Source organism: Microcoleus sp. AS-A8 (assembly GCA_039962225.1).
Lineage (GTDB): Bacteria > Cyanobacteriota > Cyanobacteriia > Cyanobacteriales > Coleofasciculaceae > Allocoleopsis.
The window spans coordinates 1-57,671 of the sequence record JAMPKV010000006.1 but is presented as its reverse complement, the minus strand read 5'-3'; the positions used below and the strand labels follow the sequence as shown (position 1 = coordinate 57,671).

The window sequence follows — 57,671 nt, the reverse complement described above, 5'->3', positions numbered from 1 at the left end:
CTCTTCCAAGCCCCCCAAGACCCCATCCAATTAGAGCGCATTGGGTTAAATTATTTAGCGAATCTTTTGGAATGTCCTCTGGCTGCTTTAATCACTTGGATACCGGGCAGCGAATGGGCAACGATTGCCGCAACGGTTGTGGCTGACCCCTCCTTCGCCCTCCCTCCAGATCTGACGATCCCCATCGCGAGCGATCGCTTAATCCAAGACACCTTGGCGGCTCGTCATTGCCTCTGTCGTAGCGTTACTGAACTGACGGCGTTTACCCGCAACTGGCTCAAGAGTCCCGCCATTGGTCAGCTTTTGGCGCTCCCCCTGAACGCTGAGGCCACACCGACTACAGGGATTGTCCTGTTCGCCGATCAGGAGGAACGACAGTGGCCCACGCATCTGCTGAGTACCCTAGAAATTCTCACCCAACAGTTTACCTGGCTTCGCCATTACCAATACAGCCTCACCCAGTACACCCAAGGGGTAGAAGATTTACAAACGCTGAACTGGTACAAGCATCGGTGCTTGGATATGCTTCAGCAGTTTGTGGGTGAGAGTGTGAGTGCCTTGCTGGAACTGGACGCTCCGAGGCTGCCACCGCCCAGTGTAGAAGAACTGAAGGATTCCCAACCCCTGGAGGCGGGTCAAGCTCATGCTCCAGGGGAACTCACGGGGAGTCTATCGTTACAGCCGATGCGGCGAAAACAAGTCCTGCATCAGATGGAACAAGCTCTGGCGTTGCTCAGGCCAGTCCTCAAGGACGAGCAATGGCAACTAACCGTCAAACCGCGTGCCATACCCCTCGCCAATCTCCTGAAGCGAGCGCTCCGTCGTGTGGAACCGTTATATAAGCAGTACAAGCTTGGTCTACAAGTTTATAACTCAGCCAACAAGAGCATTTATGGGGATCGGCTCAAACTGGAGTGTATCTTGTTTGAATTGTTAGTCACCTTCTGCTTTCACGCTCAACCCGGTAGTCGGATTAACCTTTGGTGCAGCCCTTTTAGTCCGGAGTTCAAAACAACATTTAGCCCTCCTGCTTCCCGTCCGTTTCAAGAATTGTTGATTGCTGAAAGTGGGGTATTAGATGAGTGCCTCCAAGCCGTCATATCCTCTGCACCCCTGCCACCCCCTAGCTTGAATCTGAAGATTTGCCAACAGGTTTTACAGGTGTGGGGGGGTGACCTGCAATTTTACCAACTTGCTTTTCCAGTGGCTTCCGAGAAGTACCGCTACTCCAGTCGGTTGCTGATTCCTTTGGCTAAGTGATATCCGTTGAAACGAATGGAACACCAGGGCGTAACCTCAAACCCAAACCCTCTCGACGCAAGCGTAAGTTATAATACACCACGGCTTTGATTAATTGAAAAAAAGGTAGGAGCATCACAGCATTTAATAAAGTGATTGCCCAGGAAAACATCTGCATTAAGATAGAATCAATTAGGGGATACGCCGATACCAATCCCGCCATTAATCGGGAAGTGATAAAATTAATTAATTCTACCCCTAAATAAAGCAATATCTCTAAAGGTAAAAATAAAAAAAAGCATACAACTAATATAAGTTGAATTTTCCAAAAATATCCTTTCGTAAGTTTCCAGCTCCGGCATAGAGTTGTGATTAAATTAATATTGCTTTCTGAAGCCAAGGGTAATTCTGCAATAAGAAATCGTGAATAAAGCCACAACGTTGGAGCAAACAGACAAGCTAGAAAAAACAATAATATCAGCAATAATAACAATAATAAAAATATAGCTATTAAAATATTATTCCTGACATTTTTGTCAGTAGTGATTGATTCTAAGGGAGCCATCACCTGTTCCATGCGAGTCATGGCTAAGAATAGTCCGGTTAGAATGAAAGATAAGATTAGTGTGATAAACAGTAAGAAAAAAAGTAAAATAGCTGTGAGTAAAAAACTCCAGGTTCGAGGCTTAATATAACGTCTGGCATCTTTAATGCTCTCCGTTTGACCCATTAACTCACAGAAGGCTAAACGCGAAATCAGTGCCGAATTCATCCAAAATTTAGCCCAGCCATAAACAGGAACCAACAACCACAAATAGGCGAGTAAAGAGAGTTTTAAATACAGTTGGAAATTGGCGCGATACAGATTAATCGCCACATTCACAACGTTGCCAATACTGAGCGGCTGTATCAAATGAGGACGGTTAAGGTTTTTAGACATGAGAAAAGATATCCTGAGCAACCGATTTTAGAAAAAATCAACGTGTGAAAAATCTGCTAACGAATGAAAGTCAAAGCAAATTGCGAGCCTTAAGTTGCAGATAGCGGTCAACCAGTTGTTCACTAATCTGATTAGCGGGTGCATCCAAAACCAGAACCCCTTTTTGCTTGAGTTGGGCAAACGCAACTTGACGTTGGGTGATTAAATCGAGAGCCACAGCACGACTATAAGCGGCTGCAATCGTCCGGTTGGCGTCTGTATCCCTCCTCTTGATTTTCTCCCCCTCTGCCCTCTCCTGATTCAGGGGAGTATGAGCGATGCAATCCACTTGGGGATCGCGGAGTGCCACACAAAACGGTAAGTAGCGGGGAGTAAGGCGTCCGAGGGCGGAAAGCAGTTCCACAGAAGCGGTGGCATCCACGATATCTGTAATCAGAACAACCAAGGCGCGACGGGTTTGTTGATTCACTAATTTAGTGACAGCACCCACATAGTCGGGTTCGAGTAAGACAGGCTGAATCGGGGTGAGGCGTTCAATCAGCTTCGATAGCTGATGTTGACCCCGTTCCGGAGGAATCCAGGAGGTGACTTCGCGATCAAAAACGCCAATTCCGACCCGATCGCCTCGATTTAATCCCGCCAACGCCAGGGATAGTGTGGCATTTAAACCCCAGTCGAAGCGCTTCAGCCCTTGCACTTGTGCCGTCATCAGGCGTCCCCGGTCGAGTAAAATAATCAGGGTTTGCTCCCGTTCCGGTTCCAAGACTCGTATGAGTGGGCGCGAACGACGGGCGGTGGCTTTCCAATCAATCAGGCGGGTATCGTCCCCAATCCCATATTCTCGCAGTTCAGAAAATTCTGTACCTGCACCCAGTCGTCGCGCTTGGCGCATGGTGCCGGTATTTTCCAAGGTGAGACGAATCGAGAGCGATCGCAACCCGACTAAATCAGGATAAACCGCCACTTTCTGACTGGCTGGAATCTTCCAATCATGCCATGCCAAACCCCACCGCCCCAGTTGCCGCAGCTGAATCTCTCCCCACTGAAACTCCCCGCGACTATCGGGGTGAACGGTATAGGTGAGTTCCTGAGAACTGTGCGGTTCTAGAGTGGCTTCTAATATGGATCGAGAAACCTCAAATTCCAAGGGATAGTCATCTCGCAGACGAATCTTCGCCCCCCGATTTGCCGATTGCACGGAAAGAACAACGGGATTATCCCGCCCAATGGAAAGCCGATGCAAGGGATGACGTGTGACTTGCACTCGGTGAGGTTTTACCCCTAGTCCATCCCAAACGGCGACACCTAACACTAAGGTATCGAATAGAAGGGTAATGAAAATACTGGTCTGTGGATCAAAAATGATGGCGACAACGATGGCGATCGCAATACCGAGCAATAAGAGTAAATAGAGGCGTTGAGAGGGAATCATAATTTTTTATCAGTGCCCCTTCAGGAGCCACTTGGCTAACCTCTATTTATAGTCTGATTTTTGAAGGATTGCTGAGACTCCCATTATGATCTGTGAACCCATGCCTTCGGCTCAGGCGGATTTCTCGCAGGTTTCTGTTAATGCAAGCTAGATGGGCGATCGCTTAAGACTACGATTCCGACAAAATCAACCATTCGGTTGATACAACTGGATGAAGTGCGATCGCCTTTTCACTTCGTAATTTATTGGTAGGGGTAAAGATGCCAAAGCTGCCCTTACTGGAACAAGCATGATTAGAGCTGATCAAGACACCGATTTAGTTGTCCACAAAGACCTTCTAATCAATACCTACATACCAATAGCAAAAACGTGGGTTGCTGAGGAAGATGGAACTCTTGCCAGTTTTATTTCTCTGCTAGAGAACAACGAAAACGATAGATATGCATAACACTCAAGCCGCTAACAAGTACAGCCGTCTAGCTGCCTTTTGGGCAGTCCTTGGTGCCCTGGGGACACTTGCTGGTTTTCCTTACTCGGTAGCACTCAATTCCTCGTTAACCGTATCCCCGCCTCTGCCGTTACCCCTATTAGCGATCGCCAGCGCAATTCAGAGTGGTGTTCTCCTGTTTATCCTGAGCTGGATTGGCGTCCGGCTGGGGCAATCTCTGAGACTCGACACCCCTTTTGCCCGTGCCTTTGTTTATGGGTTAAAGCCACCCGCCCTCTCAAAACGTGCCATGAATTGGGCAATCATCAGCGGTATTTTAGGAGGATTTATCATCTTGGCGCTGGCTTTTTTGTTTCAACCCTTTATGCCGCAAACAGTACAGTCTACAACTCTCAACATTGCCCTGTGGAAGCGTGTACTGGCTTGTTTTTATGGTGGGATTGTGGAGGAGCTATTACTGCGCCTATTTTTGATGACGCTGATGGCTTGGGTTTTCTGGAAGATGGGGCTAAGAGAAGGGAAACACCCCGCACGGCTTGCGTTCTGGCTAGCGATCGCACTTTCTGCCCTACTGTTTGGGGTTGCCCATCTGCCAGCCGCTGCAACCTTGTGGTCATTGACCCCCATTGTCATTACCCGAACGATGGTGCTGAACTCTCTAATGGGAATAGTATTTGGCTTTCTCTATTGGCAGTGGGGGTTGGAATACGCCATGCTGTCTCATTTCTGTGCCGATATCGCGCTGCATGTCATTGGTGGGAGTTAAAGCACCTATCGCACCAAACCCGATTTCTATATCGATCGCTCTCACCAATGGCTCATATTAAGTCCGGGTAATCGCTTACGATAAGAGTAGAGGGTAATTTCCATCAGCGATGCCAAAACGAATTAGGAAGTATGTAAAAATAAGTTGAACAATTAAGCAGGAATTCTGGGCTTAATTACATAGTTCCATTCACCGCGAAAAGAGTTGCGCTCAATGGCAATAGCCTTAAATTCTTGGTCTGTAACTTTGATACCTGGAACGTAGCAATTTTCATCTAACCTAGCTTCCACTTGTAATCCTTGTTGAGTGGTAGTGTTGCGAATTAGATTAATCACGATTTGCAAACTAGTTAAAGGTCTACTACGCCAATTTTGAGTAATGTGGCAAAACAAGCGATGCTCAATTTTATTCCATTTACTTGTTCCGGGAGGAAAATGGCAGACCTGAATCGTTTTCTGAATCTCGTCGGCAAATTCTTGGAGTTTTAACTTCCAGAGTCGAGAACGATAACTATTGCTACCACCACAATCTGCCGTAATCATCAGATGCTGACTATTGGGATAAGATTGTTTTCCCATGGCGTACCACCAATGGCGAATAGACTCGACGGCAAAGCCAGCCGTATCGTGGTCAATACCAACATTGCTCCATCTTTTATTGGTTGTGAGGTCATAAATTCCATAAGGAATTGCTTTACCTAATTCGGGGTCAACAAAGTCATGCATTCGTACCTCGATAGGCTGTTCGTTAGGACACCACTCAGTTCCAGGATTCTTAAAGTTTCCAATTAACTCTTTTTTCTTGGTGTCCACTGAAATTACAGGTCGCGCCTGCGATTGGAAGTATTTGACTTGGTTTGAAATATGTAAAAACTGGTCGTCTCGGTCTGCACTCTGCCCACCATCACGGGTTTTCCGATTGGATTGTAAGCTGTAGCCTAACGATTCGAGTAAATTGTAAACGCTCTTAGAACTGATTCTGTGTCCCCCTTGATTCAAGGCTTGAGCCAGTTTAACTACACTTTTAGATGTCCATTTGAGTGGAGATTCTGGGTCGCCTAATGTCATTGGCTCCACCAGCGCTTCCAAATCTGTCAGCAGCATTGGGTCTCGTTCTTCAAGTAGAAGACGTCCACCACCTGCTTCTCGGATTCTTAGAATTTCATCCTGCGTTTTTGACTCATCTGGTTGTGACAACAAACCTATTCCGGCATGAATTGTCGTCCGCGACATTCCCGTTGCTCTAGAAACCTGACTTATACCTCCCCAACCTAGACTTTGGGCTTCGATTGCGGCCCAAATACGTCTTGTTTTCTCATTCAAGTAAGGCGATAACCGCTCATACTTGTCTTGAATGCTTTTTATCCCCTCATTCCCAGACATATCACCCTGCAATGCCAGTTATCTTCTCATTATTCAATCTCTGGATAAATTGTCCAATTTATTTTTACATGGCTCCTAAGAGTGCGGGAATTTACGGAAGTCTGCGGTAATATATGAAGTCCCTCAGCGAGCTTGATCTTCAGCGATCGCTTACCTGGGTACCGATACTTGACTCAACAAGGAAGAAATAACAGCATCCATTTGTACTCCATCGAGTTGTGCTTCGGCTTTCAGAATCAGACGGTGGCGTAACAAAGGGGGTGCCACTGTCTTTATATCATCCGGGGTGGCATAGTTGCGACCTTCTAGCCAAGCGTGAGCTTTACTTGTTTGTAACCAAGCTACAGCCGCTCTCGGAGAAGCACCCAAAGCCAAGTCAGGATGTTGTCGTGTGCGCTGTACCAACGCCAGTAGGTAATCTAGCAACTTGTCCTCAATCTCAATCGCTTGCACGGCTTTTCTCGCGCTCAGAATCTGTGCTACGGTTGCGATCGGTTTGAGCCGAGCTAAATCCAGGCGCTTGGCGCGAAACCCCGCCTGAGCATTCAGCAACATTTGCTTTTCGGCGGCTGAATCGGGGTAATCGACCACCAATTTAAATAAAAAGCGGTCTAACTGAGCTTCTGGCAAGGGGTAAGTGCCTTCAAATTCCAGGGGATTTTGAGTTGCAATCACCCAAAACAATTCAGACAGGGGTAACGTCTCCCCATCCAGCGTCACCTGCTGTTCTTCCATGGCTTCTAGCAGTGCGGCTTGGGTTTTCGGGGGGGTGCGGTTAATTTCATCCGCGAGCAAAACTTCTGTAAAGACAGGCCCTTTTTTCAGGGTGAAACTGCGGCTATTCAGGTCAAAAATGTTCGTCCCCAAAATGTCGGAGGGCAAAATATCTGGCGTGAGCTGAATCCTGCGAAAATCGGCCTGGATCAGCCTTGCCAGCACCTTCACCATTAGGGTTTTTCCTGTTCCGGGGACTCCTTCGACAATCACATGCCCTCCACTCAGGAGTGCCACGAGCATCTGCTGCACCAAAGTCGATTGACCCACCACTACTTTGGAAAGGGTCTGCGCTAGGCGCTCAAATATAGCGTTCGATTCGCTCATGTAGGGGTCAGCGTGGGAGTGGATAGGACTTGAATTCTCATTGTGAACGATTACGGGTTCAAGAAGGGGAGATGGCGACGAATTTGCTGCCATTTTCCCAACCACTTTAGCAATTCTGTTTCCCTAATTCGAGCTTTTTGAGATTGCATTTGCAGCACTTGTTCCAGTTCGGCGGCTGGACGCCCTGTCTGCTGCATCCATGCGTTCACGAGAGATTGAGGGTCGAGTTGTTCCTGTCCTAAAAAGAGGGCTTTTTGCAGTTGCACTTGTTCTTCTTTGCCCACAACTTCTAACACAAACTCACTGCTTTCAGCTTTTTGCAAGACGGCGGCTAAAGCCTGAATGTAAGCTTCGCTGTTGTTCACAACGGGTGTGGGTAAGGTTTCGGGTTTTCCAAAGCGACGATTTCCAGCCCAGATGGCAACGAGGAGGAGAATTGCAACCTGAACCAAAGCTGGAAATACGGGAGTTTTACCGAAGTAACTAAATATATCTTGTTCTTGTTTACTCTTTGTTGCGTCTGTATCTCTGTAACCGTGAAGGTATTCGTCTACCCATACGGAATTGGCGATGGAAGAGTTTTCCGCCTCTCCTGATTGGGTCACCAGTTGGGCGAGAAATTCATAATTACCCCGAAAATCTTGATAGGCATTGGCTGCCAAATCGGGTGTTGTAGCGAAGATGGTGCGTCCTTTGCCGATATTTTCTTGCCAAACAATCGAACCAAAGCGATCGCCTAACTGTTTTTCCTGCGCTGACCAATTCCTACGCGCCGTATTAATCTTAACCTTCCCCATTGCCGTTTCGTGCAGGGTATTAAAAGCGGCTTTGGTCACTGGCTGACGGATGCCCAAAGTTACCAAAATGTTGCCCTTTTCTACCCAGTCTCGCTCATCTTGCTCCAGGTCTGGAGCAGACAATTGACTGTTGACGCGTAACAAGGTAACCGGAGCTTTGATTGTCTTGTTGTTGGCTAAATTCTCAAACGGTTTTTGCCAACGCTTGGCTGGGGTTCCCCGTTCCTCCATGAAAGCATACCAAGCACCATACCCATTGGGGGCGCGGGTGTAGGTAGAACCACTACTGAGTTGATTATTGGCAGGAGCTGCAAACAAGGTAAGGAGAATTAAGGCTCCAATTGCGATCGCGCCAAATAACCATAACCGCCGATTTGACCCTTTCATAAAGCTTCAATTTCTTGGTAAGCTTGCTGGCACTGCTCAAAGTCTGCACTTGAAGCTTCAGTATTACTAAAGCATAGTTGCTGATGCGTCATGAGCAAGGTTCGGTAGGGTTTGGGTTGGGGTAGCTGCTGGACTAATTTTAAGTATTCCCCATCGGTGCGGCTAGATTCGTGGGGAGCCATCCCACTGTCATGTAATCGTTGCAACATTGCCATATACAGCGATCGACAAGCTTCGCGATAATTACCCTGCTGCTGGAATTTTTGCGATCGCTGCAACCAACCTGCAACGGATAATGATTGGGCGGGTGTTTGGGTGACTTTTTGAGCAGGCTGATTCAACGAATGGGTGAGGGAATAAAGATAAGGACGCAACCATCGCCAAATCTGCAAACCGATCCAGGTTAAGAGTAAACCCAGTATCAGCCAAAAGGCAGCTTTAGCTAGCATTTGTATCATTGGCGAATTCCACCAAGATGGCAGTGATGCATTGGATGGGTTAGATGCAAATCGGGAAAGTTGCAGTTCCCACCACTCCCCAAACCGTTGTTGCAGTTGGGATAGCTGCCAACCCAAACTATCCTTCTCAAAGGAACCGTTAGACATGAATGAATCTCGCACAGCGCAGGACTATTTCTATTTAGCCATGTCTGCATCATGAATCTGTACGAATCCAGCAACTAAAGGCTAAACATGAAGGGGAGACAACGGGTAGAATACCGCTAATATGCGTGGCGGATATGCTAAATTCGGCTCACCCAATCACTCAATGTTCCTGTGCCTCCCAAACTCCACTTTGCCTCAAAGCTCAACTGAAGAAGCATGGAATTTCCCAATAAGGCTGAATTAGCTATAGAGAACTATCGTGATTCTGAAATCAAAAAGGTTCCAGGACTTGCCTATATTTCTAACTACCTGAATCCGGATGAACAAGATGATTTACTGAATATTATAGACCAACAAACATGGTCAATTAAAGACCAAAGAAGAATTCAAGAATATGGATATAAATATGACTATCAAGATGGCTTTTTTGTGGCATCAACCCACTTAGGTACTTTGCCCGATTGGGCACAGAGTATTGCTGTCAGACTGGCTCAAGATAACTTAATAGTCAACATTCCCGATCAAGTCATCGTCAATGAATATCAACCCGGTCAAGGTATTGTGAGCCATACTGACTGTATTCCTTGTTTTGGCAATACGATTGTTACTCTCAGTTTAGGCAGTGATTGTGTCATAAATTTTACTCATTCTCAAACCCAAGAGGAAGCAAAAATTCTCTCGCAACCTGGAAGCTTATTAATTTTTAAAGGGGAAGCCAGATATAGTTGGCAACATGGAATTATTGCCTGTCATCGAGATAACTATAAGGCTAGAGATTTTATAAGAACTAGACGGGTTTCTATAACCTTTAGGGAAGTTTTATTTCCTTATAAGTAGTAATCCCTCTGCCTTAAAACTGTCAGCCTTGTACCTCATCTAAATGCAAACCGCTATATCGCTTGAAACAAGAGCAACCCACTTTAGCGAATCCGAGTGGTACAGCACCGATTTTGGGGAGTTTTGATGGATGTCACAATTTTGTTTGAATCAGTATTTTTCAATCTCTAAAAGCTGTGAGAGAATAACGGTCTTTACACTCAGGTTCATTTGGGGTGATTCGCTTGTGACTGGCGCGCGTTTTACAGATTACAGGAATCTCTGCAATCAACTGTGTCCCTTTCCCTGGAACCGAAATGCATTTGAGTTTACCCTGGTGTTTTTCCACGATAATTTGATGGCTAATCGATAATCCCAATCCCGTCCCTTTTCCGACTGGCTTCGTTGTAAAAAATGGGTCAAATATTTTTTTGCACACTTCCTTTGGCACCCCACAACCGTTGTCAGTAATCCGAATCACAACTCTTTGATGATTGGGAATTAAAGTTTGGGGATTGACAGACGTATTGAGCAAAATATGGGTTAAATTGCGCCCTTCTCTTGTTCCCGCATCCCCAGTCATCAAGGAAGTGTGGATGGTAATCACTCGTGGCGAAGGTTGGGATTCTAGAGCGTCAATCGCATTATCTAGCAGATTCATGAACACCTGATTCAACTGACTGGCATAACAGGTAACTTTGGGCAGTTGGCTATAGTCTTTAATCACCTTAATTTCGGGGCGATTGCCATCTGCCCTCAGTCGAGGTTGCAAAATTAGTAGAGTATTGTCAATGCCTTCATGGATATCTACCGGCTTTAATTCTGATTCATCCAATCTAGAGAAAGTCTTGAGCGATCGCACAATGGCTTCAATCCGTTCAGCTCCCACCTCCATAGAATCCATCAGTTTTGACCAATCTTCCCTGAGAAATGGCAAGTCGATCTCAGAAGCGAATTGTTGAATAGCGGGTGTAGGATTGGGATACGTTTGCTGGTAAAGTTGAAGCAGTTTTAATAAATCTTGGAAGTACTCCCTGGCCGGATTTAGATTGCCTAAGATAAAGCAGACGGGATTATTAATTTCGTGGGCAACTCCTGCCACCATTTGCCCCAAACTCGACATTTTTTCAGTGTGAATCAATTGGGATTGGGTGCGTCTCAATTCACTGAAAGCCAACTCTAGCTCTTGTGTTTTTTCTCGTTCTCTTGCTTCCGATCGCCGCAGTGCTTCTGACTGCTTTTGAACCCTCGCTAATAATTCGGCTTGCTGCAAGGCGACTCCTAACTGATTGCCAATCTCAACTACCACATGGGTTTCTGCTGTTTTCCATTGGCGAGAGCCGGAATTTTGATAAGTTGCCACCAATCCCCAAAGTTTAGAGCCGCAGAAAATGGGGACAATGATGTAAGCTCTAGCTTGAAATCCTTCGAGGAGGTTGATGTAACAAGAGTTAAACCCGGCTTTGTAAATATCTTGGACGACTGCATAACTTGCACCTCGACTGTACGCACCGCCTTGGGTTTCTTGCAGATAAGTATCCTGCACTGGCAAAGTAGTACTAAGAACGCTATCGCAACCTGCGGCACTATCGAAGCTTTTCACGGCACAGCGATCATTTTCTAGAGTATTCTGTGTCAGATTGGGGTTATTCGCTTGCTCCTGCAACAGCGAAATCCACTCAGTCCCCACAGACTCGGAAACAATCTCTCCAGTCCAGTCGGGATTGAAACGATAGATCAGAACGCGATCGCAGTTCATCAATTGCCGCAATTCCTCTGTTGTGGCACTAAAAATCGCTTCAATATCCAATGTTTGGCGTATTCTTTGAATCGCAAAGGCGATCGCGCGTTCTCGCTGTACGCTCTCCTGCAAGGCTTCTTCTACCCGTTTGCGATCGGTGATATCCAATGCTGTTCCAAACAGCCGAATCACCTGCCCTTGCTCATTAACAACCGCTTCTCCTCTTCCCTCAATGTACCGGACTTGACCATCAGGGCGCACAATTCGATAGTCAAGTTCGTAGCATGTCCCTAATGCCAGCGCTTGTGAGGTCGCTTGTTGAAATGGCTCTCGGTCATCGGGGTGAATCTTCTCGATCAGTTCGGCGTACTTGGGTTCGGGTTGGTTCGGGTCAAGACCTAGAATCTGGAATTTCTCTTCTGACCAGGTAATTTCCCCACTGAGTACATCAAATTCCCAGTTGCCGATATGGGCAATTTTCTGGGCTGTTGCCAGGTTCGCTTCACTATGCTTGAGTCGTTCCTCTGCAAGTTGGCGTTGCATAGCTTGCCGATAGGCATCGCTAATATCTTTTTGTGTACCCAGCATTCGCAGGGGCGCACCCGATTCATCGCGCTCAAAAACCTTACCGCGAATCAGAATCCACTTCCACTCCCCAGACTTTGATCGCATCCGAAATTCCACTTCGTAAAGGGGAAGCGTATCTTGAAGATAGGCATTCAAAACCTCCATTACCCTGGGCTTATCCTGTGGATGCATCAGCTTCTCCCAGGATTGGTAATTATTTTCAATCTCCTCTACCTCGTACCCCAGTATTCTCTTCCAAGAGGAGTCAAAATAGGTTTGCCCTGTGGTGATATTCCAATCCCACCACCCCAAAGCACTACCTTCTAACGCTAGCTGCAAGCGCTCTTCACTCTCCCGCAGCGCCGCCTCTGCCTGCTGACGTTCAGCCATTTCCTGCTTCAGTTGGACAATTGCCTGCTGGAGTTCAGCTTCTGTTCGCAGACGCTCTTGGATTTCGCCTTTCACCGCTTCAAATTGCGCCGCACTGGGAATTGTCAGGGCTTGGGGCAGTAAAGAAACTAGCTCAAACGCTGTATATAATGAGACGACAGCCGCAAAGGCTTTGATCACACCCGATAACCAATAGTCAGGATGCCACAAAGTCCAAATTTCCATAATGTGGGTTGTGCCACAGGAAACGATGAAGGCACCAAACAGCAGGAAAATCCAGTTAAAGGGTATATCTTGTCTCTTGGCTACGAAATACGTGAGTGTCAACGGAATTGAGTAATAAGCCAGCGCCGTTAAGGCATCTGAAACAATGTGTAAGCTCACCAACTCAGATTTCCAGAGATAGCAATGTCCGTGAGGAATAAAAAATTCCGCTAATACCATGTTGATTATGTTAAAAATTTTAAACTTATGTCAGAAGGCAGATACCCATAAAGAAACTATTTATAGTTTGCATTCATAACAAGAGGTTTTCAACGAAAGATTGCAACTTAACAAAGCAACTTAGGCTTGTCCATAAATAACAACCCACTTTTGGCTGAAAAACACAGCAAAAACTGCGGAGGTCTTTTTTCAGGCTTTCTTAATCAAGATTACTCTACCCTCTAATCGGTGGGAAAATAAATCAACTGAGTAAGATTTTGTTTGATTTTAAGCAGGCTGAGCAATTTACGATGAAAAGTCAACCACCAAAGCGTAAGCGAGGTGTCATCCTCACGTATCGAGGTTGGCAGCGCTTGCAGAGGGCACAGCATCAGTCGGAAATTGAAGACAACAATGGCGTTCCCTACACTTTGGAACAAATCGGTGAACGGACAAAGATGAGTCCCAATACCATTGCGAAGGTACAACGTCGCCAAGTTGCTGTAGATCGACTAACCTTGGAGTCCTACTTCAGCACGTTTAATCTTGTGCTGAACGTTGATGACTATACTCAACCTGACTCCAACGAGATCGAGAGTCGTTCCAGTATCATGCTTAAAGGTTACGTTCCGCTCAATTCTCCTTTTTATGTAGAGCGTCCTCCCGTTGAGCAGCTTTGCGATGAAACCATCTTACAACCGGGAGCTTTGATTCGGATTAAAGCGCCCAAGCAAATGGGCAAAACCTCTTTGATGGTCAGGATTCTCGATGAGGCGCTCGCACAAAAGTTTAAAACGGTGACGTTAAGCTTGCAACTGGCTGATGCCGAGGTGTTCACGAGTTTAAATCAATTTCTGCGCTGGTTCTGTGCCGTTGTCACTCGCCGTTTGGGGCTACAGAATCGATTAAACGAGTATTGGGATGAGGTATTTGGTAGCAATTACAACTGCACGGATTACTTTGAAAATTATCTATTAGCAGAAATTGACAGTCCGGTCGTTTTGGCATTAGATGAAGTGGATGTAGTGTTCAATTACCCCAAAATTGCTACCGATTTTTTTGGGTTGCTCCGAACTTGGTATCAGAAAGCCAAGTATCCAGAGCGAAGTAGCCAAATTTGGCAAAAACTACGGTTGATCATCGTTCATTCCACAGAAGTTTATCTCCCTCTTAATGTCAATCAATCCCCCTTTAATGTGGGGTTGTCTATTGAGTTACCAGATTTTACTCCTGGGCAAGTCCAAGATTTAGCAAGTCGGTATCAACTCGATTGGGAAACTAGGGAAGTAGAACGCTTAATGGGGTTGGTTGGAGGAAATCCTTATCTCGTACAAATAGCGTTGCATCACATTAGCGGCAAAGACATCACGCTAGAACAGCTATTAGAAACCGCAACTTCCGACGACGGCATTTACAGAGGCTATTTGCGACACCAATTGTGGAATATTCAAAAATATCCCGAACTCGTAACAGCCTTGACGCAGGTTGTGATGTCACCCACTCCTGTGAAATTAAATCCCATAGAAGCGTTTAAATTGCACAGTATGGGACTCGTGCGGTTTGTCCAGGGGCAGGTTGTACCCAGTGGGGATTTGTGCCGTCGATATTTTAGCGATCGCCTCAGCCAATGGCAGTTAAATTTACTCCAAGAACATCGCCTCGCCACGATTGTTTCCATCAATGTAGTAAACTTTACGGGAATGATGGCGACTGACTCAGAACAAACGCAGCATTTACTCTACCAAAACTTTCAGTTCATAACCCAGTTAGGGAAGCAATATGAAGGGCAATTTCTCAAATCTACTGGAGATGGGTTATTAATGTATTTCCCCAATACCGTCAATGCTGTTAACTGCGCCCAAGAAATTCAAGTAGCCTTCAGGCAAATAGCTGAAGCCACCTCCCAACCCATCCTCACTTATCGAATTGGCATTCATTTAGGAGATGTTATTTTCAATTGCAAGGATGTTACCGGGCCTGGGGTGACAATTGCCACTCGCCTACAAACTGAAATTCCTGCCGGTGACATCTGTATTTCCCAGACCGTTTATGAGGCGGTAAGAAGTCATCTTCCCCTACAACCTATTGAAATAGGACAAGAGCAATTCGAGGGAATTGAAGAACCGATGTCTGTGTATCAACTTACTCTCTAGATACCAGGCTTTTTGAACAAGTCGGATATCTCACCGTCACGAATCATTTAGGGCTGCTATAGCTTACTAGATGTTAAAAGATGTATAGCAGTCGCCAAAGCAATTAGGACTCTCGCCAAATACTGAAACCTTGAGGAGTCAATCTTTTGCTTTGTGCCTCCTCGTATGATCTCCGGTACTCTCTGCTTTCTGCTATACATCATGCTCACCGCCCAAAGTCCATCCTATGAATATCAAGTTGGTGGGAGTTTACCGCTTGATGCGCCTAGCTATGTCAGGCGTCAAGCTGATAAGGAGTTATACGAGGCACTGTTAAGGAGTGAGTTTTGCTACGTCCTCAACTCCCGGCAGATGGGTAAATCCTCGCTTTGGGTGCAAACAATGTACCGCTTGCAAGCTGAAGGCATTTGCTGTGGAGTCATCGATCTAACAGCCATTGGCACTCAAGAGGTAACACCAGAACAGTGGTATGCCTCTGTTGTCGGTTCTCTCACCAGCAGCTTCCAGCTTGACTTTAATTTACGAGCTTGGTGGCGCGATCGCACCCACTTATCCTTAGTCAACCGCTTAAGTGAATTTCTAGAAACAGTCCTGCTGGTTGGGCTTGAGCAAAATGTCGTAATTTTTATCGATGAAATCGATAGCGTCCTCGGTTTAAACTTCCCCGTTGACGATTTTTTTGCCCTGATTAGAGCTTTATACAACAAACGGGCAGAAATGTCATCGTACAAGCGTCTGACTTTTGCGCTGTTGGGAGTGGCTACGCCGACCGATTTAATTACTGACAAAAACCGCACTCCGTTTAATATTGGACAGCCCATTGAGCTGAGAGGGTTTGAGCTAGATGAAGCGATGCCCCTGCTGCCTGGGTTAACGGGAATTGTTAGCAATCCCAAAGCGGTGCTCAAACAAATTTTGAACTGGACTGGCGGACAGCCATTCCTCACGCAAAAGCTTTGCAAGCTGCTTCTGGGCGCAACTCAAGAGTGGGGTGAAGGGTTTGTGAGAATTCCCTCTGCTAGCGAAGCCTTTTGGGTGGAGCAGTTGGTGCAACAGCACATTATCGATAACTGGGAAGCACAGGATGAGCCGGAGCATTTAAAGACAATACGCGATCGCCTCCTTTACAACGAACAACGCGCCGGAAGATTGCTCGGCATCTATCAGCAAATCTTACAGGGTGTGGAAGTGCCAACCGATGACAGTCGAGAACAGGTAGAACTGTTGCTAAGCGGGTTGGTGGTGAAACACCAGGGTGTATTGAAGGTAAGAAACCCGATTTATCAAGAAGTTTTTAACCTGGAATGGGTAGAGAAACAGTTAGGACAACTGCGCCCCTACTCTCAAGCTTTCGATGCTTGGCTCGCTTCAAAACGGCAGGATGCTTCGCGCCTTCTGAGGGGAAAAACCCTAACAGATGCCCAAACCTGGGCGCAGGGAAAAAGTTGGAGCGATTTGGATTATCAGTTTTTAGCGGCTTCTGAAGAATTAGACAGAACAGAAGTGCAGTTAGCATTGGAAGCAGAACGGGCTAAAGAAGTTGAAGCCAGACTAACAGAGGAACAAAAAAGATTAGCACTAGAGAAAAAAAGTTCTAGGCGGCAAAGGTTTTTGCTGGTTGTAGAAAGTATGACGTTAGTTTTAGCCTGTGTATTGGGGCTAGGGATTTATGTTCAGTATCGGCAAACGGCTGCGAGCGAGATAAAAGCGATCGCCAAATCTTCCGAAGCCCTATTTGCCTCAAATCAAAAGTTAGATGCATTAGTACAAGCTATTACAGCACAGCGACGATTGCAGAAGTTGGGTGTTGCAGACGCAGATATCCAGAACTCAGTTAAGCAGACTCTCCATCAGGCTGTTTATGGAGCAGTTGAGTATAACCACTTATTGGGGCATGACAATGTGGTTAATGATGTAACGTTCAGCCCTGATGGCGAACTCATTGCCTCAGCGTCTGCCGACAAAACCATCGCTCTTTGGCAAAAAGACGGTACAAAACTGGGAACACTTCAAGGGCACAACAAGACAGTTTGGGGAGTCGTATTTAGCCCCAAAGGGGATCTAATTGCTTCTGGTTCTGGGGATAACACCGTTAAACTTTGGCGCAAAAACAGTACAAAATCACCAAACCCAAAGCCGAGCTATACCTTGTGGCACACATTAGAAGGACATAGCAAAGACGTTGCAGACGTAGCGATCGCTCCTGACGGTCAGACCATTGCTTCCGCTTCTAAAGATAAAACAATTAAACTCTGGAGTACAGACGGCAAACTACTGAAAACTCTCACCGGACATACGGATGAAGTTGCCAGTGTTGCCTTTAGCTTTGACGGTCAAACTATTGCATCTGCATCTCACGATAAAACCATCAAACTTTGGAGTGTAGACGGTAAACTGCTCAGAACCCTCACCGGACATACAGATAGAGTTAGAGACGTTGCCTTTAGCCCTCAAGGAAATCTGATTGCCTCGGCGAGTTGGGATAAAACAGTCAAACTTTGGCACCTTGATGGAACTTTAGTCCAAACTCTAACTGAACACAGCGATGGAGTAATCAAAATCGCTTTTAACCCTCAAGGTCGTTTAATCGCCTCGGCAAGTGTTGACAGAACAGTCAAACTTTGGAAGCTTGACGGGACTCTCGTAAAAACCCTGCCAGCCGCCAAGGATGTCGTCTCTGGAGTGGCTTGGAGTCCTGACGGGCAACTCCTCGCGTCATCCAGTTGGGATGGCCCGATCGCGCTCTGGAAGCTTGATGACAGTTTGCTCCAGACTCTTAACGGACATCAAGCACCAATTTACACCATAAAATTTAGTCCTGATGGTAAGACAATTGCTACCGCCAGCCGCGATCAGACTATTAAACTTTGGCGGCTTGATGGTAGCTTAATTCGCACGTTTCCCAAACAATCCGATAAAGTTTTCGGAGTCGATTTCAGCCCAAGCGGAGACACCCTTGCTACAGGCGGTTATGACAGCACTGTTCGGTTGTGGCGACTGGATGGAACCTTACTCCACACTTTTACTGGACATCAAGGCAGAGTCTTCGCCGTTGATTTCCATCCAGATGGGCAGTCACTCGCTTCGGCGGGTGAGGACAGAACTGTCAAAATTTGGAGGATTGACGGCACCCAATTGGCAACTCTTAAAGGGCATACCGATCACATTAACGGAGTTGCCTTTAGCCCCGACGGACAGCTTATTGCCTCAGCTAGCGTGGACGGCACAGTCAAACTTTGGCAGTGGGATAATGCCATCGCATCTGGAAAGCCCAGCTACAGGCTTCTACACACATTAAAAAGCCATGGCCGTCAGGTGGCTGGAGTGGCATTTAGCCCTGATGGAAACACCCTCGCTTCAGCAGGGATGGATAGTATGGTGAGACTTTGGCGGCGCGACGGTACAGAAATCAGAGCCTTTAAGGGACACAAAAATGGAGTGTTCGGAGTGGCATTTAGCCCTGATGGGAAGTTCATCGCCTCAGCCAGTTTCGACGGCACAGTCAAAGTTTGGGGGTACGACGGTAAAGAAATTGAAACCTTAAAGGGACATAGCGATGGGGTATTTGGAGTTGCCTTTAGCTCTGATGGGAAGTTAATCGCCTCAGCAAGTCAGGATAGAACCGCAATTTTATGGAATTTAGAGCGAATTTTCCAGCTCGATTTCCTCCAGTATGGTTGCAATTGGGTGCGGGATTATCTGCGGACGAATGCAGAAGTAGAGGAAAGCGATCGCTCTTTGTGCGATGGAGTCAAAACTCAAAACGCTGCACACTAATTAATAAGGTTCCCTTTTTCCTTTCCCCCATCATGCTCACCGCCCAAAGTCCATCCTATGAATATCAAGTTGGCGGGAGTTTACCGCTTGATGCCCCTAGTTATGTCAAGCGTCAAGCTGATGATGAGCTGTACGAGGCACTGTTAAGGACTGAGTTTTGCTACGTCCTCAACTCCCGACAGATGGGCAAGTCTTCGCTTTGGGTGCAAACCATGCACCGCTTGCAAGCTGAGGGTATTTGCTGCGGAGTCATCGATCTCACAGCCATTGGCACTCAAGAGGTAACGCCAGAACAGTGGTATGCCTCTGTTGTCGGTTCTCTCACTAGCAGCTTTCAGCTTTCCTTTAATTTACGAGCTTGGTGGCGCGATCGCACCCATTTATCCTTAGTCAGTCGCCTGAGTGAATTTATTGAAACCGTTTTACTCTTAGAAATTCAGCAAAATGTCGTAATTTTTATTGATGAAATCGACAGCCTACTCAGCTTAGACTTCCCTATCGACGATTTTTTCACCCTAATCAGAGCCTTATACAACAAACGCGCTCAAAAGTCAAGCTATAAACGCGTCACCTTTGCCCTGTTGGGGGTAGCGACACCGCCTGATTTAATTGCAGACAAAAACCGCACACCGTTTAATATCGGACGGGCAATTGAGCTAAGAGGATTTGACTTACACGAAGCCATCCCTCTGATACCGGGATTACAGAAAATTGCCAGTCAACCAAAAGCCTTGTTAGCTGAAATTTTGTACTGGAGTGGGGGACAGCCGTTTTTAACCCAAAAGTTATGCCAGCTTGCTCTGATGGCAACAAATCGCGTGGGGGCAATTCCTGCTGGGGAGGAGGCGCGTTGGGTGGAACAGTTGGTGCAAGAGCGCATCATCGACAACTGGGAAACTCAGGATGAACCAGAGCATTTGAGGACAATACGCGATCGCATCTTGAGTCAGGAGCAACGCGCTGGGAGGTTACTGGGAATTTATCAGCAAATCTTACAGCAGGGGGAAGTCAAGAGCGATGACTCAACAGAGCAAATGGAACTACTGCTGTCTGGTTTGGTGGAGAAACAGCAGGGTTTCCTGAAGGTGAAAAACCCCATCTATCAGAACGTATTCGATTTGGCATGGGTAAAAGAACAATTAGCTTCTCTGCGCCCTTACACTCAAGCCTTCGATGCTTGGATAGCTTCAAAACAACAGGATGCTTCGCGCCTTCTGAGGGGGCAGGCGTTGAAAGACGCTTCATACTGGGCGCAGGGAAAAAGTTTGAGCGATTTAGACTATCAATTTTTAGCCGCTTCTCAAGAATTAGACAGGCTGGAAGTGCAGCAAACGCTGGAAGCAGCGAGGCTAAGAGAAGTAGAAGCCCGACTGGCAGAAGAACGCAAGCGGTTAGTTTTAGAGCGAGAGACAGCAAAGCGACAGCGAAGGTTTATTGGGGCGTTGAGTGGGGCACTAATAGTTGCGATCGCATCCGGCATTCTCGCCCTCTGGCAATATCATCGCGCCGTCACAAGCGAACAGCAAGCCCGCATCAGCGAAATTCAAGCCCTCACCTCCTCCTCCGCAGGACAATTCGCCTCCCAGCAGCGATTAGATGCCCTCGTGACTGCCATCAAAGCAAAACGTAGGCTCGACAGTCTCGCTCATTACAGCCCCCAGTTGCAATCTCAAGTTCAACAAGTGCTGCAACAAGCCATCTACGGAACGGCAGAATTCAATCGCCTGTCGGAGCAGCCCAGCCCGCTTCTGGCAATTGATGTCAGCCCAGACGGTCAAATCATCGCCACCAGCGGCACTGACGCAACGGTCAAGCTTTGGCAGCCCGATGGTATGCTGCTGCGAACCCTCCAGCACCCAGCCACTGTCATCTTCGCCCTCAGTTTCAGCCCCGATAGCCAGCGCCTAGTGACATCCAGTACAGACGGCAGCATTTATCTGTGGAATCGAGAAGGCAAGCTGCTCAAAACCTTTCAGGGACACAGTGCTGCCATTTGGGCGATCGCCTTCAGTCCTGACGGTCAGCGCATCGCCTCCGCCAGCGAAGACAGCACCATTCGCCTGTGGAGTGCCGATGGCAAACTGCTGCAAACTCTGAGCGGACATCAAAATGCGGTTTGGGGTGTTGCCTTTAGCCCAGATGGAAACCTGGTTGCCTCTAGCAGCACAGATAATACGGTCAAGGTCTGGACCAAGGGCGGCGAACTGGTGAGAACCCTGGAAGGGCACAAGGCCGCCGTTTGGGATGTTGAGTTCGCCTTACTTGCAGACAATAGCGGCACAAAACGTCCCACCATTGTCTCTGCCAGCGCTGACAATACTATCAAACTCTGGCAACCCGACGGAAAGCTGCTACAAACTCTCAGCGGTCACACTTCGGAAGTGTTTGAAGTCGCCGTCAGCACAGCAGGCGATGTGATTGCTTCCGCTAGCGCTGACCAAACCATCAACCTCTGGAAGCCGGACGGGACGCTGTTGAAAGTCCTCAAAGGGCATCAATCTGGAATTCGAGGCGTGACCTTTATTCCCAACAGTCAAATCGTTGTCTCCGCCAGCGACGACAATACCGCCCGACTCTGGAACCCGACCAACCCCTTCTCGAAAGTCCTGCACGGACATGGCGGCACGATTTGGGATGTGGATTTCAGCCCCGAAGGTCAGATGCTAGCTTCAGCCAGTTCGGATGGCAGCTTCAAACTGTGGGCGCGAGACGGCACCTTGCTGAAGTCTTTTGGTAGATACAAGGCTGGCATTCGCTCCGTTGCTTTCCTCCAGGGTGCCAACTTTGCCAACAGTGCGAACGCGCCCATCCTTGCTGTCTCCAGTAGAGATAAAACGATTAAATTCTGGCAGTTCGACGGGACGTTGCTGAAAACCATAACAGGACATAAGGCAAGCGTTTGGGATATTTCCCCTAGTCCAGACGGTCAGCTACTCGCTTCTGCCAGCGATGATAAAACCGTGAAACTGTGGAACAAAGACGGCACTTTGCTGAAAACTTTCACAGGGCATCAGGCTAGGGTTTACGATGTGGACTTTACCCCTGACGGAAAGAGGCTGGTTTCCGCCAGTGACGACGGCACTGCTCGGTTATGGAGTTTGGACGGTCGGTTTTCCAGGATTCTAAAGGGTCATCGCAGCCCTATTTGGGAAGTTGCCATCAGTCCAGACGGTCGCACTTTGGCAACTGCTAGCATGGATGACACGATTAAACTCTGGACGAGCGATGGCGCGTTGCTCAAAACCCTCAAGGGAAATATGAGAGGCATAATGGGGGTTGATTTCAGTCCAGACGGTCAAATGCTGGTAGCGGCAGGCTCAACTGGCGCACTCAAACTTTGGAAGATAGACGGTACAGAAATAACGACGCTAACCGGACATGAAGGAAACGTTTGGGGGGTGGCGTTTAGTCCCGATGGCAAACAGATTGCCTCTGCTGGGGACGATCGCACGGTAATTTTGTGGGATGTGGAGCGAATTCTCAAACTAAATGAACTGGCTTATGCTTGCGATCGCGTGCGTAATTATCTCAAGACGAATGATCAACTTGGTCAAGTTGATCGCGCTCTTTGCGATGGAGTCACAACTCAATTTAAGATTAACTGACTGTCACTGATGCCGATTCCAACGTTGCCACTAATTTTATCCCTAATTCCTCTTCAATAACGCCTTTTTTGTAATTCAAACTCCACAGTTCCAACGCGCAATCATCCCCTACTTGAGCAGGAAACAGACGCAGATGCAGTTCTTTTTCATTCGGGCGATACTCGCATTCTACTCGTGCGATCGCACCAATTTGTCGGCGATCCAGCGCAACTGCCAAGCGTAACAAAGCACTGAGCTGACACACGAGTTGCCGATGCTTTTTACTGGATAGATTACTAAAGCTTTCGTGCTTTTTCTTAGGGGTATTCCCACGGTGGTAGCGAGCGAGATTAGCAATGATTTCAATTTCGGTTTCCACAAAACCCAGAAGTTCGGCGTGACGAATTAGGTAATAAGAGTGCTTATGGTGAGCCGAATGATTCACATATAATCCACAGTTGTGCAAAATTGCCGCTGCCCAAAGCAGTTCCCGTTCTTCACAATCCCAGTGGTGGAGATATCCTTTGGTTTGGTTAAACAAACTCAGAACCAAGTTAGCAACTCGCTGGCTGTATTCCGAATTGACCTGATATTTCTGAGCAATTTTCAAGACGCTGCGTTCGCGCACAGAACCTTGATAGCGCAGTCGGTCTTCAATCAAACCGTGGGTGAGCATCCAGTCCACAATCACCCCTTCTCGGAGTGCCCGTTCACCAATGATCAAGCACTCAACCCGCAGCATTGTCATCGCTTCCACTAAAATGAGGGCACCCGCAACAATGATTTCTGAGCGTCGATCTGACATCCCTGGGATTGCTCCCCGTTCCGCGCAACTCATTGACGCTAAGCGCTTGACCATTTCTTTGAGGTCTTTGCGACTCATTTGGTAGCCGTTGAGGGTATTGGGTACCGTTCCTAGCTTTTCCCTCGCGTGCATGGTCGCCAGCGTCTCAATGGTGCCAGAGGTTCCCACTAAACGAGGCTGTTCGCCCGGTTGCAGGTGAGCGAGTAACTCTTCAACAGGTCGCTCTAGCATCCCCCGGATATAAGCTTGCAAGTATTGAAACTCGCTGTGATTCATGGGGTCGGTGGTGATGAGTTCAGCCGTGAGGCGAACGGCCCCTATTTTCGTACTGCTCAGATAACGGGGTTCATGACTATCCCCCAGAATTAATTCCGTCGATCCGCCGCCAATGTCAACAATAATATGGGGCCGATTGTTGAATTCCATCCCCGACAAGACACCCAAATAAATCCGTCGGGCTTCTTCTTGACCTGAAATTAGGTTGACAAATAACCCTAATTCTGATTCGATTTGCTTTAAAAAGGTTCGTCCATTCGGTGCCTCGCGCATAGCACTCGTGGCAACGGCAACAATTTGTTCGGCATTGCAGCTTTTAGCTAGTTCCTGGCAACGTTGCAAAGCAGCCAGAGACCGTCCCATGGCTTCTGGTGTCAACTCCCCTGTCTTGGGATGGCGATCGCCTAGCCGTACTGTCTCTTTTTCTCTGGCAATAATCGTAAACGACGGTAGCACTGGGTCAATCTGCACAACGACCATGTGAATGGAATTAGTCCCAATGTCGATCGCTGCCAGAATGCAGTTTTGATCAAGATTAGGATTGCAATCCGTGATAGAACTTTCTTTCGTTAAAGAATCAACCATGCCCTTGTATTCCAGGTAAAAACACCAGCCCAGACTCTAGGGATAACAATCCCGTTTAAAGGGAATTAAGTAAATAGGCACTATATCCTAGATAGAAATTCCCCAATCGGGAAGAATCAACCATCCTGAATTTGTTCCATGCTGACCCAACCCCAACAAAACCCCGTACCAAGCTGGCTAAGGATTATTCGACTCCTGCGATGGGATAAGCCAGCAGGACGCCTGATCTTGATGGTACCTGCACTGTGGGCCGTCTTTCTAGCCGCTAATGGCATACCCCCTGTACCCTTAGTCGGGGTGATTATCCTGGGAACCTTAGCCACCAGTGGTGCGGGTTGTGTGATTAATGATTTGTGGGATAGAGATATTGACCCTCAAGTTGAACGCACACGCGATCGCCCCCTCGCCTCTCGTGCCCTCTCGATCCAAGTTGGTATCATTGTGACCTTAGTGGCAATGAGTTGTGCTGGCGTCCTCGCTCTTTATCTCAATTCTTACACCTTTTGGCTGTGCGTTGCTGCTGTCCCCGTCATCATCTTTTACCCATCCGCCAAGCGAGTATTTCCCATTCCCCAGTTAATGCTTTCCATCGCTTGGGGCTTTGCCGTCCTCATCAGTTGGAGTGCCGTAACTGCTAATCTGCAACCTGCAACTTGGATACTGTGGGGGGCAACAGTTCTTTGGACATTGGGCTTTGATACGGTTTATGCCATGTCTGATCGCGAAGATGACAAACGGATTGGGATTAACTCTAGTGCTATCTTTTTTGGTGATTATGCGGCTGAAGCTGTGGGTGTTTTCTTTGTGGGTACCGCTGGCTTGCTAGGCTGGTTAGGTGTCGTGATGCAATTACACCCCGGTTTTTGGCTGGGATTGGGAATTGCGATCGCACTTTGGGCTTGGCAATATACCCGACTGCGCCAAAAAGACCTTCCCAGATCGGCTTATGGTGAGATTTTCCGCCAAAATGTTTGGATTGGTTTTATTATCCTGGCTGGGATGATTGCTGGCTCTATTTTTTAGGTCTTATTGAAGGCATAGAAGCCAGTGATGTCCCGTAAGGGGAGTGCATCCCAAAGTTGCATAAACAGTTTTAAGAAGGGACAAGGAAGACAAGGGGACAAGGGGGATAGTACTGAAAAAAAAGATATTTGCAAAAATGGGATGCTCCCCGTAAGCGGATTGTCTGGTACGTCAAAATAGTTGTTGTTGCATAAGGTTCAGTCGTGAGTACAGAACTAAGTACCTCTTCTGGGATAACCTCCACTCTCTATGAGAAAGACTTCTATGCCTGGACGCAAGAACAGGCAAAACTTCTGCTGCAAGGGAAATGGGATGGTTTGGATGTTGCCAATTTGGTTGAGGAGATAGAGTCTTTGGGCAAGCAGCAACGCCAAGAACTCAGGAATCGCCTGGGCGTTTTGCTCGGTCATCTGCTTAAATGGGAGTTTCAGTTTAGCAAGCGCTCGAAAAGCTGGTTTGTCACACTGCGAGAACAACGTCGTGAGATTCGTGACTTGCTGGAAGAAAGTCCCAGCTTGAAGCCTTATCTTCCTGAAGCGTTGCAAAAAGCTTACCCGTCTGGCATAGATTTAGTAGTACGAGAAACACCTATGCGCGATCGCGACTTGCCGAGTGCGTGTCCCTACACCTTAGAGCAAGTTTTGGACGGCGCGTTTTTCCCAGGGCAACCTGATGAACCGGAGCGAGACTGGTAACTATCGCTAACTCATGAGAAAAATTATCATTGGGGTGATGGGGCCAGGAACTGGAGCCTCGGAGACTGACCGAAAACATGCCTATACAATAGGCACACTGATTGCTCAAGCAGGATGGGTGCTGCTGACGGGGGGCAGAAATGTTGGTGTTATGGACGCTGCCAACCGTGGGGCAAAATCTGCCAATGGTTTGACTGTCGGTATTCTGCCTAATGCTGGCGATAGCGGCGTCTCTGATGCCGTGGATATTGCCATTTTTACAGACATGGGCAGTGCCCGAAATAATATCAACGTCCTCTCCAGTGACGGGGTGATTGCTTGCGGGATGGGGGCTGGCACCGCCTCTGAAGTGGCACTGGCTTTAAAGGCCAATAAACCTGTCGTTTTATTGACAGAGGATCGAGAAAGTCAACAGTTTTTTCAACACCTGTCGAACCATAATATTTTTATCGCAACGAGTCCAGAAGCTGCGATCGCATTCGTTAAACAAGCCTTAACTCATGGTTGTGAAACCGAGTAATGTTGAGCCGATGAGATTAACCTTATTGTCCAAAGTATGCTTACCGAATCATAGCACGAACCTTTTAAATAAGTCTTCTACCCTTGGATATACAAGGATTATGTTTTAGAGCAATACAGCCTTTGGGCTACAATGATATTGTTAAATTTTATGGCATCAGCTAAAGAAAATTTAAGCTGATTATCGTGAAGTTTGCAATGAGTCTAGCTTCCCGATTCGCTTTAAGCTAGAAGGCAGTTTTGAGAGGATTGAACCGAAATGGGATACGAACTTCCCCCCTTACCTTACGCCTACGATGCGCTGGACCCTTACATCTCTGCCAAGACGTTTGAGTTCCATCATGACAAGCATCACGCGGCTTACGTGACCAATTACAACAACCTAATCAAGGACACGGATCTAGCCGATAAGTCGATTGAGGAAGTCATCAAGGCAACCTACAATGACTCGTCCAAGGGCGGCATCTTCAACAATGCGGCACAAGCTTGGAACCACACATTCTTCTGGAATGGCATGAAGCAGGGTGGCGGCGGTGCCCCAACTGGTGCCATCGCCGAGAAGATTGATTCGGACTTAGGTGGCTACGATAAGTTCAAAGAAGAGTTTAAAAAAGCAGCAGCGACTCAGTTCGGCAGTGGCTGGGCTTGGCTCGTACTCGACAACGGTACGCTGAAAATCACCAACTCTCCCAATGCCGTCAACCCGCTAGCTTTAGGGCAAACTCCTTTGCTAACTCTGGATGTTTGGGAACACGCCTACTATCTGGATTACCAAAATAAGCGTCCCGACTTCATCGACGCTTTCATCAACAACTTGATTAACTGGGACTTTGTTAACGAGAATATGGCTGCCGCTTAAGGAACGTTAACTCAAAGGGGACACTGAGCGCTCGCCTCCGGACTACGGCAAAATTCACTGTATTAGGAGTGATCGCGATTCCCTCTCTCATTGAGGAAGCCCTCAATTAAGATTAAGAAGACAGCCATGGGAAAAAATCGTGGCTGTCTTTTATTGTTATTGACCTACATCAAAATAATTGTATGGATAGTAAAGATTTAGCCCAATATATCGAAAGCACAAATAGCATTTCCAAGCCCTGGCTACTGGTGCAACTACGATTGAAGAAACTCCAAGAGCAACGAGAAACACTTTCACCCGAAGAGTATGCGACAGGACTCGCTGATATTCACCAGGATCTCATGAAATTAGGTGAATGGTGGCGCGGTATCGAAGACGAGGTTTTTTGAAGTCACATGGAATAAAAATTCTTAACCTTCAACCTTCTAACCTTCCAACCTTCAACTCATTTCCAAGATAGGTTCTAGAACGCTTCAGTTCAGGGTACTATGAAGTCGCAACCCCTAGTGACCCCACTAGGAGATCAGGCGTTGTGGCGCGCTATCTGGTGCAGGATACTCTGGCACACCCTCCTCAACAACTGACTGATGCGACAAGCGATCACTCTGGGACAGGACAAAGCCAACTCAAAATTATGGCTAAATCATCGAAAACGACCCTCACGGACATTAATCTAGGTGACCCGCAATATTACTTTAATCGGGAACTCAGTTGGCTAGAGTTTAATGATCGGGTGTTGCATGAAGCCACTGACCCGCGGACGCCTCTTTTGGAGCGTCTAAAGTTCATGAGCATTTTTAGCTCCAATTTGGATGAATTCTTCATGGTTCGTGTTGCTGGTTTACAGCAACAGCTAGAGGCCAATGTGAGAAAGTTGACGCCTGATGGTCGAACACCGAGCCAACAGTTGGAGGCCATTAGTGATCGATTACGTCCCATGATCAATGAACAGCATCAACACTTTGAGAAAGTTCTGCGATCGCAACTGGCACGAGAAGGGGTCCATTTTCTAGATTACATGGACTTGAACCAGGAACAACGGACTTACCTGCAAAACTACTTTGAAGAGCAAATTTTTCCGGTTCTCACCCCCCTTGCGGTTGACCCCAGCCATCCATTTCCTTACATTTCCAATCTCAGTTTGAATCTGGCTGTAGTGGTGAAAGACCCAGACACGGGAGAAGAGTTATTTGCACGGGTAAAAGTGCCTAAAGTCTTACCTCGGTTCGTGCCTTTGCCTGAACAGTTGCGTCACCGCAAAAAAGATCGACCCGCCGTCTGGTCGGGTGTGCCTCTAGAACAAGTCATTGCTCATAACTTGGAATTTTTATTTCCAGGAATGAATATTCTGGAGTATCATCCATTTCGGATTACCCGCAATGCAGACCTAGCTGTCGAAGAAGATGAAGCGGACGACCTGCTGTTGGCGATTGAGCAGGAACTGCGGAAACGACGCGTTGGCGGTTCTGTCGTGCGGATGGAAATTCATGTCACAATGCCCGATACCGTGCGAGAGATGCTGATGCGGGAGTTCAGGCTCCAGAAGATCGATATCTATGAGGTAGACAGTTTACTGGAATTGGGCGATTTGATGGGTTTGATGGAGTTGCCACTCCCGGAACTGAAAGACCCCCCTTGGACACCCGTGGTGCCCTCCCGGTTGCGATCGCCAACCGCGGAGGACGAGGAGGAAGATTTATTCACCGTGATTTGCCGTGCCGATTTGCTGGTACACCATCCCTATCAGTCCTTTTCCGGAACAGTGCTGCGCTTTATTACCCAGGCGGCTCAAGATCCGGCGGTTCTCGCCATCAAGATGACACTCTATCGGACATCGGGTGATTCACCCATTCTCAACGCCTTGATTTCGGCGGCAGAAAATGGTAAACAAGTGGCGGTTCTAGTGGAGCTGAAAGCCCGTTTTGATGAAGAGAACAATATTCTCTGGGCACGCAAATTAGAACAAGCAGGGGTGCATGTTGTTTATGGTTTGGTAGGGTTGAAAACTCACACCAAAGTCGTACTGGTGGTGCGTCGGCACGACAACAAAATAAAACGCTATGTTCATATCGGCACTGGCAACTATAATCCTAAAACCGCCAGATTTTATACGGATTTGGGAATATTAAGCTGTCGGGATGATTTGGGTGCAGATTTAACCGATTTGTTTAATTTCTTGACGGGTTACTCACGGCAACGGTCTTATCGGAAGTTATTGGTCGCGCCAGTGAATTTGCGCGATCGCTTCCTGGCCTTGATTAACCGTGAGATCGAAAATTGCCGACAGGGTGGAACGGGTCGTATCGTTGCCAAAATGAATGCTCTGGTTGACCCACAAATTATTGCCACTCTCTACGAGGCTTCCCGTGCAGGCGTTCAAATTGACTTAATTGTCCGAGGAATTTGCTGTCTGCGTCCTGGACTTCCAGGTGTCAGTGAAAATATCCGCGTGATTAGTGTGGTCGGTCGCTTTTTAGAACACTCACGGATTTATTACTTTCACAATCAAGGTAAAGAGGAGGTGTATATTGGCAGTGCAGACTGGATGCGTCGGAATCTGGATCGACGAGTCGAGGCCGTTGTGCCTATTGAAGACCCAGAGCTTGTCAAAGACCTGCAAGAGATCTTGGCAATCATGATGGCAGATAACCGTCAAGCTTGGGAACTCCAATCCGACGGTAGCTACATCCAACGACATCCCGCTGACGGTACCAACGAGCAATGCGCCCAGAAGATCTTAATGGAAATGGCAAACTAACCCGTTAAGAGTCCTGAATTCATTTCTAACTCTTGACTAAAGAGGTCTGAAGTGTAAAGGCTGAACTTCAGCCTTTTATCTCCTGTTCCCCCTTGCCATCTGTTACTTAGAATCGCACACTAAACTTAACAATTTACTTGCAGTCGAGAGGTTATTTGTGAAAAGAGTCTTAGGAATTATTCTCGGAGGTGGTGCAGGGACACGCCTTTATCCCCTAACCAAGCTGCGGGCTAAACCGGCTGTCCCCTTAGCCGGGAAGTATCGCCTGATTGATATTCCAGTCAGTAACTGTATTAACTCAGATATCCTGAAAATCTACGTTCTGACCCAATTCAACTCGGCTTCTCTCAATCGCCACCTAGCTCGTACTTACAACTTTTCTGGCTTCAGTGACGGGTTTGTTGAAGTCCTCGCTGCTCAACAGACGGCAGAAAACCCCAGTTGGTTCCAAGGTACCGCCGACGCCGTGCGTCAATATCTTTGGCTGATGGAGGAGTGGGAAGTTGATGAGTTCCTAATTTTATCCGGTGATCATCTCTACCGGATGGACTATCGCTTATTTGTCGAACGTCATCGCGACACCAACGCTGATATCACCCTCTCCGTGGTACCCATTGACGAGAAACGGGCATCGGATTTTGGTCTGATGAAAATTGATCACACAGGACGAGTCGTTGACTTTAGCGAAAAGCCCAAAGGGGATGCCCTGAAGAAAATGCAGGTGGATACGACCACACTCGGCTTAGATGCCGAACAGGCACAAAAAATGCCCTACATCGCTTCAATGGGGATTTATGTCTTCAAAAGAGATGTTTTAATCGACTTGCTGAATAAATCTCCAGATCAAACCGATTTTGGCAAAGAAATTATCCCCGCCTCAGCCAAGGACTATAACGTTCAAGCTTATCTCTATAACGGTTATTGGGAAGACATTGGAACAATTGAGTCGTTCTACGATGCTAACCTCGCACTGACTCAGCAACCGCGTCCACCCTTTAGCTTTTACGAGGAACGAGCTCCTATCTACACACGCGCCCGTTACTTGCCTCCGACCAAGCTTTTAGATTGCCAAGTGACGGAATCCATGATTGGGGAAGGTTGCATTCTCAAACAATGTCGGATTAACCACTCGGTGTTGGGAATTCGTTCGCGCATAGAAGCGGGTTGCATCATTGAAGATACCCTGATTATGGGGGCTGACTTTTACGAACCGTTCGCCGAGCGGCAATCCGACTGCGAAACCACCAGAGTTCCCCTAGGGATTGGTACCAACTCAACGATTCGCCGTGCGATTATTGATAAAAACGCTCGCATTGGCTGCGATGTGCAAATTATCAATAAAGATAGAGTGGAGGAAGCGGAGCGCGAGAATCAAGGCTTTTTCATCCGTAACGGCATTGTTGTGGTGTTCAAAAATGCTGTAATTCCGGATGGAACAGTCATTTAGCCCTGAATCCCCATTTAAGTTGCCCATGAAGAGTATGGGTTATACCATTTCTAGTTGAGTGCGCTACACATTAACCCCCTTAATACGGGAGAGCCAGAAAAGTATCTGTAGCAAGCATTTAGGGAATTGGTATTACAGGTTGTAAGGTCAGTAGGTTGAACGTTAAAACAGCGGTTTCAACCCTTGAAGTTCAATTTATCAACCTTCAACCTGTCAATTTTCCCCTAAGGGGAACGCTAGGCGAACAATCTGATAAACTTCAACTCAATGACCAAGCTGATTCTGCTGATAGGGCTTCCTGGGAGCGGTAAGTCTACGTTGGCTCGTAAACTATTGGTTGAATGTCCTGAAACTCATCTGATTTCTACCGATTCTATCCGCGCTCAATTGTTCGGTTCCGAGGAGGTTCAAGGCTCCTGGTTATTGGTTTGGCATCAGGTACAAGAGCAAATGCGTCAGGCTGTGGCTGTTTCACCTCTGGCGATTTATGATGCGACCCATGCGATGCGATGTTACCGAAAAGAAGCGATCGCACTAGGGCGTGAGGTCGGTTTTACCAGCCTGATAGGTGTATGGTTAGATACACCTCTGGTACTGTGTTTGGAACGAAATCAAGCGCGAAAGCGCACGGTTCCAGAGGAAGTGATTTTGCAGATGCACGCCTCACTGCTGAGCGCTCCGCCAATACAGGAAGAAGGATTTGATTACCTAATGCGTTACTCATCGGCAAGGTGTGGAAATTGCGATCGCCTGGATGAGAAAGAACCGAACTCAATTTCTTTGACAGCTTTGTTACCCTAGCTTTGAGGTATATCAACCCTATTCTACCTTGACAATTTGCTGACTTGAATGGTTGCAGCGCCCTGAGGTCAGAATAGGACAAAACTTAAACTAAAGACTAAGACTAAAGGAGAAACCCTTCATGGCTGCGACCGACTTTAAAGACTATTACGCCATCCTCGGAATCAATAAAACCGCCAGTGCGGATGAAATTAAGAAGTCCTATCGCCGACTAGCTCGAAAGTACCACCCGGACATGAACCCTGGTGATAAACAAGCAGAGGCTCGCTTTAAAGAAGTTAGCGAAGCCTACGAGGTGTTATCGGATACTGAAAAACGCCAGAAATACGATCAATATGGTCAGTATTGGAAGCAAGCCGGACAAGGATGGCCTGGTGGTGGTGGAGTCGGTGTAGATGCCAACGGCTTTGACTTTAGTCAGTATGGCAGTTTTGACGAGTTTATCAACGAATTGCTGGGTCGCTTTAACACTGGCGCAGGTGGCAGTAACCGACGGACTTATACCTATCGCACAGGCACGGGTGGCTCTACCGGGTTTAACGATTTTGGTGGCTTTGGTGGATTTAATGACTACGCAGGTGTTGACAATAACACAACGGCAGCGGGTGGCGATCGGCAAGCCACCATCTCTCTGAGCTGGTCTGAGGCGTTCCACGGGGTTCAGAAACGTTTGAACTTGGGAACTGAAGTCATCGACGTTCGGATTCCTCCTGGGGCGAAACCAGGTAGCCGCATTCGCGTTCGAGGCAAAGGACAGGTCAATTCTTACAACCAGCAACGGGGAGATTTGTACCTGGATGTAGAACTCAAACCTCACTCTTTCTTCCAGTTCGATGGCGATAATCTGATTTGTGAAGTGCCCGTGACGCCCGATGAAGCAGTATTGGGGGCAGCAATTGAGGTACCAACACCCGATGGCCCAGTGAATGTCAATGTTCCTGCGGGCATCCGTTCGGGTCAATCCTTACGGCTGCGTGGGAAAGGATGGCCCCGTCCCAAGGGTGAACGTAGTGACCAGTTAGTGCGGATTGTGATTGTACCGCCGAAAGATATGACGCCAATAGAGCGAGATTACTACGAAAAAATTCGCGCCAACCGCAGCTATCATCCTCGCAAGGATTTGTCACAAGTTCGGCTTTAAGGAATCAACTGAAGGCTAAGTATGAAATATCAAGTATGAAACGACCCCCTAGATGTATCTAGGGGATTGAGGCTAATGGTCGGAATATTTTCACGTCAAGCCTTGCCCCGCTTCGCTAACATTTTGGATACTTCATCTTTTCTGAATCAAGCTATCCGAGAATCACTTCCGAAGATAGGCCAAAACAGCCGATGTTCCTTGCTGAATAATTTCAGACGGCGGCGAAGTGAGAGGATTATTGTCGAGGGATAAACCTGTTAGATTGGGAAGAATTCCTACTTCTTTGGGTAGTGCTGTTAATTGATTGCTATAGAGAGAGAGTTTGGTTAAATAGGTAAGATTCCCAATTTCTTTAGGTAGCAACCTAAGTTGATTTTTGTAGAGAGATAGAGTGGTCAAATTGATGAGTTGACCAATCTCTTCGGGCAGCGATTTGAGTTGATTGCTGTCGATCGCTAGAGCCGTTAAATTGGTGAGATTGCCAATTTCTTTTGGCAGTACTGTCAGTTTATTGTTATCGAGAGAAAACTGTCTCAAGTTGATTAGATTGCCAATTTCTTTGGGCAGTGCTGTCAGTTTATTCGTATCTAGGGATAATCGGGTGAGATTGGTGAGATTGCCAATTTCTGTGGGCAGTATTGTGAGTTGGTTGTTGTCTAGAGATAGGCCGGTGAGATTGATAAGATTACCAATTTCTGTGGGCAGTACTGTCAGTTGATTGTTATCACAGGATAGTCGAGTAAGATTGGTGAGCTTGCCAATTTCTTTGGGAAGTGCTGTCAGTCGATTGCTGTAAACCGATAGTCGGGTGAGATTGGTGAGATTGGCAATTTCTGTTGGCAGTACTGGGAGTTGATTGTTATCGAGGGATAGCCCTGTCAGATTACTAAGATTGCCAATTTCTGTGGGTAGTGCTGTGAGTTGATTGTTATCGAGACATAGATCAGTCAGATTAGTGAGATTGCCAATTTCTTCGGGCAGTGCTTTGAGTTGATTACCGCTGAGATCTAGCTCTTTGAGATTGGTGAGTTGACCGATTTCGGGTGGTAGCGTTCCTAGTTCGTTGCCGTAGAGGGATAGTCTGGTTAGATGGGTGAGATTGCCAATTTCTGCTGGTAGTGTCGTCAGTTGATGGTTGTGGAGGTTAAGTGATGTTAGTTTGTCGTTAGCGGTTTGTTCAATCAGTACGAGTAATTCTTCGTGTGTCATCAGTAAACCTTAAAATGTGCGCTTGTCCTGATGGGACATGAGGATTTGGAGATAGTGACGCTCAATTGCCATCTTAAGTTCTGGGCTGGGATAATGCGATCGCACCTGTAATTCAGTTGTAAAGTATCTTTAGCGAACAGGGGTAACGGCGGTTACGGCGGGTTGGGTATTTGAGGAGAGGGATGGGATCTGCTGAGAGCAGTAGTGCTTCACTATCGCACTGTTCAATCTTCTCAACGGGTGCTTGGCGGGTGGTGCGGTACGAAATACGGTTTGGCGATCGCTTTTTAGCGATCGGTTGTATTACATTTGGCGATCATTCCCAAGAACTCGCTGCGAAGGCTACCCTCATAGCGCAGTTTCTTGCATAAGTTGCAAAGCTTGTTCGTCAGACTTGTTCATCGTCTTTTATGCTCCCAAACTCTATAATTTTTGCAAATATAGATTAAGCTAATCATCCACAGCCTATCTCAAATCCCTATTTAGAAGCCGTCCATGAACAGCCCCTTCCTGACTCGCCTCCATAGCCCGGAACGCCCTGTCATCGTCTTCGATGGTGCAATGGGAAGCTCACTCCAGACGCAAAACCTGACAGCAGAAGACTTTGGGGGGGCGCACTACGAAGGCTGTAACGAGTATCTAGTTGTAACCAAACCAGAAGCCGTTGAGAAGGTACACCGAGATTTTCTGGAGGTTGGGGCGGATGTGATTGAGACGGATACCTTTGGTGGTGCGTCGATTGTACTAGCCGAGTATGACCTAGCTGACCAAGCTTATAGTTTGAATAAGACAGCCGCAGAATTGGCAAAGCGCGTGGCGGCTGAATACTCCACACCAGAGAAACCCCGTTTTGTGGCCGGTTCAATCGGGCCAACAACCAAATTGCCAACGCTGGGGCATATTGATTTTGACACCCTGCAAGCCTCCTTTGCCGAACAAGCCAGGGGACTTTATGACGGCGGTGCTGACTTGTTGATTGTGGAAACCTGTCAGGATGTCCTGCAAATTAAGGCAGCGCTAAATGGGATTGAACAAGTCTTCCAAGAGAAAGGCGCACGCCTGCCATTGATGGTGTCTGTGACAATGGAAGTCCAAGGCACCATGTTGTTAGGGTCAGAAATTGGTGCTGCACTCACGATTTTAGAGCGTTACCCCATTGATATTCTCGGCCTGAACTGTGCCACGGGGCCAGACCGGATGCAGGAGCATATTAAGTTCTTATGTGAACATTCGCCCTTTGTTGTGTCCTGTATCCCCAATGCTGGACTACCGGAAAACGTCGGGGGACACGCCCACTACAAGCTGACGCCGATGGAACTGCGGATGGCGTTGATGCATTTTGTAGAAGACATGGGTGTGCAAGTGATTGGCGGCTGTTGTGGGACGCGCCCCGACCATATTCAACAATTAGCAGAAATTGGCAAAACCCTGAAGCCGAAAGAGCGGCATCCTGAGTTTGAGCCATCGGCAGCATCAATTTACAGTGCTCAACCTTATGAGCAGGATAACTCGTTCTTGATTGTAGGTGAGCGCATCAATCCCAGTGGTTCTAAAAAGTGCCGCGAGTTGTTAATTGCTGAAGATTGGGATGGATTGGTGTCTTTAGCCAAGGCGCAAGTCCGGGAAGGTGCCCATATCCTCGATGTCAACGTGGATTATGTGGGGCGTGACGGTGAGCGGGATATGCACGAATTGGTGTCGCGTTTGGTAACAAATGTAACACTCCCCCTGATGCTGGACTCCACAGAATGGCAAAAGATGGAGGCGGGACTAAAGGTTGCGGGGGGTAAGTGTTTGCTGAACTCCACGAACTATGAAGATGGGGAAGAACGTTTCTTCCAGGTGCTGGAGTTGGCGAAGAAGTACGGTGCGGGTGTTGTGATTGGCACCATTGATGAAGAAGGGATGGCGCGGGCAGCAGACAAGAAGTTTGCGATCGCACAACGCGCCTACAACCAAGCAGTAGAATATGGTATTCCCCCCTACGAAATCTTCTTTGACACCCTCGCCTTACCCATTTCTACCGGTATCGAAGAAGATAGAGCCAATGGTAAAGCCACGATTGAAGCCATTCGCCGCATCCGGGAAGAGTTGCCAGGATGTCACATGATGCTGGGCGTTTCTAATATCTCATTCGGATTAAACCCAGCGGCGCGGGTGGTACTCAATTCCATGTTTCTGCACGAAGCGATGGCAGCAGGCATGGATGCCGCCATTGTCAGCCCCAATAAGATTTTACCCTTGGCAAAAATTGAACCCGAACATCAGGAAGTCTGCCGGAAACTGATTTATGATGAACGGCAATTTGAGGGGAATGTCTGCGTTTATGACCCCTTAGCAGAGCTTACCACGCTGTTTGAAGGGAAAACTACAAAGCGCGATCGCTCCCAAGATGAAAGCTTACCGGTTGAAGAACGTCTCAAGCGGCATATTATTGATGGTGAACGCATTGGTTTGGAAGAACAGTTAGCCAAAGCATTAGAAAAGTATCCCCCTTTGGAAATCATTAATACGTTCTTATTAGATGGGATGAAAGTGGTTGGGGAACTCTTCGGTTCGGGGCAAATGCAGCTTCCTTTTGTGTTGCAATCAGCGGAAACCATGAAAGCCGCAGTGGCTTATTTAGAGCCATTCCTGGACAAAGCAGATACGGGCAATAATGCCAAAGGGAAAGTGATTATTGCAACGGTTAAAGGGGATGTTCACGACATCGGGAAAAACTTAGTTGATATCATCCTTTCTAACAATGGCTACCAGGTGATTAATCTGGGAATTAAGCAACCTGTCGATAACATTATTGATGCCTACGAACAGCACAAGGCAGACTGCATTGCCATGAGTGGATTGCTGGTGAAATCCACGGCTTTTATGAAAGAGAATTTGGAAAAATTCAATGAACGGGGCATCACCGTACCCGTGATTTTAGGGGGGGCGGCGCTGACTCCTAAATTTGTCCATGATGATTGCCAAAATACCTATAAAGGGAAGGTTGTTTATGGCAAAGATGCTTTTTCTGACCTCCACTTTATGGATAAATTGATGCCTGCGAAAGCGGCTAGTAAGTGGGATGATTTAAAAGGATTTTTGGATGAAATAGACGAAACTGCAACGGCAACAACGAATGGTCATAAAGAATCTGTAACTGAAGCGAAGGAAGCCAAAGATTCGACTGAACCAGTAGTTATAGATACCCGACGTTCAGAAGCCGTTGCAATTGATATTGAACGTCCCACGCCTCCCTTCTGGGGAACTCGGATATTGCAAGCAGAGGATATCCCCTTGGAGGAGATCTTTGGGTATCTGGATTTGCAAGCGTTGATTGCTGGACAGTGGCAGTTCCGGAAACCGAAGGAACAATCACGGGAAGAGTATGATGCGTTTTTGCAAGAGAAGGTTTATCCACTTCTAGAGGATTGGAAGCGGCGTATTGTTGAGGAGAAGTTGTTGCATCCTCAGGTAATTTATGGTTATTTTCCTTGTCAATCTGAGGGGAATTCACTACATATCTACAATCCGGAGGGAACGAACCACAGAGGCACAGAGAGTACAGAGAGTTTAGAGAGGAGAGAGGAGGTGGCGAGGTTTGATTTTCCTCGGCAGCGTTCTTTACGGCGTCTGTGCCTTGCTGATTTTTATGCGCCGAAGGAGTCTGGGGTGGTGGATGTGTTCCCGATGCAGGCCGTGACGGTTGGGGAGGTGGCGACAGAATATGCGAAGAAGTTGTTTGACTCCAATCAGTACACGGATTATTTGTATTTCCACGGGTTAGCGGTGCAGACGGCGGAGGCGGTGGCGGAATGGACGCACGCTCGAATTCGTCGGGAGTTGGGTTTTGGCAGTGAGGAACCGGATAATATTCGGGATATTTTGGCTCAGCGCTATCGGGGTTCTCGGTATAGTTTTGGCTATCCGGCTTGTCCAAATCTACAAGACCAGTATAAGCAGTTGGAGTTGTTGGGAAGCGATCGCATTAATCTATATATGGATGAAAGCGAACAGCTCTATCCGGAACAATCGACAACGGCGATTATTGCACATCACCCAGTAGCGAAATATTTCAGCGCTTGAGGAGTGGTGCACATCACAACTGATTTGGGTCAATCCCGCGTTCTCGCAGGAGCGCCTCTAATGCTTGATAGCGCTGTCTTTCCTGTTCCAACTGCGTCAGTGCTTCATCTGCTCGTTGGCGCTCCTGTTCGGCACGTTGGTATTCTTGTTCAGCGCGTTGGCGTTCCTGTTCCCTCTGTTGAGCTAGTTCAATATAAGTAAGGAAGCGTTCTCCTGAAGGTGCAAAAATTTCTAGATTGTTCCATCCCTAACTCTAAAATTTCTAGTTCACTGGGCAAGCAGCACTCGTGAAGCGATCGCGTTGATGATTGTGTTTGACTGCGTACATCCCCCGCTGTAGCCACCTCACAGAAAGCGGCGAGGAAGCCCCAACATACGCTTAGAGGGGAGGAATCGCCTTCGCCCTTCTTGGTCCTTTGTCATTTGTCATTTGAGACTTCGGACAAATGACCAGTGATACCAAATCCGGGTTAAATACCCCTTTTTTAGTGGAGACAAGGCAGAAGGCAAAGGGCAAACCGGAGCTTTAGTGAGGACAGAAGAAAGAAAAGACTTCAAGCAAAAAGGGGGTTATCAAGGCGGATTTGGTATGACCCCTCTTTTGTTATTTTGGGGCATAAAGCCTGGGCGAAGCATTCTTGGATAAGGCTTTTAGGCTTTGTACCAAGTTTGTAGCAAGAATGCTTCGCCCCTACAAAAATCGTCGTTCCGTCCCGGAAGTAACAAAAGAGGGATGACTCTCGCTCCACTTGCATCCCCCGTCTTTTAAGCGGGGGATGAGTTAATGAGCTTTGCCTTCCGTGCGGGAAATGAAGGTAACTTGGTTAGGCAAGCCAACTGTTAACGCTAACATCTACCATGATGGGCTTGGACAGAATATTGTTATTTGAAGATTTTTTGAATCATGACAAGCATTTAGAAGTTGATGAAACCACTCGTTTAGATGCTAAAATCCCGAATTCTCAAGTTGCTTCATGAATGAACATCGTTATTCCCACCGCTGGATTTAAATCACTGTCTAGTGACAACATAATTTACAAGGTGACATGAAAAAAAATCCTAATCAGCCCCAAGAACCCCAAGAGTACGATGTCGTTAAAGGTGGTCAAGTTCCACCCCTAGTGACTGCTGTAGTTCTAGGAGGAATCAAAGGGGTTAAGCAACGGCTCTTCAGTGGGGCGGTGGAGCATCGGATTGCGGCGCTCCATGAGGCACTAAAGTATGAAGATGCAGGCTTGGATTTAGTGGTTGAAGTTTTCAAAGATTTAGTGAGTCAAGAAAACCGAGGTGAATTAAGGCAGGTAATGTGGACTGCCTATGCTCTACTGCGTTCAAGGACAGAGCCTCAAGTCAAGCAGGTGTTATGGGATTACAACCCTTATCCATTGTTTGAGTGCCTCAATACTTTTAGTGGATCTTCAGGCTGGTTGCCTCCTAATGTTGCTATTACTCCAAATGGGCAGACCGTAGTCTGTAGTGGCCCAGATGAAACGATTAAAATATTGGAGCTACAGACAGGGCAAGAAATTTGCACTCTTAGTGGGCATCCTAAAGGGACTCGCTCTATTGGCTTCAGTGCAGATGGACAGATACTCGTTAGTTGCAGTTATCGTTGGAGTGGAGCTGAGTACTATGATGATGGCGGTAATGAGTGCATAATTCAAGTGTGGGAGCTGCCAACAGAACGGAAAATTCGCACTTTCAGTGGGTATGGAGACTTTGCCCTGACGCCAGATGGACAGCTCTTGGTCAGTGGCACAACGTATGATAGTTGGAACTATGAAACGGAACAGCCCACACTCAAAGTATGGGATGTCAAGACAGGGCAGGAAATCCGCACCCTCCAGACGCATTGCTGGGTTGATTCCCTAGTCATTAGCTCAGATGGCCAAACTCTCGCCTGTGGAGAAATTGTTGACTTTTATGACTGGACGACGCGGATGAGAATCTGGGATTTGTTGACGGGACAGGAAATCCATACCCATAGTGAAAAGGCAGGGTGGTACGACGAACTTAAATCCTTTGACTTTACTATCAGTCCGGATGGACAGACCATCCTTAGTGGCAGCCTCAACAACACGTTAGAGGTGTGGGGTTTGCAAACAGGAAAGCTAATCTGCACCTATGATGAGGTATTCAGACCCAAGTTTAATCGCCGATTTTCAGACCCAAGTTTAATCGCCTTCAGCCCAGATGTACAAACTCTCGTCTGTGTCGGCTACGACTACCTGGTGGGCACGATTATTAATATGTGGGATTTAGCGACAGGACGAGAAATTCCCACTTTTATGGAGCACAAAGACTTGGCATCGATTGCTCTGAGTCCCAATGGACAAACCATAGTCAGTGGCAACTACAACGGTACAATCAAGGTGTGGGGAGTGCCGTAGAGTTTTCCGGGCTACTCAGACGAAGAGCCTTACTTATGGGTGATTGGGATTGGGCGGTCTAACTGGCAAAGCGGAGTTTTATCAGTCAACCAAGAGCCAGTGGATATGCGATCGCATTTTCCCCTCAAACCCCTAAACCTCATCATCCAAATTCGGTTCAACACCCAGAGAACGCAATTGTTCTGCTAATCTTTCTACTCGTCGCCTTTCTCGCTCAAGCATTTGACCTTCTTGCTCAGCTCGTTGTCGTTCTCGTTCTTCAGGAGTCAGAATCCAGTTACCAGCAGCATCATACCAACGCAACCAGACGCGATCGCATTCCCCATAGAAACCCTGCCACAGCCCCAAACCTAGCTGAATATCGTTCATCCACACTCGCGGTTCGCTTAGTTCTAACTCACTGTAGCTACTACCTGCTAACTGAAACGTTCTCAGTTGATTAGTGCGACCATTAAACACTATGTAATAGGGCACGCGCAAAATGCGTTCATAGACTTCCCACTTCGTCGGCGGTTGATTCGCTTCTCGCAGCGTCTGCCCCAAGTCTTCTTTTTCTGTACCCGGTGAAATCAGTTCTACCGCTACAAAAGGATTGACTTCTTCTTGCCACACCACATAGCTCATTCGCAAATCCCGTTGTTCATAGAGTCGGTCAACTCCCACCACAGCAAACCAGTCGGGGCGTTTGTACCAATTGGGTTGGCGCGGATTGTAGTAAAGATTCAAATCGCTGGCAACAAAAACCTGAGCGCTGGAGTAGTTCGCAGGACAGAAGGTATCTTCAAGGAAACGAGCTTGTAATAGGTGATATTTGTCAGGCAAACCGGGTTCCTCTGGGTCTTCGCTGGGAAGATCGTACATTGTGGGCAAAACTTTTTTCGGGTCGAGAGGTGGGTCGGTTTGATACATGATGCCCAACAGAGTAACGCTGTCAACTTAATCTTATTGCGGCAAGAATGCGATCGCATCAATCTCTACATGGATGAAAGCGAACAGCTATATCCGGAACAATCGACAACGGCGATTATTGCACATCACCTCGTCGCAAAATACTTCAGCGCCTAAAGGTTATCTCCCTGTGGCGATTGCCTGTCAGAAAAAATGTATGCAGGACACGAAAGGAATGTCAGAATTGTTTGGCTGCTCCTGTTGACTCCAGTACGCACACGGAAATGTGATGACTGCTCCCAATCAAAACTCACAATCAGAAGACACCAGCCAACAACCAGCCACTGTTGAAGAGGTTGTTCAACAGCGCGTCGATAGCGCGAAGAACATGGCTCGCAAGGAAGAGGTATTAGAAATTTATGAGGACTTGCTGCAAACCATTTGGAATCGAATTATGCCGACTTTAGGCAGAGTGACGGTGACGGCTATTATGGAGCGGGCTTTAACACTAACAGCAGAAAAATACCATTTAATCAAGCATCTGGAAGTCACTGCGGAAGGAGTTTCCTTTGAGGTTCTGCGTCAACGTCTGGAAGAAGAAGGGAAGCCCGCCTTGCGCGAAGCCTTCAAGGAAGTGATTACCAATCTGATTGATATCCTTGCGATGTTGACGGGAGACATTCTCGTGCGACAGCTATTAAAAGAAATTGAAGAAAGACGGTTAATTTGACACATTCACCGTCGGATTTAAGATGATTCACGAGAAGAGACTCAAAGATAAAAATAAAGATGCGATCGCACCTTCCTCCCAAACCCCCGCATAGTGTGGTTCTGTGAGCGGACATGATATCACTCAGCTGAACTGAACTGACTAAAAATGCGATCGCCCAAGTCCAACTTTTCAATCTACAAAAAAGCACCTTTGTCAAGGTGCTCTAAGAGGAGGTAACAATCAACAGAAAATTTATCGTTCTCGATAAACACGAGGACTGCGAGTTCCCACTGAAGCTCCTCCCATCGATGCGGCTAAACCCAGTAAGGAACCAATTACAAAAGACCACAATCCCTTAGCGGCGTTGCCTGCAACGTCACGCGTTTGCTGAGCTGTTACATTAGGCGCATTGTCGGGTAAATTAACGCCACCCTGTTGAACCTGATTGACGACTTCCCCGGCATTGGAGGCTGCGATCCCAAAAGCCCCCGTGACGCCACTGGCTAATAACCAAGAGCCAAGTGCTAGAGTGGTTGCCCAAAGAATTGCACCGTTGAGAAGCGCTGTATTGCGGTTCATTGGCCCACTGGCACGCGCTGCAACCCAACTTCCGATAAATAGTGCAATTAACAAACTAATAATTGACCAAATTCCTACGCCCGTGCCAACACCGGGTGCATTGGATCTAGGTGCCCCTGAACCTGATAGAAAACTGGCTCCAATCGCAGCACCTAGTGCGCTCAAAATGAGTTGAGTGGCTAAAGCAACGACCAACCCTGAAACAATCGGTCCCCACCGTACACGGTCATGGTATTCCACTACTTGATTAACGACGGGAGGTTCAGTCATCAAATTATCTCCCGGTCTATTTCCGTATGTCATAGCCTACTACTCCCTTCCCTTGCTTCCTAATCCGTTAAAAGTTTTTTTCTATGGACTAACGGCGTGACATTAACTTTAGCTCGGAAGTCGATGCAATACGTCTATCAGTAGAAAGAGTAGGCTTCTCTGTCCTGAGAAATACTGGCTCAAGTGTACAGGATTACAAAAAAATATCAAATAATGTAAATCCTGATCAATGATAAGGATACCAGTTAACCTAGTACAGCGCGGCGGAAATAAAGCTACCCTTCAAAATTACTGGAATGCTAACACTATAAGCATTTTGAATTTTGAATTCCGCGAAGCGGTACTAGGTTTTCTGCGTCAGCGACAAAGCTTTTCTAGACAACGAACAAAGATTTCTACACCCATCAATAAAGCTGTTTCATCAAAATCGAATCGCGGATGGTGATGGGGATAAGCTAATTTTTTATTAGGGTTGGCTGACCCCAAGAAAAAATAGCAACCTGGCACTTGCTTAAGGAAAAATGACATATCTTCCCCCCCCATAGTTTGACATTCTGGAACAACTCCGGCTGGAGTTTCCACAACATCGGATGCCACTGATCGAACAAGTTCAGCCATGCGGGCATCATTAATTACGGGTGGATAAAGCTCCACATAATTAAACTCGTAACCTGCGCCCTGACTCTGGCAAATACCAGCAATGAGTTGCTCAAGTCTTTTGGCAAAATACCCTTCTAGTTTGGGGTTAAAATACCTCACCGTACCACTCATTTTAGCCGTATCGGCAATCACATTGAGTGCTGTACCCGCATGAAGTTTGCCCACCGTTACCACCGCTGAATCAATGGGGTCAACATTGCGAGCGACAATGGTTTGTAAAGCATTAACAATTTGGGCACTGACGACGATTGAGTCAACTGTTTGATGGGGCATCGCACCGTGTCCCCCTTTGCCAAAAATAGTGCAATTAAAGCTTTCTACGGCTGCCATTAATGCACCACTGCGTACACCCACTGTACCCAGGGGCAAATTGTTCCACAGATGCAAACCAATGATGGCTTCAACATCTGGATTTTTTAGGACACCCTCTTCTATCATCGGTTTGGCTCCCCCTGGCCCTTCCTCTGCGGGTTGGAAGATGATTTTTACGGTGCCGGCGAAATCTTCTCGGTGATGGGCGAGATAATAAGCGGTACCCAGAGCGATCGCGGTATGTCCATCATGACCACAAGCGTGCATCATACCGTCATGTTGCGAGCGGTAGGGCACGTCATTTTCTTCTTGAATGGGTAGAGCATCCATATCCGCCCGAATGCCGAGTACAGGGCCAGGGCGGTTACTGGAAATTGTGGCAACAATCCCGGTTTTGGCAATGCCGGTTTGATAACGAAGCGGTACTGAGGAGTCAGGTGTCTGATCAAATCCCCATTCCTGCAACTTCTGTGAGATAAATTCCGCCGTTAGTTGTTCTTTAAAGCCTAATTCGGGACGCTGATGCAGATATCTGCGCCATTCGACGAGTTGAGGCTGCAATGAGCGAATCGCGAGTCTAATCTGAGATAAATCAACCGAATGGGGATGGGGGAATGTAGAAACCATGTTTGGCAGCGCTTAATAGTAACATTGAAGGGAATATTCTCTACTCAGGGAGATACCCTCCACCCAACCTAACTGATCAAGACTCTGAGTGTCTAAATTGGTGTTGCTCACCCCATATCGATAGCCTGTCTAAAGGATTTGTGAAATCCTCTCTTGTCTGGCTCTGTGTTCTCTATGCCTGGAGTGGTTCGTTACTTTCACCACTCAAATAGACTAGCGATAAAGCAGTTCCCTTCAGTGGCACACAATCATTGGTAGGGGCACGATATTCTCGCGCCCTTAAAGCGTGGTAGAAGCAACTATGCCGTAAGCGTTGCTTCTAGCTTGGCATTAACAACTCCAAATCTAAATTTGAAGCCACTTGAGCCAGCTTCGAGAGGTCAGTGGGGTCAGCCAAATAAGGTAAAATGCCCAAAACTGGGACGTTTGTCAGAGACTCAATCAAGTCGATGGGTGTCCAATTGGCGATGTCCTCCTCTGAACAGGACTGGACACAATTGAGAACAATGCCTTGAAGCTGAACTCCACAAGAGCGAGCTAAGGCAACATTGGCAACCGCTTGCGCGATCGCACCGAGTTTCACCGGCACGACTAATACAACCGGTAACCGCCAATCCCTTGCCAAATCCGCTACCGTCAGTTCGTGAGTGATGGGTGAACCCAGTCCGCCGAGGGCTTCCACCAACACCCACTGACGCTGCTGCTGCAAGCTACTAAACGCCTGCCAAACTAAACCGAGGTCAACGGTACGTCCTTCCCGTTCTGCCGCCACGGGGGGTGCTACGGGCATCTGGAAGCGCAAGGGCGTAATTTCTTCTGGGGCTTGGTTGAGGTCAAAGAGCTGTTGATACAACTCACAATCTCCTTCCCCCGTTTGAATGGGTTTGAATACCCCCAAACTCTCTTGAGGACGGTAAGTCTGCCAATAAGCCACTAGGGCACAGGTCAAAACTGTTTTGCCCGTTCCGGTGTCGGTGCCAGTAATTAGTAGTGCGTTCAAAGGTCAATCACGGTTGCTTTACGGGGTCGGGGTGGGAGTCGGGGTGGGAGTCGGGGTGGGAGTCGTGGTGGGAGTCGTACTCGGAGCCACGTTCTGTAGACTGAGATTTAGCTTAAAGCTTGCCTCATCTCCAGCAATCACATCAACTTTATAATTACCAGGCCGCACAAAATTGATGCCGGCGGCATTTTGCTGAACGGTTCCATCGGGATATTGAACATTGATTCTCACGTCAGTTTCTACAGGCTTCACCGTGAGCGCCTGACCTGCTGGAACTGTCACCAAATACCGCTTGATCAGTTGTGGGCTAGTTTTACCTGAAACATCCACGCTTTTACCCGCTGCCACCTTGACTGTTTCTGAGTCGTATTTAGCTGAAGGCGAGGGTGACGGTGACGGTGAGGCTGAGGGCGACGGTTCCAAAGTCAGCGCTAGCGTGTAATCGCTATCCGCCACACCTTGGACGGGCCGCAGTTGAATGGTGTAATTTCCTGTAAAGGGAAGCGTTCCTTCCCAATTCTTCACCCGTGTCGCCCGGTTGCCCACAGGCTTTCCATTGGGTCCGAGTACAGTCATCAAAACGCCTTCGTCCGGAATCTGCGCGGTCAGCCGTTGGTCTTGTTCACCCTGGATCTTGTAGTTAACCGTTGTATTAGCGTTTAAATCCCCGGCTGTGGTGATCGTTTTACCGACGGGCACGTTTAGGGTTCGACTAAAGGAAGTTGGCGTTGGTGTTGTTGTCGGTACGGGTGAGAGTGGTGTTGCCGGTATCGGTGAGAGTGTTGTTGTCGGTATCGGTGAGAGTGTTTCGATGGGTGTCGGCGGTAATGTTTCCGTAATGAGAGGAGTTGGTAACTCGTCACCAATTGTCTCAGTGGGCGTTACAGAGGCTTGAGGGTCCCCTTGATTTCTCAGGGAACTGAAAAGCGCCCAAGAACCTAATCCTGCTAACAACGCCAGCGTAATTCCAATCCCGACGACAGCCATGGGATTGTCCCAGATTGTGTTTTGGTTGGGATCAGGGATTGACGGATTACCGCGTTGTGGTGTTCTGGCAGCCGCACCTCCTGCGGGAGTGCGTCCTACAGCCATGGTAGCGACTTGTGAGAGGTTGGGATCAGGTCGTTGAGGAGGTGGGGGGGAGACAGGCGCTTGGGGGGTGGGTGTGGGGGATTGAAGTGCTTGCACCACTTCCGTTGCCGACTGGTAGCGATCGCCCGGTCTATAACTTAACATCCGGTTCAAAAGCGTCGCCAATTCATCACTCACATTCGCCCATCGCCGCCAGCTCCAAGTGAGTTGATTATCATCAAATAGGGCTTGTGGCTCTTTGCCAGTTAGCAGTACTACGGCTGTAGCCGCTAAAGAATAGAGGTCACTGCTAGGATAAGCCCGACCCGTCTGGATTTGTTCGCTGGGTGCATAACCGACTTTGCCCACGGTTGTCACGGGTGCCGAGGAGGCGACCGAGGTGAAAATCCGGGTTGCCAGTTCCTTAACCACGCCGAAGTCGATCAGCACCGGCAAACCGTCCGAGTTGCGCCGAATAATATTGTCCGGTGTAATGTCTCGGTGAATAATGCCTTTGCTATGGACGTGATCCAACACCGGCACTAACTGGAGTAATAACTGCCGAATCTCGGCTTCTGAGAAGACGCCAGCGCTAGGCTCTGGGCTTCCCCCGCTCGGATTGGTACTTTGAATATAAGTCTGAGCTTTGCGATCATTGAGCAGTTCGCGATAGGTTTTCCCCTCCACATAGTCCTGCACCAAAAACAGCCGTCCGTCCTGCTCAAAGTTGGCTCGGAACTGGGGAACTTGTGGGTGGTTAATTTTATAGAGAGATTCTGCCTCTCTTTGGAACAGTTCCTTCGACTTCTCCAGTTCATACGCTCCTGTCTCAGGAGGAATCAATTCTTTGAGGGCGCAACGTTCATTAAATCGCCCTTGATCTTCTGCTAGGTAAGTCCGACCAAACCCGCCTTGACCCAGAACACTGAGCAAGTGGTAACGATTTTGCAGAATAGTTCCTGAGGGAATCGGTGGTTCCATGAGCGTATCTACCAGTTTTTATCAGAAAGAGGAAGGACGCCTAACGGCAAGTTGATTTTGCCTTCCGTGCAGCAGCTAGCTGTCTTCACTTCCTTAGGGTACCGTGAATGAAACCAACTCGCCAGTAGGATATTTATCAGAAATTTTCTTTATTATTCTGTTAAAAAATAATAAAGAAAGAATTTATTTTTAGTCAATCAGCCATTTTTACCCCTATGAGGGCATATTCCTTTCGAGTGAAGTTTTAATTTTTCTCCTCTATCTATAGAGAAAGACCTGAAGCGAAAACAGCGCTTGTGAAAAAAGCCTACCCCTCTAGCTGAACGAAAGCTACCCAAACGAGAAATGTAGTGATACACTATAAAGCTGCCTTAAGCTTTTTTGACTTACTACACTCGTCTGTGTGTCGGCAGACTACTTTGCGACTCACGACTCAAACAACTTGGCCTAGGTAGCCATCAGCCTTTTCTAGAGCAACCTAACCTAGAAACCAATGGCTATTTTTGTATCTTTACTTCCGACTTCTGGTCGTTCAATTTTTCATGCGTCAATTCCTGTAAAAGCTGAATTTTCCGTGAGATTTGTTTTTTCAATTGACTCACCAGAAATCTAACTCACGACTTTTTCTGAGTTCGAGTCCAAGTCCGTGTAAAGGAATAGCTATAGCCTGTTTTTGGGGTGGATATAGTACGCCACACAGGGACTTTTTACGTGTTTTACAAGTTGTATTTATGTAAAAAAATTAAAGTTTATTTCTTTATGCTGATTAATTAGCTTTCATCTATCTAAATGAATGCCTATCCTTCTCATCAGTACAACTTTTTTAAAAATTCTTACAAGTGTTTATAACTGGGAATGATAAGATTGCAATCAAATGAGCTTCGAGGGTTTGCTGTGAGCCGTTCTGCAACTTTAACGCTTCAGCCCATGCTGCCGCCAATTGCGGACAATAATCGTCTCCGACTGTTTTCAGGTTCTGCGAATGTTCCACTTGCACAAGAAGTGGCTCGTTATCTGGGGATGGATTTGGGACCGATGGTTCGCAAACAATTTGCAGATGGAGAGTTATATATTCAAATTCAGGAATCCATTCGGGGTTGTGATGTTTACCTGATTCAGCCAACGTGCCAACCGGTAAACGCTCACCTGATGGAATTACTGATTATGGTTGATGCCTGCCGTCGGGCATCAGCGCGGCAAATTACTGCCGTAATTCCCTACTATGGTTATGCCAGAGCAGACCGCAAAACGGCTGGGCGCGAGTCGATTACGGCGAAGCTGGTTGCTAACTTGATTACGGAGGCAGGTGCCAGTCGAGTTTTAGCCATGGATTTGCACTCTGCCCAAATTCAAGGCTACTTTGACATTCCCTTTGACCATGTCTACGGCTCACCTGTACTGCTAGATTACCTGGCAAGTAAACGACTTTCTGACATCGTGGTTGTTTCACCTGATGTGGGGGGTGTGGCTAGAGCCAGGGCTTTTGCCAAAAAGCTAAATGATGCTCCCCTAGCGATTATTGACAAGCGTCGGCAGGCACACAATGTGGCGGAAGTGATGAATGTCATCGGGGATGTCAAAGGCAAAACAGCCGTTTTGGTAGACGACATGATTGATACCGCGGGCACCATTTGTGAGGGAGCGAAAATACTGCGGAAGGAAGGCGCACGCCAAGTCTATGCCTGCGCGACTCATGCCGTCTTTTCGCCTCCAGCCATCGAGCGCCTTTCGAGTGGGATATTGGAAGAAATCATTGTGACGAATACAATTCCCGTTGCGGAAGAAAAGCGCTTTGCACAGTTAACGGTGCTTTCGGTGGCTAACTTGCTGGGCGAAACCATTTGGCGTATCCATGAGGACAGCTCTGTAAGTAGTATGTTCCGCTAATGGAGTAAATCTCCTGAAAGAATTCTTCGCAGAAGCTTGTAATACCAACTCCGGTTGGTATTACTCCTTGTTCTCTAGCCCGCGTAGGTCCGGAGATCATACGAGGACTATGTTTTGTGTAGCCCCAGGCTTCCAGCCTGTGGGGGAAAAGAAGGTATTAGAGCATTAACGAAATTCAACGTCCCTGCTTCTCATCAGATGGCGGGGGTTGTTTTTGTATCTGCGCCTGATTCTCTCTAACAGCTTTTTCTAACTCCACTTCTAGCTCAGACTTTAAAGACTCCGTCCAGTCATAGCAACACACCAAAGCGACTCGCGCCTCACCACACCCCAACTGGCGCGATCGCAAATTCGCCTCAATTTGATAATATTGGCCGAATCCTCAAGGATGGGTGACGTTAAGCTAGTCAACAACAGTTTCGCAAGCTAGTTAGGAGGATGTAGGAGATGACTCAGGGTTCTGTCAATCAGCTTGGTGAAACTATCCCGCAAATGCTCAATGGATATGACCCTAACGTGTTTCCAGCATTTCATCAAACGCTCTCTACGCACTTTCCAGGGGCATTACCCATGACCAAGTACATGAGAAAGACTTTCCAGAGTCTGAGTGCCTACGGTTTTTGTGACGAGAACACGATGGGAATGATCGCAATTTGTCGAGATGAAATCGCTGAACCGCTATTCACTGAGGTGATTCGATACTGGGGGAAAACCTTTAATTGTTGCAGCTTAGCCGGGTTCGTCATGATGGGGAAAACTGGGTTAGCTGCCGCGACAGACCATACCCCCATCGTTGATGGTATTCGTCGCTTTACCTTCTATGCCATGCCCCACATCGCCATTTCTAGACATGGTGATGTTGGTAAGGTCTATAGAGATGGCCTTCAAAAAGCTTCCCATGCTTGTGGAGCATTAGAAACAGTTGTCGAAGAACTGGCATCTGGTCACCTAAAACTAGAAATGGATATGCAGGATATTGAACAAACAATTATCCGGCAGAAAATTCTTTCGACCCTTACCTATGGGGATAAACCCGATTTGATAGAAATTACGAGATTGGCGTCTCGAATTATTTCTGATGATGTCAAAAACCTCTTAAACATCCTAGATTGCTCAGTATTTAAGTATGCCGTTATGACCGGAATTCAAATTCACGGTCCTTTAGGCAGTCACTGGATCTATCCGCAAGATTTTTATGTCGTCGGATCTGACCTTCCTGGAGGAAAGGCAGAGATTGAAGCGTTTGGGTAGGGGCGGAAATGAACCTCAGTGGCACGAACACGTCAGCAATGTATTTTCAGCTTGTGTAGATAAGGGTTTCAGTGGGTGCGGTTTCATCAACCCTCCCTTAATAGGGAGGGTTGATAGACACGTCTGGAAATGATGATGAGAAGTGCCACAAATTTAGCAAAAGAGGGTTGAAAGGAGTGCCTACTTTACAATCTGGAGTAACTGAGCATAGCTCACTTTCCAGGAAAAATCTGAATCGAATTCGGATTAGCAGCACTAATTTGTTAACCGTTAATGGGTTAGGGCAAGCGACATCAATGTGTTAACGGCGAACACATAAAGTGTTAATTGACATATGTACATTCGCAAATTAAATGTCGCACTTCAAGAGCGCGACATATATAATTTAAATCCGTGAAAGCTTTTCATCACAAGCTTTCCAAGCTTTTCAAGCCCAAGAGCGACAATTGGGTCGATTTCGCATATTCCATGTCGAAAATCTTAATTCGCAAATAAATTGTCGTTTTTCTTGATTTGGTGACCTCGCAAATTGAGTGTCGTATTGTCTAGCTATTTTTCCGGAGTAATGGTACATTTTTACTGCTCCTCAGAATGGATGCTCTTCTCCTCGATGCTAGACGACCCATCTGAACTGACAGAAGAATTGACACAAGATTTAGATACTCTCTACCTCGGTGAGAGTAATTTTCAAGTCGATCCCTCACAAATTCTTCGAGAAACGGCTGATAAACACAAACTTAAATTTAATCTCGTTCAATGGCTTGCCGAATCTCCGAATCGCACGATTAAGTCTCAAAGGAAGCAGGTGATCGCAAATACCCTAAATATTTCTACTCGGCAGGTAGAGCGCCTCCTCAAGCAATACATCAAAGATGAGCTGCCAGAGACAACAGGAGCGCAACGCTCAGATAAGGGGAAGCATCGCATCAGTGAATACTGGGAAGAATTTGTTAAGACAAGTTATGAGAAGAGTATTAAGGATAAACATCCACTATCTCCAGCAGAAGTCGTTCGTGAAGTGAAGCGACACGCAATCGTTGAGCTTGGGATTGAAGAGGGTGACTATCCCCATCCAGCCACGATCTATCGAGTGTTGAAGCCCTTAATTGAGCATCAAAACCGGAAAAAGCGTGTTAGAAATCCGGGTTCAGGCTCTTGGCTGGCAGTTGAGACAAGAACTGGACAACTATTGAAGGCGGAGTTTAGCAACCAAATCGTCCAATGTGACCACACAAAGCTGGATATTCGGATCGTCGATAGTGATGGCGTGCTATTACCTGAGCGACCTTGGTTAACTACTGTCGTAGACACTTTCTCAAGCTGCGTTCTTGGTTATCACTTATGGAGAAAGCAACCAGGTTCTGATGAGGTAGCTCTGGCTTTAAGACATGCCATCTTACCCAAGAACTATCCCTCTGGATATGAGCTTGGAAAACCGTGGGAGATAGGTGGCTCTCCGCTCCAATATTTTTTTACTGACGGTGGGAAGGATTTTCGCTCAAAGCATCTAAAAGCCATTGGTAAGAAGCTAGGTTTCCAGTGCGAACTGCGCGATCGCCCTCCTCAAGGCGGGATTGTAGAACGAGTTTTCAAAACCATCAATACTCAGGTTCTCAAGGGACTCCCTGGTTACACAGGTCCAAATGTTCAGGAGCGCCCGGAGCAGGCAGAAAAGGAAGCCTGCTTGACCATTCACGATTTGGATAAAATCCTAGCTGGGTTCTTCTGCGATGACTATAACCACCAGCCATATCCCAAAGACCCTAAGGATACAAGGTTTGAGAGATGGTTTAAAGGAATGGGTGGAAAATTACCTGAAGTGCCAGACGAGCGAGAACTAGATATTTGTCTAATGCAAGAGACTCAGCGAGTTGTTCAAGCTCATGGCTCTGTCCAATTTAAGAATCTGACCTATCGAGGAGAATCACTCAGGCAACATAGCGGCAAATACGTCACATTGCGATACGACCCTGACAATATCCTGACGTTGTGTGTCTACAGCAACGAAACGGATGACAAGCTGGGAGATTTTCTGGGATATGCTCATGCGATAAACCTGGATAGTCAGGATTTGAGTTTGGATGAGTTGAAAAGGCTCAACAAAGAGCGAAGCCAAGCTCGTAAGGAACATTCAAACTATGATGCTCTGCTGGCGCTAGGCAAACGGAAGAAACTTGTTGAGGAACGTAAACAGGACAAAAAGGACAGGCAGCGAGCTGAACAAAAACAGTTACGGCAAGCCTCCAAAAAAGACTCAAATGTCGTCAAGTTACGTCAGGATAGGGCTTCAACCTCTTCAAAGAAAAATGAGCCGCTTGAACTTTTGCCAGAACGGATTTCCAGGGAACAAATCAAGCCTCAACAACCAGAACCACAACCCGAAGAAACATTACCCTCTACATCTGATGCTCAAGAGCAGGAGAGGCATCGGCTGATAATTTCTAATCGTCAAAGCAAATTGAAAAGGATCTGGTGACTATGGCGCGATCGCAACTTGTAACTCAGACACCTGTTGAAGTTTTGGCTCCTCAGTTAGATTTAACCGCTCAACTTGCCAAGGCTGCTGAAATAGAGGAGCTATTCAAAACGGGTTTTATTCCAACCGATCGCTCTTCTGACTACTTCAAATGGTTGGATGAACTGCGGTTCCTTAAACAATGTGGTCGTGTTATTGGTCCGAGGGATGTCGGCAAAAGCCGTGCATCAATCCACTATCGAGAAGAGGATCGCAAACGAGTTTCTTATGTGAGAGCGTGGTCAGAATCGAGTTCCAAACGATTATTTACACAAATTCTCAAGGACATTAATCATGCAGCAGCCAACGGTAAGCGGGAGGATTTGCGTCCTAGATTGGCAGGTAGCCTTGAGCTATTTGGCATTGAACTAGTCATCGTTGACAATGCAGACAATCTTCAACGAGAAGCCCTACTCGATCTGAAGCAGCTTTTTGATGAGTCTGGGGTTCCTATTGTTTTAGTTGGAGGACAGGAAGTAGACAGCAAATTGGATTGCTTCGACTTACTAACTTGCTTTCCAACGTTATTCGAGTTTGAGAAACTCAACTACGAAGACTTGAGAAAAACCTTACGGACTATCGAGCTTGATATCCTTGCCCTACCGGAAGCATCTTGTTTAACGAAAGGAACGATGTTTGAAACTCTAGCCATCAGTACGGAAGCCCGTATAGGTATCTTAATCAAGATTTTGACGAAGGCGGTTTTACACTCGCTTAAAAAAGGCTTTGGCAGAGTTGATGAAGGGATTTTGAAGAACATTGCAAATCGATATGGCATGAAATATGTTCCCCCTAAACCAACAAATGACAGTGAGGATTGCTCGGTTGTTGCTAGCTAGCAGTCCTAAAACTTTATTTGGCACAAGACTCGAATGCAGGAAGTAGATGAAAGCTTACCAAGGTTAGGCTATGTTGAACCTTACGAAGGCGAGAGCATTAGTCATTATTTAGGACGCTTGCGGCGATTCAAGGCGAACAGCCTTCCCTCCGCCTATTCATTGGGAAAACTAACCGAGCTTGGTGGAATCTTGGGAAGATGGGAAAAACTATATTTCAATCCGTTTCCCTCCTCTGAAGAATTGGAAGCATTGGGGAAGCTAATTCGAGTGGATGCAACCCGACTCGCCGAGATGCTGCCACCCCCCGGCACAACCATGAAGCCAAGACCCATTCTTTTGTGTGCGGTTTGTTATGCGGAGAACCCCTATCATCGGATTGAGTGGCAATTTAAGGAGCGATGGGGGTGCGATCGCCACCAGTTGCGCTTGTTAGGGAAATGCACTAACTGTGAGACTCCATTCCCAATTCCTGCGTTATGGGTGCAAGGAGAGTGTCCCCATTGTTTTCTGCCGTTTGCTACGATGGCGAAACGACAAAAGTCCTGTAGAGTTTAGCTTCGCTTACGTTATGCTCTTTGAATCGTCATCCCGGTAGCTAAAATGCTTGCATCTAGTACTGTTCAAATCCACATTGCAGCCCTCTCCTTGATGCTCTTACTCGCCAGTCGCAAGGAGGAAGAAGCGAACGGCAGCCAAGAGGAAGAAGTTAGCTTGATTCCGCCAGTGTCGGTACAGGAGGCGGCGCAGTTAGGAATCTATCTATATGAGAAGTATGGAGGTAGGGAAAAATTTAGGCTACCTCAAGCTCTTGCTCAGGCAAGCCCAATAACTCTCAAAGATATTGATGAAATATCGGATTTTTTTGAAAATAACGAATTCGATCCAAGAGCGCCAGGGTGGAGAAGCCAAGCAAGTCCTTCGGTTGAATGGATTCGTTGGCTTCTGATGGGAGGCTATGAAGCTAGGGGCTGGGCAAAGACTGTGAAGCGGATAACAACTGCTGTCATTGAAACGCCATAATCACATATCTAGGGCGATCGCATCCGACAACTACAGTAGTAGATTGAGACATGGCAGGCAATGCGATCAAAGTTGGGAGGGATTAACGGTGAATTTGGACTTTGGACAAACAAAGACGTACAACATGTTAAATTAACTTATTTACACCCCGACTCTGGACAGTTTATGATTACACGTCAAATCGTTGTTGGTAATGATAATCAACTCAAGCTTCAAGTGGGGTGACTATCAGATAATGTCAGTGCCTATCTTTTAAGACAACAACAACAGTCATTGCTAGAAGTAATTGCCTCTGTCATCCCCTCACCAAAACAACGAAATTTTTATCTATTCGGTCTGGATGTTACTCGTGTACCGCGCCCTTATGCTAGGACTCTAGAAGACCGAACTTATATCCAGCCAGATTGGTACACCTGCCTTATCTCCCAAACACAGAGGTTTTTCACCGGGAAGAACTCATGGGGAGTTTCAAACTCCTCGCCCCAGACACAAAATAGTCAAAAAAGACAAAAAAAGAAGGCAAAAAAAGCTAACTGCCGCCTAACACGCTTTAGTACTACCTAATTAGGTTGACAAAAGTTTGCGCACACCAATCGCGAACACTTCTGCTTTGTCCAAAGTCCAAGGTGAATGAGTCATCGCATCAAAGCATTACGTCTAGAGCTATACTGACTGGACGTTTGAAGGAAACATATATCTTTAGACACTGTTGGCAAAATATTCCTTAACATTGGAAAAACCAATGCAAGTAGTATCGCTAACGCGGAACTGACCACGATCGCACTTTGCCCAAAGTGACTGGCATGAGATTGGCAACATCGATCGTAAATCGATACACCTTTTTGGCGCGACTGCTGTTTTCTGAGTCGAAAAACTTCAGTTTCACATCCCAACAATTACTATTCAAGCGACAAAAGGGGCTTTTTTCAACTTCAATGCTGTCTAGTCCCATGCCGCTATTAATCGCTTCAGCAAAGGTGGAGGCAGCTTGAAAGGCGTTAGTGGCTGCAAAATTGAGGGCGCGATCGCGATCGAGATGTCCTAAGTTTCGCAAGTCGTAGTAGATGCGATGCAGAAAACTCTTGAGGGAACGCCGCATTGCCACACCATCAGGTTCGTTGGCTTCAGGGCTGACAGTGGTAACGGCTGCTTCGACAAGGGCATTAACTTGCCAACCGTACATCCCTCTAATATTTGGCAGTGCCAGGACAGGAACAACCTGCCCGGAAAATAGTTCCACGGTGCGATCGGTCAAATTGCCCGGAATACTTACTCGCTCGATATAATCATCGCTCTCTGCGGGCTGAATTTGTCCAGCCAGCAACATCCCAAAGACAGCATAGATTTCACTGGCAAAAGCCTTTTGAGGTTCTAGCGCGTAGATGGGCGTGAGTTCCTGATTCAGCGTCCAGATGAGAGATTTACCTTCAGCAGGGCTTAACTCTAGGTGATTCACCATCTGGCGGGCATCGTAAGGATTGGCAGGAACTAAAACGCCATTGATGCTGACGGAGGGCATCTGTTGCTTGAACGTGTCGCGACGGGCTTCGGAGCCGAAATCGTAGCCGAGGGTGCCGAGGACGTAGACTTTGCTGGAGACGGCGCTGGGTGTGATGGTGGAAGGGGAAAGGGAGAGGGGGAGAGGGGGAGATTGGGAGAGGGGGAGATCGGGCAAGGAGGAGGCAGGGGAGATGTCTGCAAGTGTGGCTGAGGCGGTGATGAGTTGAGAGGGTGCAGGAGAGTGAATCTCGCTGAGAGGTTGAGAAAAGTCGGTTAGCGCAGACTCGAAACTATCTGGGAAAGAATTGCTGTTTGCTGGCAAAACAATTTGTGGACGGACAGCAGCGGCTTGAATATTAAGTAAAGGCTGCCCCGTTAGTAATTGATAAGCACCGGGAATATTTAATTTACCCACTAAACAACGTTCTGGTTCTG

Annotated in this window: 43 protein-coding genes and 1 pseudogene (1 of these 44 running past the window's edge); 27 read left to right on the top strand and 17 right to left on the bottom strand. The window is 47.3% G+C overall.

Annotated features, from left to right (window positions below; genetic code table 11):
- A protein-coding gene (locus NDI48_11035; GenBank protein MEP0831741.1) for a GAF domain-containing protein crosses the window boundary here: on the top strand, positions 1-1,260 show its end. The gene continues 1,641 nt to the left of window position 1, outside the view; the window shows 1,260 of its 2,901 coding nt (coding positions 1,642-2,901); its start codon lies beyond the left edge, outside the window; the stop codon is at positions 1,258-1,260.
- On the opposite strand, the gene NDI48_11030 is transcribed toward NDI48_11035, so the two are convergent.
- Both NDI48_11030 and NDI48_11025 read right to left on the bottom strand, forming a co-directional pair.
- Positions 1,253-2,179 carry a hypothetical protein gene (locus NDI48_11030; GenBank protein MEP0831740.1) on the bottom strand — a complete coding sequence of 309 codons (927 nt, stop codon included), beginning with the start codon at positions 2,177-2,179 and terminating at the stop codon, positions 1,253-1,255. The genes NDI48_11035 and NDI48_11030 overlap by 8 nt on opposite strands.
- 70 nt (positions 2,180-2,249) lie before the next feature.
- The gene (locus NDI48_11025; GenBank protein ID MEP0831739.1) at positions 2,250-3,611 is read right to left on the bottom strand and encodes a DUF58 domain-containing protein; all 1,362 of its coding nucleotides are present in this window, start codon (positions 3,609-3,611) and stop codon (positions 2,250-2,252) included.
- Positions 3,612-3,900: 289 nt separating this feature from the next.
- Here NDI48_11025 and NDI48_11020 point away from each other — a divergent pair, with 289 nt between their 5' ends.
- The gene (locus tag NDI48_11020) at positions 3,901-4,059 is read left to right on the top strand and encodes a hypothetical protein (protein ID MEP0831738.1); all 159 of its coding nucleotides are present in this window, start codon (positions 3,901-3,903) and stop codon (positions 4,057-4,059) included.
- Positions 4,052-4,825, top strand: a complete 774-nt coding sequence (locus NDI48_11015) for a CPBP family glutamic-type intramembrane protease (GenBank protein MEP0831737.1) — start codon at positions 4,052-4,054, stop codon at positions 4,823-4,825. Before NDI48_11020 ends, NDI48_11015 begins: the two co-directional genes overlap by 8 nt.
- A gap of 152 nt (positions 4,826-4,977) precedes the next feature.
- Here the strand turns inward: NDI48_11015 and NDI48_11010 are convergent, their stop codons facing one another.
- The 4 genes from NDI48_11010 to NDI48_10995 all read right to left on the bottom strand — a co-directional run bounded on the left by NDI48_11010 (position 4,978) and on the right by NDI48_10995 (position 9,097).
- Entirely contained in the window at positions 4,978-6,207 is a 1,230-nt protein-coding gene (locus NDI48_11010; protein MEP0831736.1) for an ISAzo13 family transposase, read from the bottom strand.
- Between the two features lie 150 nt (positions 6,208-6,357).
- A complete protein-coding gene (locus tag NDI48_11005; protein ID MEP0831735.1) occupies positions 6,358-7,308 on the bottom strand; it encodes a MoxR family ATPase in 951 nt (316 codons plus the stop codon).
- Between the two features lie 50 nt (positions 7,309-7,358).
- Positions 7,359-8,492, bottom strand: a complete 1,134-nt coding sequence (locus NDI48_11000) for a DUF4350 domain-containing protein (protein MEP0831734.1) — start codon at positions 8,490-8,492, stop codon at positions 7,359-7,361.
- Positions 8,489-9,097 (bottom strand): DUF4129 domain-containing protein, encoded by a 609-nt coding sequence (locus NDI48_10995; protein ID MEP0831733.1) that lies wholly within the window; start codon positions 9,095-9,097, stop codon positions 8,489-8,491. The genes NDI48_11000 and NDI48_10995 overlap by 4 nt, the downstream gene beginning before the upstream one ends.
- Positions 9,098-9,313: 216 nt before the next feature.
- Between NDI48_10995 and NDI48_10990 the strand changes: the two genes are divergently transcribed.
- Positions 9,314-9,934 (top strand): alpha-ketoglutarate-dependent dioxygenase AlkB, encoded by a 621-nt coding sequence (locus tag NDI48_10990; protein MEP0831732.1) that lies wholly within the window; start codon positions 9,314-9,316, stop codon positions 9,932-9,934.
- A 160-nt stretch (positions 9,935-10,094) separates the two neighbouring features.
- On the opposite strand, the gene NDI48_10985 is transcribed toward NDI48_10990, so the two are convergent.
- On the bottom strand, positions 10,095-13,055 hold the full coding sequence (locus NDI48_10985) for a PAS domain-containing protein (GenBank protein MEP0831731.1): 2,961 nt from the start codon (positions 13,053-13,055) through the stop codon (positions 10,095-10,097).
- A 290-nt stretch (positions 13,056-13,345) separates the two neighbouring features.
- Here NDI48_10985 and NDI48_10980 point away from each other — a divergent pair, with 290 nt between their 5' ends.
- From NDI48_10980 to NDI48_10970, 3 genes are all read left to right on the top strand, one after another.
- The gene (locus tag NDI48_10980; protein MEP0831730.1) at positions 13,346-15,187 is read left to right on the top strand and encodes an AAA-like domain-containing protein; all 1,842 of its coding nucleotides are present in this window, start codon (positions 13,346-13,348) and stop codon (positions 15,185-15,187) included.
- Between the two features lie 201 nt (positions 15,188-15,388).
- On the top strand, positions 15,389-18,964 hold the full coding sequence (locus tag NDI48_10975) for an AAA-like domain-containing protein (protein ID MEP0831729.1): 3,576 nt from the start codon (positions 15,389-15,391) through the stop codon (positions 18,962-18,964).
- A 32-nt stretch (positions 18,965-18,996) separates the two neighbouring features.
- Positions 18,997-22,569, top strand: coding sequence for an AAA-like domain-containing protein (locus tag NDI48_10970; protein ID MEP0831728.1), 3,573 nt, complete (start codon positions 18,997-18,999; stop codon positions 22,567-22,569).
- Here the strand turns inward: NDI48_10970 and NDI48_10965 are convergent.
- Positions 22,562-24,214, bottom strand: a complete 1,653-nt coding sequence (locus NDI48_10965; GenBank protein MEP0831727.1) for a Ppx/GppA family phosphatase — start codon at positions 24,212-24,214, stop codon at positions 22,562-22,564. The genes NDI48_10970 and NDI48_10965 overlap by 8 nt on opposite strands.
- A gap of 138 nt (positions 24,215-24,352) precedes the next feature.
- On the opposite strand from NDI48_10965, the gene NDI48_10960 reads away from it, so the two are divergent.
- The 9 genes from NDI48_10960 (at position 24,353) to NDI48_10920 (ending at position 33,457) form a co-directional block, all read left to right on the top strand.
- The gene (locus NDI48_10960; protein MEP0831726.1) at positions 24,353-25,237 is read left to right on the top strand and encodes a 4-hydroxybenzoate solanesyltransferase; all 885 of its coding nucleotides are present in this window, start codon (positions 24,353-24,355) and stop codon (positions 25,235-25,237) included.
- A 203-nt stretch (positions 25,238-25,440) separates the two neighbouring features.
- Entirely contained in the window at positions 25,441-25,932 is a 492-nt protein-coding gene (locus NDI48_10955) for a DUF29 domain-containing protein (protein MEP0831725.1), read from the top strand.
- Between the two features lie 13 nt (positions 25,933-25,945).
- A complete protein-coding gene (locus tag NDI48_10950; protein MEP0831724.1) occupies positions 25,946-26,452 on the top strand; it encodes a TIGR00725 family protein in 507 nt (168 codons plus the stop codon).
- Between the two features lie 258 nt (positions 26,453-26,710).
- Positions 26,711-27,310, top strand: coding sequence for a superoxide dismutase (locus NDI48_10945; GenBank protein ID MEP0831723.1), 600 nt, complete (start codon positions 26,711-26,713; stop codon positions 27,308-27,310).
- Positions 27,311-27,492: 182 nt separating this feature from the next.
- On the top strand, positions 27,493-27,699 hold the full coding sequence (locus NDI48_10940) for a hypothetical protein (protein ID MEP0831722.1): 207 nt from the start codon (positions 27,493-27,495) through the stop codon (positions 27,697-27,699).
- Positions 27,700-27,944: 245 nt separating this feature from the next.
- A complete protein-coding gene (gene ppk1, locus NDI48_10935; GenBank protein ID MEP0831721.1) occupies positions 27,945-30,068 on the top strand; it encodes a polyphosphate kinase 1 in 2,124 nt (707 codons plus the stop codon).
- 157 nt (positions 30,069-30,225) lie between these two features.
- Entirely contained in the window at positions 30,226-31,515 is a 1,290-nt protein-coding gene (locus NDI48_10930; protein MEP0831720.1) for a glucose-1-phosphate adenylyltransferase, read from the top strand.
- Positions 31,516-31,782: 267 nt separating this feature from the next.
- On the top strand, positions 31,783-32,316 hold the full coding sequence (locus NDI48_10925) for an AAA family ATPase (protein MEP0831719.1): 534 nt from the start codon (positions 31,783-31,785) through the stop codon (positions 32,314-32,316).
- Positions 32,317-32,437: 121 nt separating this feature from the next.
- Positions 32,438-33,457, top strand: a complete 1,020-nt coding sequence (locus tag NDI48_10920) for a DnaJ domain-containing protein (protein ID MEP0831718.1) — start codon at positions 32,438-32,440, stop codon at positions 33,455-33,457.
- Positions 33,458-33,619: 162 nt separating this feature from the next.
- Here the strand turns inward: NDI48_10920 and NDI48_10915 are convergent, their stop codons facing one another.
- Positions 33,620-34,666: a leucine-rich repeat domain-containing protein gene (locus tag NDI48_10915; GenBank protein MEP0831717.1), complete on the bottom strand. Its 1,047-nt coding sequence runs from the start codon at positions 34,664-34,666 to the stop codon at positions 33,620-33,622.
- 182 nt (positions 34,667-34,848) lie between these two features.
- Here NDI48_10915 and NDI48_10910 point away from each other — a divergent pair, with 182 nt between their 5' ends.
- Entirely contained in the window at positions 34,849-35,037 is a 189-nt protein-coding gene (locus tag NDI48_10910; GenBank protein ID MEP0831716.1) for a hypothetical protein, read from the top strand.
- 124 nt (positions 35,038-35,161) lie between these two features.
- On the top strand, positions 35,162-38,734 hold the full coding sequence (metH, locus tag NDI48_10905; protein MEP0831715.1) for a methionine synthase: 3,573 nt from the start codon (positions 35,162-35,164) through the stop codon (positions 38,732-38,734).
- A 13-nt stretch (positions 38,735-38,747) separates the two neighbouring features.
- On the opposite strand, the pseudogene NDI48_10900 reads toward metH, so the two are convergent.
- Positions 38,748-38,975 (bottom strand): annotated as a pseudogene (locus NDI48_10900) (Uma2 family endonuclease).
- 805 nt (positions 38,976-39,780) lie between these two features.
- Between NDI48_10900 and NDI48_10895 the strand changes: the two are divergent.
- The gene (locus NDI48_10895; GenBank protein MEP0831714.1) at positions 39,781-41,124 is read left to right on the top strand and encodes a WD40 repeat domain-containing protein; all 1,344 of its coding nucleotides are present in this window, start codon (positions 39,781-39,783) and stop codon (positions 41,122-41,124) included.
- A gap of 132 nt (positions 41,125-41,256) precedes the next feature.
- Here the strand turns inward: NDI48_10895 and NDI48_10890 are convergent, their stop codons facing one another.
- Positions 41,257-42,033 (bottom strand): Uma2 family endonuclease, encoded by a 777-nt coding sequence (locus tag NDI48_10890; GenBank protein MEP0831713.1) that lies wholly within the window; start codon positions 42,031-42,033, stop codon positions 41,257-41,259.
- Between NDI48_10890 and NDI48_10885 the strand changes: the two genes are divergently transcribed.
- Both NDI48_10885 and NDI48_10880 read left to right on the top strand, forming a co-directional pair.
- Positions 42,025-42,189, top strand: coding sequence for a hypothetical protein (locus NDI48_10885; GenBank protein MEP0831712.1), 165 nt, complete (start codon positions 42,025-42,027; stop codon positions 42,187-42,189). The two genes, NDI48_10890 and NDI48_10885, sit on opposite strands and share 9 nt — an antisense overlap.
- Positions 42,190-42,301: 112 nt before the next feature.
- On the top strand, positions 42,302-42,742 hold the full coding sequence (locus tag NDI48_10880; GenBank protein MEP0831711.1) for a hypothetical protein: 441 nt from the start codon (positions 42,302-42,304) through the stop codon (positions 42,740-42,742).
- Between the two features lie 234 nt (positions 42,743-42,976).
- Here the strand turns inward: NDI48_10880 and NDI48_10875 are convergent, their stop codons facing one another.
- From NDI48_10875 to NDI48_10860, 4 genes are all read right to left on the bottom strand, one after another.
- Positions 42,977-43,606: a hypothetical protein gene (locus NDI48_10875; GenBank protein ID MEP0831710.1), complete on the bottom strand. Its 630-nt coding sequence runs from the start codon at positions 43,604-43,606 to the stop codon at positions 42,977-42,979.
- 324 nt (positions 43,607-43,930) lie between these two features.
- On the bottom strand, positions 43,931-45,172 hold the full coding sequence (locus NDI48_10870) for a M20 family metallopeptidase (GenBank protein MEP0831709.1): 1,242 nt from the start codon (positions 45,170-45,172) through the stop codon (positions 43,931-43,933).
- 319 nt (positions 45,173-45,491) lie between these two features.
- Positions 45,492-46,172, bottom strand: a complete 681-nt coding sequence (bioD, locus tag NDI48_10865; GenBank protein ID MEP0831708.1) for a dethiobiotin synthase — start codon at positions 46,170-46,172, stop codon at positions 45,492-45,494.
- Between the two features lie 18 nt (positions 46,173-46,190).
- Positions 46,191-48,224, bottom strand: coding sequence for a serine/threonine protein kinase (locus NDI48_10860; protein ID MEP0831707.1), 2,034 nt, complete (start codon positions 48,222-48,224; stop codon positions 46,191-46,193).
- A gap of 927 nt (positions 48,225-49,151) precedes the next feature.
- On the opposite strand from NDI48_10860, the gene NDI48_10855 reads away from it, so the two are divergent.
- Positions 49,152-50,111 carry a ribose-phosphate pyrophosphokinase gene (locus NDI48_10855; GenBank protein MEP0831706.1) on the top strand — a complete coding sequence of 320 codons (960 nt, stop codon included), beginning with the start codon at positions 49,152-49,154 and terminating at the stop codon, positions 50,109-50,111.
- A 175-nt stretch (positions 50,112-50,286) separates the two neighbouring features.
- Here the strand turns inward: NDI48_10855 and NDI48_10850 are convergent, their stop codons facing one another.
- Positions 50,287-50,460 (bottom strand): hypothetical protein, encoded by a 174-nt coding sequence (locus NDI48_10850; GenBank protein MEP0831705.1) that lies wholly within the window; start codon positions 50,458-50,460, stop codon positions 50,287-50,289.
- A 98-nt stretch (positions 50,461-50,558) separates the two neighbouring features.
- Here NDI48_10850 and NDI48_10845 point away from each other — a divergent pair, with 98 nt between their 5' ends.
- From NDI48_10845 to NDI48_10825, 5 genes are all read left to right on the top strand, one after another.
- Complete coding sequence (locus NDI48_10845; GenBank protein MEP0831704.1) at positions 50,559-51,362, top strand: hypothetical protein; 804 nt, start codon at positions 50,559-50,561, stop codon at positions 51,360-51,362.
- 565 nt (positions 51,363-51,927) lie between these two features.
- Entirely contained in the window at positions 51,928-53,838 is a 1,911-nt protein-coding gene (locus NDI48_10840) for a Mu transposase C-terminal domain-containing protein (protein MEP0831703.1), read from the top strand.
- Positions 53,839-53,840: 2 nt separating this feature from the next.
- Positions 53,841-54,716 (top strand): ATP-binding protein, encoded by an 876-nt coding sequence (locus tag NDI48_10835; protein MEP0831702.1) that lies wholly within the window; start codon positions 53,841-53,843, stop codon positions 54,714-54,716.
- 33 nt (positions 54,717-54,749) lie between these two features.
- Positions 54,750-55,271 carry a TniQ family protein gene (locus NDI48_10830; GenBank protein MEP0831701.1) on the top strand — a complete coding sequence of 174 codons (522 nt, stop codon included), beginning with the start codon at positions 54,750-54,752 and terminating at the stop codon, positions 55,269-55,271.
- 45 nt (positions 55,272-55,316) lie between these two features.
- Positions 55,317-55,736 carry a hypothetical protein gene (locus tag NDI48_10825; protein MEP0831700.1) on the top strand — a complete coding sequence of 140 codons (420 nt, stop codon included), beginning with the start codon at positions 55,317-55,319 and terminating at the stop codon, positions 55,734-55,736.
- A 757-nt stretch (positions 55,737-56,493) separates the two neighbouring features.
- On the opposite strand, the gene NDI48_10820 is transcribed toward NDI48_10825, so the two are convergent.
- Positions 56,494-57,671 (bottom strand): PatA/PatG family cyanobactin maturation protease (locus NDI48_10820; GenBank protein MEP0831699.1); only part of this gene is annotated, 1,178 nt, incomplete at its 5' end.

Bases quoted from the DNA above. Each gene is read 5' to 3' on its own strand.
- NDI48_11030 (MEP0831740.1), bottom strand. From the start codon at position 2,179: ATGTCTAAAAACCTTAACCGTCCTCATTTGATACAGCCGCTCAGTATT.
- NDI48_11025 (MEP0831739.1), bottom strand. From the start codon at position 3,611: ATGATTCCCTCTCAACGCCTCTATTTACTCTTATTGCTCGGTATTGCG.
- NDI48_11020 (MEP0831738.1), top strand. From the start codon at position 3,901: ATGATTAGAGCTGATCAAGACACCGATTTAGTTGTCCACAAAGACCTT.
- NDI48_11015 (MEP0831737.1), top strand. From the start codon at position 4,052: ATGCATAACACTCAAGCCGCTAACAAGTACAGCCGTCTAGCTGCCTTT.
- NDI48_11010 (MEP0831736.1), bottom strand. From the start codon at position 6,207: ATGTCTGGGAATGAGGGGATAAAAAGCATTCAAGACAAGTATGAGCGG.
- NDI48_11005 (MEP0831735.1), bottom strand. From the start codon at position 7,308: ATGAGCGAATCGAACGCTATATTTGAGCGCCTAGCGCAGACCCTTTCC.
- NDI48_11000 (MEP0831734.1), bottom strand. From the start codon at position 8,492: ATGAAAGGGTCAAATCGGCGGTTATGGTTATTTGGCGCGATCGCAATT.
- NDI48_10995 (MEP0831733.1), bottom strand. From the start codon at position 9,097: ATGTCTAACGGTTCCTTTGAGAAGGATAGTTTGGGTTGGCAGCTATCC.
- NDI48_10990 (MEP0831732.1), top strand. From the start codon at position 9,314: ATGGAATTTCCCAATAAGGCTGAATTAGCTATAGAGAACTATCGTGAT.
- NDI48_10985 (MEP0831731.1), bottom strand. From the start codon at position 13,055: ATGGTATTAGCGGAATTTTTTATTCCTCACGGACATTGCTATCTCTGG.
- NDI48_10980 (MEP0831730.1), top strand. From the start codon at position 13,346: ATGAAAAGTCAACCACCAAAGCGTAAGCGAGGTGTCATCCTCACGTAT.
- NDI48_10975 (MEP0831729.1), top strand. From the start codon at position 15,389: ATGCTCACCGCCCAAAGTCCATCCTATGAATATCAAGTTGGTGGGAGT.
- NDI48_10970 (MEP0831728.1), top strand. From the start codon at position 18,997: ATGCTCACCGCCCAAAGTCCATCCTATGAATATCAAGTTGGCGGGAGT.
- NDI48_10965 (MEP0831727.1), bottom strand. From the start codon at position 24,214: ATGGTTGATTCTTTAACGAAAGAAAGTTCTATCACGGATTGCAATCCT.
- NDI48_10960 (MEP0831726.1), top strand. From the start codon at position 24,353: ATGCTGACCCAACCCCAACAAAACCCCGTACCAAGCTGGCTAAGGATT.
- NDI48_10950 (MEP0831724.1), top strand. From the start codon at position 25,946: ATGAGAAAAATTATCATTGGGGTGATGGGGCCAGGAACTGGAGCCTCG.
- NDI48_10945 (MEP0831723.1), top strand. From the start codon at position 26,711: ATGGGATACGAACTTCCCCCCTTACCTTACGCCTACGATGCGCTGGAC.
- NDI48_10940 (MEP0831722.1), top strand. From the start codon at position 27,493: ATGGATAGTAAAGATTTAGCCCAATATATCGAAAGCACAAATAGCATT.
- ppk1 (MEP0831721.1), top strand. From the start codon at position 27,945: ATGGCTAAATCATCGAAAACGACCCTCACGGACATTAATCTAGGTGAC.
- NDI48_10925 (MEP0831719.1), top strand. From the start codon at position 31,783: ATGACCAAGCTGATTCTGCTGATAGGGCTTCCTGGGAGCGGTAAGTCT.
- NDI48_10920 (MEP0831718.1), top strand. From the start codon at position 32,438: ATGGCTGCGACCGACTTTAAAGACTATTACGCCATCCTCGGAATCAAT.
- NDI48_10915 (MEP0831717.1), bottom strand. From the start codon at position 34,666: ATGACACACGAAGAATTACTCGTACTGATTGAACAAACCGCTAACGAC.
- NDI48_10910 (MEP0831716.1), top strand. From the start codon at position 34,849: ATGGGATCTGCTGAGAGCAGTAGTGCTTCACTATCGCACTGTTCAATC.
- metH (MEP0831715.1), top strand. From the start codon at position 35,162: ATGAACAGCCCCTTCCTGACTCGCCTCCATAGCCCGGAACGCCCTGTC.
- NDI48_10895 (MEP0831714.1), top strand. From the start codon at position 39,781: ATGAAAAAAAATCCTAATCAGCCCCAAGAACCCCAAGAGTACGATGTC.
- NDI48_10890 (MEP0831713.1), bottom strand. From the start codon at position 42,033: ATGTATCAAACCGACCCACCTCTCGACCCGAAAAAAGTTTTGCCCACA.
- NDI48_10880 (MEP0831711.1), top strand. From the start codon at position 42,302: ATGACTGCTCCCAATCAAAACTCACAATCAGAAGACACCAGCCAACAA.
- NDI48_10875 (MEP0831710.1), bottom strand. From the start codon at position 43,606: ATGACATACGGAAATAGACCGGGAGATAATTTGATGACTGAACCTCCC.
- NDI48_10870 (MEP0831709.1), bottom strand. From the start codon at position 45,172: ATGGTTTCTACATTCCCCCATCCCCATTCGGTTGATTTATCTCAGATT.
- NDI48_10860 (MEP0831707.1), bottom strand. From the start codon at position 48,224: ATGGAACCACCGATTCCCTCAGGAACTATTCTGCAAAATCGTTACCAC.
- NDI48_10855 (MEP0831706.1), top strand. From the start codon at position 49,152: ATGCTGCCGCCAATTGCGGACAATAATCGTCTCCGACTGTTTTCAGGT.
- NDI48_10845 (MEP0831704.1), top strand. From the start codon at position 50,559: ATGACTCAGGGTTCTGTCAATCAGCTTGGTGAAACTATCCCGCAAATG.
- NDI48_10840 (MEP0831703.1), top strand. From the start codon at position 51,928: ATGGTACATTTTTACTGCTCCTCAGAATGGATGCTCTTCTCCTCGATG.
- NDI48_10835 (MEP0831702.1), top strand. From the start codon at position 53,841: ATGGCGCGATCGCAACTTGTAACTCAGACACCTGTTGAAGTTTTGGCT.
- NDI48_10830 (MEP0831701.1), top strand. From the start codon at position 54,750: ATGCAGGAAGTAGATGAAAGCTTACCAAGGTTAGGCTATGTTGAACCT.
- NDI48_10825 (MEP0831700.1), top strand. From the start codon at position 55,317: ATGCTTGCATCTAGTACTGTTCAAATCCACATTGCAGCCCTCTCCTTG.